The organism is Roseobacter insulae (assembly GCF_019375555.1).
Taxonomy (GTDB): Bacteria; Pseudomonadota; Alphaproteobacteria; order Rhodobacterales; family Rhodobacteraceae; genus Roseobacter; species Roseobacter insulae.
The window spans coordinates 344,886-398,909 of the sequence record NZ_JAHXDN010000004.1; the positions used below are offsets into that span (position 1 = coordinate 344,886).

Annotated in this window: 67 protein-coding genes, 1 tRNA gene and 2 pseudogenes (2 of these 70 running past the window's edge); 29 read left to right on the forward strand and 41 right to left on the reverse strand. The window is 60.7% G+C overall.

Features of this window, described 5'->3' with window-relative positions:
• On the forward strand, window positions 1–595 hold the 3' portion of the coding sequence (locus KX928_RS15865) for a FadR/GntR family transcriptional regulator (protein ID WP_219504604.1). The gene continues 176 nt to the left of window position 1, outside the view; 595 of the gene's 771 nt are visible here — the last part of the coding sequence; its start codon lies beyond the left edge, outside the window; its stop codon occupies window positions 593–595.
• Between the two features lie 248 nt (window positions 596–843).
• Here KX928_RS15865 and KX928_RS15870 read toward each other — a convergent pair whose 3' ends face one another.
• The 6 genes from KX928_RS15870 to KX928_RS15895 all read right to left on the reverse strand — a co-directional run bounded on the left by KX928_RS15870 (window position 844) and on the right by KX928_RS15895 (window position 4,506).
• Window positions 844–1,413, reverse strand: coding sequence for a F0F1 ATP synthase subunit B (locus tag KX928_RS15870; protein WP_219504606.1), 570 nt, complete (start codon window positions 1,411–1,413; stop codon window positions 844–846).
• Between the two features lie 5 nt (window positions 1,414–1,418).
• Window positions 1,419–1,946 (reverse strand): F0F1 ATP synthase subunit B', encoded by a 528-nt coding sequence (locus KX928_RS15875; protein WP_219504608.1) that lies wholly within the window; start codon window positions 1,944–1,946, stop codon window positions 1,419–1,421.
• Window positions 1,947–2,032: 86 nt separating this feature from the next.
• Complete coding sequence (locus KX928_RS15880; protein ID WP_011567586.1) at window positions 2,033–2,257, reverse strand: F0F1 ATP synthase subunit C; 225 nt, start codon at window positions 2,255–2,257, stop codon at window positions 2,033–2,035.
• Window positions 2,258–2,315: 58 nt separating this feature from the next.
• Window positions 2,316–3,071 (reverse strand): F0F1 ATP synthase subunit A, encoded by a 756-nt coding sequence (locus KX928_RS15885; RefSeq protein ID WP_219504610.1) that lies wholly within the window; start codon window positions 3,069–3,071, stop codon window positions 2,316–2,318.
• Between the two features lie 2 nt (window positions 3,072–3,073).
• Window positions 3,074–3,406: an AtpZ/AtpI family protein gene (locus KX928_RS15890; RefSeq protein WP_219504612.1), complete on the reverse strand. Its 333-nt coding sequence runs from the start codon at window positions 3,404–3,406 to the stop codon at window positions 3,074–3,076.
• A gap of 203 nt (window positions 3,407–3,609) precedes the next feature.
• The gene (locus KX928_RS15895; RefSeq protein WP_219504613.1) at window positions 3,610–4,506 is read right to left on the reverse strand and encodes a LysR substrate-binding domain-containing protein; all 897 of its coding nucleotides are present in this window, start codon (window positions 4,504–4,506) and stop codon (window positions 3,610–3,612) included.
• Between the two features lie 109 nt (window positions 4,507–4,615).
• Between KX928_RS15895 and KX928_RS15900 the strand changes: the two genes are divergently transcribed.
• Window positions 4,616–4,858 carry a hypothetical protein gene (locus KX928_RS15900; RefSeq protein ID WP_219504616.1) on the forward strand — a complete coding sequence of 81 codons (243 nt, stop codon included), beginning with the start codon at window positions 4,616–4,618 and terminating at the stop codon, window positions 4,856–4,858.
• A gap of 42 nt (window positions 4,859–4,900) precedes the next feature.
• Window positions 4,901–5,233 carry an ArsR/SmtB family transcription factor gene (locus tag KX928_RS15905; protein ID WP_219504617.1) on the forward strand — a complete coding sequence of 111 codons (333 nt, stop codon included), beginning with the start codon at window positions 4,901–4,903 and terminating at the stop codon, window positions 5,231–5,233.
• 112 nt (window positions 5,234–5,345) lie between these two features.
• Here KX928_RS15905 and KX928_RS15910 read toward each other — a convergent pair whose 3' ends face one another.
• Both KX928_RS15910 and KX928_RS15915 read right to left on the reverse strand, forming a co-directional pair.
• Window positions 5,346–6,278 (reverse strand): DMT family transporter, encoded by a 933-nt coding sequence (locus tag KX928_RS15910; protein ID WP_219504618.1) that lies wholly within the window; start codon window positions 6,276–6,278, stop codon window positions 5,346–5,348.
• Window positions 6,275–7,153, reverse strand: a complete 879-nt coding sequence (locus KX928_RS15915; RefSeq protein ID WP_219504620.1) for a LysR family transcriptional regulator — start codon at window positions 7,151–7,153, stop codon at window positions 6,275–6,277. Before KX928_RS15915 ends, KX928_RS15910 begins: the two co-directional genes overlap by 4 nt.
• 136 nt (window positions 7,154–7,289) lie before the next feature.
• Here KX928_RS15915 and KX928_RS15920 point away from each other — a divergent pair, with 136 nt between their 5' ends.
• A complete protein-coding gene (locus tag KX928_RS15920) occupies window positions 7,290–7,868 on the forward strand; it encodes an FMN-dependent NADH-azoreductase (RefSeq protein ID WP_219504623.1) in 579 nt (192 codons plus the stop codon).
• A gap of 707 nt (window positions 7,869–8,575) precedes the next feature.
• Here the strand turns inward: KX928_RS15920 and KX928_RS15925 are convergent.
• Together KX928_RS15925 and KX928_RS15930 are read right to left on the reverse strand one after the other, a co-directional pair.
• Window positions 8,576–8,797 (reverse strand): annotated as a pseudogene (locus tag KX928_RS15925) (SDR family oxidoreductase); the annotation flags it as partial.
• Between the two features lie 206 nt (window positions 8,798–9,003).
• Complete coding sequence (locus KX928_RS15930) at window positions 9,004–9,153, reverse strand: hypothetical protein (protein ID WP_219504626.1); 150 nt, start codon at window positions 9,151–9,153, stop codon at window positions 9,004–9,006.
• Window positions 9,154–9,443: 290 nt separating this feature from the next.
• Between KX928_RS15930 and KX928_RS15935 the strand changes: the two genes are divergently transcribed.
• From KX928_RS15935 to KX928_RS16000, 14 genes are all read left to right on the forward strand, one after another.
• Window positions 9,444–9,620 carry a hypothetical protein gene (locus KX928_RS15935; RefSeq protein WP_219504629.1) on the forward strand — a complete coding sequence of 59 codons (177 nt, stop codon included), beginning with the start codon at window positions 9,444–9,446 and terminating at the stop codon, window positions 9,618–9,620.
• Window positions 9,621–9,633: 13 nt separating this feature from the next.
• Window positions 9,634–10,356 carry an FAS1-like dehydratase domain-containing protein gene (locus KX928_RS15940; RefSeq protein ID WP_219504631.1) on the forward strand — a complete coding sequence of 241 codons (723 nt, stop codon included), beginning with the start codon at window positions 9,634–9,636 and terminating at the stop codon, window positions 10,354–10,356.
• 294 nt (window positions 10,357–10,650) lie between these two features.
• Window positions 10,651–12,147 carry a signal recognition particle protein gene (gene ffh / locus KX928_RS15945; RefSeq protein ID WP_219504633.1) on the forward strand — a complete coding sequence of 499 codons (1,497 nt, stop codon included), beginning with the start codon at window positions 10,651–10,653 and terminating at the stop codon, window positions 12,145–12,147.
• The gene (locus KX928_RS15950) at window positions 12,144–12,683 is read left to right on the forward strand and encodes a GNAT family N-acetyltransferase (RefSeq protein ID WP_219504635.1); all 540 of its coding nucleotides are present in this window, start codon (window positions 12,144–12,146) and stop codon (window positions 12,681–12,683) included. Before ffh ends, KX928_RS15950 begins: the two co-directional genes overlap by 4 nt.
• Window positions 12,680–13,015 (forward strand): NIPSNAP family protein, encoded by a 336-nt coding sequence (locus KX928_RS15955; protein ID WP_219504637.1) that lies wholly within the window; start codon window positions 12,680–12,682, stop codon window positions 13,013–13,015. Before KX928_RS15950 ends, KX928_RS15955 begins: the two co-directional genes overlap by 4 nt.
• 135 nt (window positions 13,016–13,150) lie before the next feature.
• Window positions 13,151–13,783: a GNAT family N-acetyltransferase gene (locus KX928_RS15960; protein WP_257883847.1), complete on the forward strand. Its 633-nt coding sequence runs from the start codon at window positions 13,151–13,153 to the stop codon at window positions 13,781–13,783.
• Complete coding sequence (locus KX928_RS15965; protein ID WP_219504639.1) at window positions 13,780–14,310, forward strand: GNAT family N-acetyltransferase; 531 nt, start codon at window positions 13,780–13,782, stop codon at window positions 14,308–14,310. Before KX928_RS15960 ends, KX928_RS15965 begins: the two co-directional genes overlap by 4 nt.
• An 85-nt stretch (window positions 14,311–14,395) precedes the next feature.
• Window positions 14,396–15,001, forward strand: a complete 606-nt coding sequence (locus KX928_RS15970; RefSeq protein ID WP_219504642.1) for a GNAT family N-acetyltransferase — start codon at window positions 14,396–14,398, stop codon at window positions 14,999–15,001.
• A 105-nt stretch (window positions 15,002–15,106) separates the two neighbouring features.
• Window positions 15,107–15,403 (forward strand): chorismate mutase, encoded by a 297-nt coding sequence (locus tag KX928_RS15975; protein WP_219504644.1) that lies wholly within the window; start codon window positions 15,107–15,109, stop codon window positions 15,401–15,403.
• A gap of 49 nt (window positions 15,404–15,452) precedes the next feature.
• Complete coding sequence (rpsP, locus tag KX928_RS15980) at window positions 15,453–15,845, forward strand: 30S ribosomal protein S16 (protein ID WP_219504646.1); 393 nt, start codon at window positions 15,453–15,455, stop codon at window positions 15,843–15,845.
• A gap of 90 nt (window positions 15,846–15,935) precedes the next feature.
• Complete coding sequence (locus KX928_RS15985) at window positions 15,936–16,079, forward strand: hypothetical protein (protein ID WP_219505115.1); 144 nt, start codon at window positions 15,936–15,938, stop codon at window positions 16,077–16,079.
• Entirely contained in the window at window positions 16,076–16,582 is a 507-nt protein-coding gene (rimM, locus tag KX928_RS15990; protein ID WP_219504647.1) for a ribosome maturation factor RimM, read from the forward strand. Before KX928_RS15985 ends, rimM begins: the two co-directional genes overlap by 4 nt.
• 4 nt (window positions 16,583–16,586) lie before the next feature.
• Complete coding sequence (gene trmD, locus KX928_RS15995) at window positions 16,587–17,378, forward strand: tRNA (guanosine(37)-N1)-methyltransferase TrmD (protein ID WP_219504649.1); 792 nt, start codon at window positions 16,587–16,589, stop codon at window positions 17,376–17,378.
• Between the two features lie 130 nt (window positions 17,379–17,508).
• Window positions 17,509–17,808: a hypothetical protein gene (locus KX928_RS16000; protein WP_219504651.1), complete on the forward strand. Its 300-nt coding sequence runs from the start codon at window positions 17,509–17,511 to the stop codon at window positions 17,806–17,808.
• Here KX928_RS16000 and KX928_RS16005 read toward each other — a convergent pair.
• Complete coding sequence (locus KX928_RS16005) at window positions 17,805–18,362, reverse strand: hypothetical protein (RefSeq protein WP_219504653.1); 558 nt, start codon at window positions 18,360–18,362, stop codon at window positions 17,805–17,807. The genes KX928_RS16000 and KX928_RS16005 overlap by 4 nt on opposite strands.
• Before the next feature lie 358 nt (window positions 18,363–18,720).
• Here KX928_RS16005 and rplS point away from each other — a divergent pair, with 358 nt between their 5' ends.
• Both rplS and rpmE read left to right on the forward strand, forming a co-directional pair.
• Complete coding sequence (gene rplS / locus KX928_RS16010) at window positions 18,721–19,104, forward strand: 50S ribosomal protein L19 (RefSeq protein ID WP_219504655.1); 384 nt, start codon at window positions 18,721–18,723, stop codon at window positions 19,102–19,104.
• An 11-nt stretch (window positions 19,105–19,115) separates the two neighbouring features.
• Entirely contained in the window at window positions 19,116–19,337 is a 222-nt protein-coding gene (rpmE, locus tag KX928_RS16015; RefSeq protein ID WP_219504657.1) for a 50S ribosomal protein L31, read from the forward strand.
• 178 nt (window positions 19,338–19,515) lie between these two features.
• On the opposite strand, the gene KX928_RS16020 is transcribed toward rpmE, so the two are convergent.
• From KX928_RS16020 to KX928_RS16040, 4 genes and pseudogenes are all read right to left on the reverse strand, one after another.
• Window positions 19,516–20,385, reverse strand: a complete 870-nt coding sequence (locus KX928_RS16020; RefSeq protein ID WP_219505088.1) for a PfkB family carbohydrate kinase — start codon at window positions 20,383–20,385, stop codon at window positions 19,516–19,518.
• Window positions 20,373–20,519 carry a hypothetical protein gene (locus KX928_RS16025; protein ID WP_219504659.1) on the reverse strand — a complete coding sequence of 49 codons (147 nt, stop codon included), beginning with the start codon at window positions 20,517–20,519 and terminating at the stop codon, window positions 20,373–20,375. Before KX928_RS16025 ends, KX928_RS16020 begins: the two co-directional genes overlap by 13 nt.
• Window positions 20,520–20,858: 339 nt before the next feature.
• Window positions 20,859–21,170, reverse strand: coding sequence for an ATP-binding cassette domain-containing protein (locus KX928_RS16030; protein ID WP_219504661.1), 312 nt, complete (start codon window positions 21,168–21,170; stop codon window positions 20,859–20,861).
• Window positions 21,140–21,831, reverse strand: a pseudogene (locus KX928_RS16040) (substrate-binding domain-containing protein). The gene KX928_RS16030 and the pseudogene KX928_RS16040 overlap by 31 nt, the downstream one beginning before the upstream one ends.
• A 539-nt stretch (window positions 21,832–22,370) precedes the next feature.
• Between KX928_RS16040 and KX928_RS16045 the strand changes: the two are divergent.
• Entirely contained in the window at window positions 22,371–23,180 is an 810-nt protein-coding gene (locus KX928_RS16045) for a division plane positioning ATPase MipZ (RefSeq protein ID WP_219504667.1), read from the forward strand.
• Here KX928_RS16045 and KX928_RS16050 read toward each other — a convergent pair.
• Window positions 23,164–24,036 (reverse strand): DMT family transporter, encoded by an 873-nt coding sequence (locus tag KX928_RS16050; RefSeq protein WP_219504669.1) that lies wholly within the window; start codon window positions 24,034–24,036, stop codon window positions 23,164–23,166. The genes KX928_RS16045 and KX928_RS16050 overlap by 17 nt on opposite strands.
• Before the next feature lie 27 nt (window positions 24,037–24,063).
• A complete protein-coding gene (locus KX928_RS16055) occupies window positions 24,064–24,516 on the reverse strand; it encodes a MarR family winged helix-turn-helix transcriptional regulator (protein ID WP_219504671.1) in 453 nt (150 codons plus the stop codon).
• A 228-nt stretch (window positions 24,517–24,744) separates the two neighbouring features.
• Here KX928_RS16055 and KX928_RS24370 point away from each other — a divergent pair, with 228 nt between their 5' ends.
• The 3 genes from KX928_RS24370 to KX928_RS16065 all read left to right on the forward strand — a co-directional run bounded on the left by KX928_RS24370 (window position 24,745) and on the right by KX928_RS16065 (window position 26,400).
• Window positions 24,745–24,861 (forward strand): hypothetical protein, encoded by a 117-nt coding sequence (locus KX928_RS24370; protein ID WP_505561682.1) that lies wholly within the window; start codon window positions 24,745–24,747, stop codon window positions 24,859–24,861.
• Window positions 24,862–26,115 (forward strand): fumarylacetoacetase, encoded by a 1,254-nt coding sequence (fahA, locus tag KX928_RS16060; protein ID WP_219504673.1) that lies wholly within the window; start codon window positions 24,862–24,864, stop codon window positions 26,113–26,115.
• A gap of 69 nt (window positions 26,116–26,184) precedes the next feature.
• Window positions 26,185–26,400 carry a hypothetical protein gene (locus tag KX928_RS16065; RefSeq protein WP_219504675.1) on the forward strand — a complete coding sequence of 72 codons (216 nt, stop codon included), beginning with the start codon at window positions 26,185–26,187 and terminating at the stop codon, window positions 26,398–26,400.
• 103 nt (window positions 26,401–26,503) lie between these two features.
• On the opposite strand, the gene KX928_RS16070 is transcribed toward KX928_RS16065, so the two are convergent.
• Together KX928_RS16070 and KX928_RS16075 are read right to left on the reverse strand one after the other, a co-directional pair.
• Entirely contained in the window at window positions 26,504–26,893 is a 390-nt protein-coding gene (locus KX928_RS16070; protein WP_219504677.1) for a RidA family protein, read from the reverse strand.
• Window positions 26,894–26,913: 20 nt separating this feature from the next.
• The gene (locus KX928_RS16075) at window positions 26,914–27,453 is read right to left on the reverse strand and encodes a hypothetical protein (RefSeq protein ID WP_219504679.1); all 540 of its coding nucleotides are present in this window, start codon (window positions 27,451–27,453) and stop codon (window positions 26,914–26,916) included.
• A 207-nt stretch (window positions 27,454–27,660) separates the two neighbouring features.
• Here KX928_RS16075 and KX928_RS16080 point away from each other — a divergent pair, with 207 nt between their 5' ends.
• Entirely contained in the window at window positions 27,661–29,325 is a 1,665-nt protein-coding gene (locus tag KX928_RS16080) for an ABC transporter substrate-binding protein (protein WP_219504681.1), read from the forward strand.
• 82 nt (window positions 29,326–29,407) lie between these two features.
• The gene (locus KX928_RS16085; RefSeq protein WP_219504682.1) at window positions 29,408–29,896 is read left to right on the forward strand and encodes a DUF2165 family protein; all 489 of its coding nucleotides are present in this window, start codon (window positions 29,408–29,410) and stop codon (window positions 29,894–29,896) included.
• A gap of 4 nt (window positions 29,897–29,900) precedes the next feature.
• On the opposite strand, the gene KX928_RS16090 is transcribed toward KX928_RS16085, so the two are convergent.
• The 15 genes from KX928_RS16090 to hemE form a co-directional block, all read right to left on the reverse strand.
• Window positions 29,901–30,536: a 3-hydroxyacyl-CoA dehydrogenase family protein gene (locus KX928_RS16090; RefSeq protein WP_219504683.1), complete on the reverse strand. Its 636-nt coding sequence runs from the start codon at window positions 30,534–30,536 to the stop codon at window positions 29,901–29,903.
• Complete coding sequence (locus tag KX928_RS16095; protein WP_219504684.1) at window positions 30,533–31,423, reverse strand: helix-turn-helix transcriptional regulator; 891 nt, start codon at window positions 31,421–31,423, stop codon at window positions 30,533–30,535. Before KX928_RS16095 ends, KX928_RS16090 begins: the two co-directional genes overlap by 4 nt.
• Before the next feature lie 110 nt (window positions 31,424–31,533).
• Window positions 31,534–32,730, reverse strand: a complete 1,197-nt coding sequence (boxA, locus tag KX928_RS16100; RefSeq protein WP_219504685.1) for a benzoyl-CoA 2,3-epoxidase subunit BoxA — start codon at window positions 32,728–32,730, stop codon at window positions 31,534–31,536.
• Complete coding sequence (locus tag KX928_RS16105; RefSeq protein WP_219504686.1) at window positions 32,727–32,870, reverse strand: hypothetical protein; 144 nt, start codon at window positions 32,868–32,870, stop codon at window positions 32,727–32,729. The genes boxA and KX928_RS16105 overlap by 4 nt, the downstream gene beginning before the upstream one ends.
• A gap of 86 nt (window positions 32,871–32,956) precedes the next feature.
• Window positions 32,957–34,408, reverse strand: a complete 1,452-nt coding sequence (gene boxB / locus KX928_RS16110; protein WP_219504687.1) for a benzoyl-CoA 2,3-epoxidase subunit BoxB — start codon at window positions 34,406–34,408, stop codon at window positions 32,957–32,959.
• A gap of 95 nt (window positions 34,409–34,503) precedes the next feature.
• Window positions 34,504–36,162, reverse strand: coding sequence for a 2,3-epoxybenzoyl-CoA dihydrolase (boxC, locus tag KX928_RS16115; RefSeq protein WP_219504688.1), 1,659 nt, complete (start codon window positions 36,160–36,162; stop codon window positions 34,504–34,506).
• Between the two features lie 121 nt (window positions 36,163–36,283).
• Window positions 36,284–36,745 (reverse strand): DUF309 domain-containing protein, encoded by a 462-nt coding sequence (locus KX928_RS16120; protein ID WP_219504689.1) that lies wholly within the window; start codon window positions 36,743–36,745, stop codon window positions 36,284–36,286.
• Window positions 36,729–37,553: an alpha/beta fold hydrolase gene (locus KX928_RS16125; RefSeq protein ID WP_219504691.1), complete on the reverse strand. Its 825-nt coding sequence runs from the start codon at window positions 37,551–37,553 to the stop codon at window positions 36,729–36,731. The genes KX928_RS16120 and KX928_RS16125 overlap by 17 nt, the downstream gene beginning before the upstream one ends.
• A complete protein-coding gene (locus KX928_RS16130) occupies window positions 37,550–39,091 on the reverse strand; it encodes a benzoate-CoA ligase family protein (protein WP_308342361.1) in 1,542 nt (513 codons plus the stop codon). The genes KX928_RS16125 and KX928_RS16130 overlap by 4 nt, the downstream gene beginning before the upstream one ends.
• Before the next feature lie 139 nt (window positions 39,092–39,230).
• Window positions 39,231–40,550 (reverse strand): TRAP transporter large permease, encoded by a 1,320-nt coding sequence (locus KX928_RS16135; protein ID WP_219504695.1) that lies wholly within the window; start codon window positions 40,548–40,550, stop codon window positions 39,231–39,233.
• Window positions 40,551–40,560: 10 nt separating this feature from the next.
• Window positions 40,561–41,130 (reverse strand): TRAP transporter small permease, encoded by a 570-nt coding sequence (locus KX928_RS16140; protein ID WP_219504696.1) that lies wholly within the window; start codon window positions 41,128–41,130, stop codon window positions 40,561–40,563.
• Between the two features lie 76 nt (window positions 41,131–41,206).
• The gene (locus KX928_RS16145) at window positions 41,207–42,247 is read right to left on the reverse strand and encodes a TRAP transporter substrate-binding protein (RefSeq protein WP_219504698.1); all 1,041 of its coding nucleotides are present in this window, start codon (window positions 42,245–42,247) and stop codon (window positions 41,207–41,209) included.
• Between the two features lie 123 nt (window positions 42,248–42,370).
• A complete protein-coding gene (locus tag KX928_RS16150) occupies window positions 42,371–43,597 on the reverse strand; it encodes a 3-hydroxybenzoate 6-monooxygenase (protein WP_219504700.1) in 1,227 nt (408 codons plus the stop codon).
• 73 nt (window positions 43,598–43,670) lie between these two features.
• Window positions 43,671–43,747 (reverse strand) — tRNA-Met (locus KX928_RS16155).
• A gap of 53 nt (window positions 43,748–43,800) precedes the next feature.
• Complete coding sequence (gene hemE, locus KX928_RS16160) at window positions 43,801–44,835, reverse strand: uroporphyrinogen decarboxylase (protein ID WP_219504702.1); 1,035 nt, start codon at window positions 44,833–44,835, stop codon at window positions 43,801–43,803.
• A gap of 102 nt (window positions 44,836–44,937) precedes the next feature.
• Here hemE and hemC point away from each other — a divergent pair, with 102 nt between their 5' ends.
• Complete coding sequence (gene hemC / locus KX928_RS16165) at window positions 44,938–45,888, forward strand: hydroxymethylbilane synthase (RefSeq protein WP_219504704.1); 951 nt, start codon at window positions 44,938–44,940, stop codon at window positions 45,886–45,888.
• A 15-nt stretch (window positions 45,889–45,903) separates the two neighbouring features.
• Here hemC and hemF read toward each other — a convergent pair whose 3' ends face one another.
• The 4 genes from hemF to clpS all read right to left on the reverse strand — a co-directional run bounded on the left by hemF (window position 45,904) and on the right by clpS (window position 49,045).
• Entirely contained in the window at window positions 45,904–46,797 is an 894-nt protein-coding gene (hemF, locus tag KX928_RS16170) for an oxygen-dependent coproporphyrinogen oxidase (protein WP_219504706.1), read from the reverse strand.
• A 73-nt stretch (window positions 46,798–46,870) separates the two neighbouring features.
• Entirely contained in the window at window positions 46,871–47,671 is an 801-nt protein-coding gene (locus KX928_RS16175; protein WP_219504708.1) for an SDR family NAD(P)-dependent oxidoreductase, read from the reverse strand.
• 35 nt (window positions 47,672–47,706) lie between these two features.
• On the reverse strand, window positions 47,707–48,699 hold the full coding sequence (locus tag KX928_RS16180; protein WP_219504710.1) for a class I SAM-dependent methyltransferase: 993 nt from the start codon (window positions 48,697–48,699) through the stop codon (window positions 47,707–47,709).
• Window positions 48,700–48,703: 4 nt separating this feature from the next.
• On the reverse strand, window positions 48,704–49,045 hold the full coding sequence (gene clpS, locus KX928_RS16185) for an ATP-dependent Clp protease adapter ClpS (protein WP_219504712.1): 342 nt from the start codon (window positions 49,043–49,045) through the stop codon (window positions 48,704–48,706).
• Window positions 49,046–49,132: 87 nt separating this feature from the next.
• On the opposite strand from clpS, the gene KX928_RS16190 reads away from it, so the two are divergent.
• On the forward strand, window positions 49,133–49,840 hold the full coding sequence (locus KX928_RS16190) for an HAD family hydrolase (RefSeq protein WP_219504714.1): 708 nt from the start codon (window positions 49,133–49,135) through the stop codon (window positions 49,838–49,840).
• Between the two features lie 246 nt (window positions 49,841–50,086).
• Window positions 50,087–51,541, forward strand: coding sequence for a D-alanyl-D-alanine carboxypeptidase family protein (locus KX928_RS16195; RefSeq protein ID WP_219504716.1), 1,455 nt, complete (start codon window positions 50,087–50,089; stop codon window positions 51,539–51,541).
• Window positions 51,542–51,550: 9 nt separating this feature from the next.
• Here the strand turns inward: KX928_RS16195 and ccoS are convergent, their stop codons facing one another.
• The 3 genes in view from ccoS to KX928_RS16210 are tightly spaced (each overlapping or abutting the next) and all read right to left on the reverse strand, a layout consistent with a single transcriptional unit that may run on beyond the window.
• A complete protein-coding gene (gene ccoS / locus KX928_RS16200; protein ID WP_219504718.1) occupies window positions 51,551–51,709 on the reverse strand; it encodes a cbb3-type cytochrome oxidase assembly protein CcoS in 159 nt (52 codons plus the stop codon).
• Window positions 51,706–53,895, reverse strand: coding sequence for a heavy metal translocating P-type ATPase (locus KX928_RS16205; RefSeq protein WP_219504719.1), 2,190 nt, complete (start codon window positions 53,893–53,895; stop codon window positions 51,706–51,708). The genes ccoS and KX928_RS16205 overlap by 4 nt, the downstream gene beginning before the upstream one ends.
• A protein-coding gene (locus tag KX928_RS16210; protein WP_219504720.1) for a FixH family protein crosses the window boundary here: on the reverse strand, window positions 53,892–54,024 show its 3' end. The gene runs 338 nt beyond the window's last position; the window shows 133 of its 471 coding nt (coding positions 339–471); its start codon lies off the right edge, out of view; its stop codon occupies window positions 53,892–53,894. The genes KX928_RS16205 and KX928_RS16210 overlap by 4 nt, the downstream gene beginning before the upstream one ends.

A 54,024-nucleotide genomic window follows, 5' to 3' on the forward strand; every position in this document is an offset into this window, starting at 1 on the left:
GGATCAGGGGTTGCTGACGGCACGGGCGGGCGCGGGCGTTTACGTGGCAGATGTCCTCGGGTCGGCTTTTTCACCTGCCCTCGTGCAGCTCTTCGCGCGCCATGATGAGGCGGTGTTTGACTACCTGTCATTCCGCCGCGACATGGAAGGCCTGGCGGCGGAGCGCGCCGCACGGCTTGCCTCTGAGACGGATCTGCGCGTCGTTCAGGCCGTGTTCGACAAGATGGAAGCCGCCCATACAAAGCGAAACCCCGACGATGAGGCCCGGCTTGATGCGCAGTTCCACATGGCGATCATCGAGGCGAGCCATAACGTCGTGATGCTGCATATGATGCGCTCGATGTATCAGTTGCTGCGCGAGGGCGTGTTCTACAATCGGCAGGTCATGTTCAGGCAGCGCGCGACGCGGGGGCTGCTGCTCGACCAGCACCGCGCGATCAACGACAGCCTGCAACAGCGGAATCCAAAAGCGGCCCGCCAGGCCGTCGAAGCGCATTTGAGCTACGTGGAGACCTGCCTGAACGATCAGATCACCGCCGAGCGGAACGAGGAGGTCGCGCAGCAACGGCTGGATCACGAGGTCGCCAAGGGCTGACCTCCGACGTTCACTGCGCGCAGCCCGCAGCCGGGCGGCGGTGATCAGCGGCACGCCGGGCGCACGCCGCAACACAGGCGCGCTGGCGTTTGTCTGTCCCGATCCAACAAAGGCTAATGGTCGTACTGCCGCTCTGCCCCGCGGGCTTCGGTCCATGGCAACGCGGCAGGGCCTCTGATGGGCGATCACGCAGCAAAAAACCCCGGTGGTGATCCGGGGTTTTCAAAAAGCGCTTTTGTCGCGGTTCTTCAGTGAAGCTTGGCATCCACCTCGGCAATGGCCCCGTCGATCAGGCTGTTGCCTTGCGCGGCGGTCATTTGCTTGGCGATCACGTCACGGGCGACCGCCACGGCCACGGCCACCGACTGATCGCGCACTTCCTTCACCGCAGCGCCCTGAGCATTTGCGATCTGCTCTTCGGCAGCGGCGATGCGGCGCTCCAGCGACGATGCAAGATCGGCCTGCGCCAGCTCAGCTGCAGTGCGGGCTTCTTCCTTGGCCGCTTCGACAATGCGGTCCGCCTGATCCTGCACTTCGCGCTGTTTGCGTTCGTAGCTGGCCAGCAATGTCTGGGCCTCTTCGCGCAGGGCACGGGCCTCTTCCAGTTCCGACTTGATGCCGTCAGCGCGCTTGTCCAGCATGCCGCCCAGCAGGCCGGGCACCTTGAAATAGACCAGCACCGCGATGAACAGCAAGAACGCCAGCAGGACCACGAAATCGGTATTGCCCAGCGAAAAGAACGGTCCTTTCGCAGCCCAGGCCGGGCTGGCGGCGCCGACGGCAAAGGCCACGGTCAGAAGGGGGGTGAAATTGCGCATGTCGCTTATCCTTTCAACCGGGCGCCAACGGCGGACGAGATCGCCTTGGCGTCGGCTTTACCGCCCATCGCCGAAACGATTTCCTTGGCGGTATCGGCGGCCACTTCTTTCACCGCATCCAGAGCTCCGGCGCGGATTTCCGCAATGGCTTTCTCGGATTCAGCGGCCTTGGCCGCGATCTCGGCATCGGCTTTTGCAATCGCCGCGTCCAGATCGGATTGAATTTCTGCTTTTGCTTCACCGACGATGCGGTGTGCCTCGGCGCGGGCATCGACCAGCGCCTTGTCGTAGGCGGCCTCGGCTTCCTGCGCCTTGACCTTGAGGTCTTCGGCCGCCGCCAGATCGCTTGTGATGGTGCCCTGACGCTCCGCCAGAATGGCAGCGATGCGGGGCAGCGCCATGCGCGACAACACGAAGTAGATCGCGATCAATGCGATGACCAGCCAGAAAATCTGGTTGCCCCAAGTCGAAAAATCGAGCTGCGGCATGCCCGGTGCGGAAGCTGCTTCAGCGCTGTTTGTTTCGGTTGCCATGTCGGTCTCCTTTGAGGCGGCCCGTTACATCGGGCAGCGATGTGATCACCGCCGCCCGACCGTAAGGAATGTCGTCTCTAGGGGTCTTAGACGGCGAACATCAGCAGCAGGGCGACGAGGAAGGCGAAGATGCCCAGAGCCTCGGCGAACGCGATGCCGATGAAGAGTGTAGCGGTTTGGCTTGCCGCGGCAGATGGGTTGCGCAGCGCGCCTGCCAGGTAGTTGCCTGCAACGTTACCAACCCCGATAGCCGCGGCACCAGAACCGATAGCTGCCAGACCTGCGCCGATGTGTGCGAGTTCGCCTTCCATGTGAATTCTCCTTACGATTGGAAGTTGAGTATTTGGACGGGTGTGAAAATCGCCCGAATTAGTGATGCGGATGAAGCGCGTCCTTGAGGTACACGCATGTCAGAATGGTGAAGACGTATGCCTGGATAAAGGACACAAGGACCTCCAGGCCATACATCGCGGTGATCGCCACGACCGACACCGGGCTCACCAGCGTGATGACCGCGAAGCCTGCAAAAACCTTGATCACCGCGTGACCGGCCATGACGTTGCCAGCCAGACGAATGGAGTGGCTGACGGGGCGCACGAAGTAGGAGATCAGCTCGATGATCGCAAGGATCGGCCGCAGTGCCAAAGGGGCCGAGGACACCCAGAAAAGGCTCAGGAACCCGGCACCGTTCTTGACGAAACCAAGGATCGTCACGGTCAGGAAGACCGCCATCGCCAGCACCACCGTCACTGCAAAGTGCGATGTGGGCGTGAAAGCCGTGGGGATCAGGCCAAGGAAGTTCGCGCAGACGATGAACATGAACAGCGTCATGATGTAGGGGAAGTATTTCACCCCTTCCTTGCCGCAGATGTCTTCCACCATCTTGTAGATGAACCCGTAGGCAAGCTCGGCGACCGACTGGCTGCGCGACGGGATGATGGACCGCTTGGAGCTGCCCAGAAGCATCAGCACGATCACGGCGATGACCGCAAAACCCATCCAGAGCGCCGCGTTCGTCGGCGTGTACCACGTGATGGCGCCGTCACCGAAAAGCGGCTTGATGATGAACTGGTCCATCGGGTGGAACACCAGTCCTGCTTCTTCGCCTTTTGCTTCTGTCGCCATTCTCAGGCTCCCTCGTCTCGCGTTTCGGCCTCTTCGGCCAGCTTCTTTTTCTGGATTTCCTGTGCGGAGCGGAGCATCGTTTTTACCCCCGCCGCCAGACCCAGCATCACAAACAGCACCATGAAGATGGGCAAGGTTCCGAACAGAACATCCAACCCGTATCCGATGCCGAAACCGATCCCGAGACCGGCCACCAGTTCGATCACCATCCGCCAGGCAAGCTGCGCCTGAGAGTAGTGCTCATCCACCCGGGGCTTCGGCGCCTGCGCCTGTTTCGCGGCGTCGATCTTGGCCTCCAGCTGCGCCATTCGCTGCTTTTGGTCGGGATCAGTCACACGCTCAACTCCCTTGTGGAAGGTTGCCCCTGTGCTATTGCGCGGCAAGGTGTGAGTCAACAGGCGCCGACCCGCCCTCGGAATCCGAGCAGATTGTTGTTTTTATTGTATTTTAATGGCAAGTCGTGACAGTGGTGTCATCCTGACGCAGCCACGATAGTGGCAAAATCCGCACGCGCCCTCATTCAACCAATCGGTTGAACTTACCCCGGCGCGCCGGAACCGCGAAAGGGTTTGGTCTCCTCCAGCAGCCAGTTGCGGAATTGTCGCAGCGCCCTTCGACGAACACCGCGGCTGCCATATACCAGGTGGTACGCACCCGACCGGATACCGACGTCCGAGCATCGTATCAGGCGGCCCATGCGGCACTCCATATCGACACATTCCGCCGATCCCAGGTAAACGCCATGGCCATGGATCACCGCCTCGATCGCCAGGGTGGAGCGCATGCGCCAGCGCGGTTCGGTGATGGCCTCCCCGCCAAGCCCTGCGGCCTCGAACCATTGCTGCCAGACATTGCGGCCACGATCCTTGAGCAGCCGGAACTGCAAAAGGTCTTCGGGGGCAATCTCACCCCGCGGGATAAGCGTCGGGGCGGCATAGGGGTAGAGCAGTGCATCGGTCAGCAGGTCAGAGGGTGCATCAACCCCGCCAGAGATCAGAAATCGCACGGCGATGTCAGCCTCATAACGCTCGATATCAGCCAGGGACTGCGAGGCGTCCAGCCGTACTTCGATCTCCGGACAGGCCTTGTAGAACTCAGGGAGCCGGGGGATCAGGAACCGCTGTGCAAAGAGCGTTTCACTGCTGACGGTGATCTGGCCCGCCGGGGCAGCCTCCAGCTCTTCAGTCGCCTCGCTGATCACGTCAAGCGCTGGCATGATCCGCGCCAGATAGGCCTTCCCGTCCGCCGTCAGTTGAACGCCCCGGGGCAGATCACGGAACAGCTGCGCTCCCAGCCGGTGCTCCAACCCGCGGACATGGCGGCTGATCGCGGAATGGCTGACGCCCAGCTCTTCGGCGGCGCGGGTAAAGCTTTCATGACGCCCCGCCGCCTCAAAGGCGCGCAGGGCATTCAGCGGAGGCAGTTTACGCGACATGGGTTACTTGTGCTTTTTTTGCACATGTCTCGTCAAGCAATTGTCTTTGAAGCATCCCGCCACATGGCCCATATTCATATCAACAGACCCGTAAAGTAAGGTGATTGCCATGGCGTATGATGCCAGTAGCGCAGATTTCTGCGGCCAGGAAAGCTGTGTGGAAAACACACGTACAAAACCGTCACGGGGCTGGTTGAGGCGTCTTTTCGCCTGGATGAAACCGGCACCGAGACACACGCATATCAAGCATATCAGCCCCCATCTGGCCCGCGACATCGGCTTGCCCGACCATTATCTCGATCAGCAGAAACATGTCTGGCCATCGGAATCCGTGGACAGGTCACGGCTCTGATGGCCTTCCCACCGCGTCGGATCGCCGCTATGCCTGTGGTCTATGACACGCGATCTCGATCAGGCTTTCGCAGCCCTTGCTGACCCGACGCGACGGGCGATTCTGACGATGTTGTTGGAAGACGATATGGCCGTGACCGATGTGGCGGAACCATTCGACATGTCACTGGCGGCCATATCCAAGCACCTCGGTGTACTCACGGCCGCGGGGCTGATCTCTCAGGAAAAAAGGGGGCGCGTCAAATGGTGCAAGCTGGAGCCGGACGCCATGCGCGCCGCCTCGGTCTGGATGCAGGGTTTCGGGCAGTTCGAGCCGGTGAACCTCGACGCATTTGAAAGGTTCCTCGCCGTCGAACTGCCCGAAGAGGGCGAGTGATCACCCGCGCCGCAGTCAGGTGGCCAGATTGATCACAGCCATCACAACCACGACAAGACCGACAAGATAAATAATACTGCGCATTTTGCTTCTCCTTACGTTGCTCGGAAAATCAACGTACGCGATGCAGGTTTTGTTCCGCCGTCTTTTCCCGGGTGATCGCCGCGGTCTCATCGCGCAGCAGCAACAGCAGCGCCACGATGGTGATGGCCACGCCCCCGAACACCACCGGCCCCGGCACGCTGTTGCCCAGGGCAAGCTCCCACAGGATGACCCAGCTGGGCGTCAGGTATGTGTAGGCCATGACCTTCGCGCTTGGCAGGCGCAGGGTGGCTGTTTGCAGCAGCACGAATGTGGCCGCCGAGGCGAAGAGCGCGATGTAGATCAGCGTGACCCAGACAATCGGGGCGAGGGTCGCCCATGGCGTCGCCACGATTTCCGGCCAGGCATAGATCAGCAGAACCACGGCACCGGCGACCAGCATGCCGAAGGTGAAGGCAAACGCCGGCTCACCCCGGTTCAGTTTGCGCACCAGCGGGGTATAGACGGCATGGGCGATGCACCCGGCAAAGTAGACGGCCTCCCCGCGGCCGACCTCGAACGCGCGCAGGGCCGAAAGATCGGCGCGAAAGATCACCCACAGGGCGCCCACGGCGCCGATCGCCAGCGCCAGCGCCATGCGCGGGGTCGTGATCTGGCGCAGCAGCACCCAGCCGAAGACCGCCGCCATCACCGGCGTCAGGGTAAAGACCGCCGCCGCACTGACAGGGGGCGCGGTTTTCAACCCCTCGAACATCAGCACGAAGTAGACCGCGAAGGTGGTGCCCAGCAAAAGATAGCGCCAGGGGGCGCGGAACGCCGACCTTGGCAGGCCCGTCGTCATCAGCGCGGCAAGGCCGATCACCCCCGCGGCGATCACGAAACGCACCGCGTTCAGGGCGGCGGGATCGATCTGGTTGGCGGCCTGCGCCCCGAGCGAGAATGACCCCGCGACCAGCGCCGAAAACGCCAGCATCGCGGCATGGCCCTGCTGTGCAGGTGTCATACGTCCCAGTCTTTCGACTTCTCCTTGAGGAAGCTCAGAAAGGCCTGCACCTTGGTCGTGCGGTGCAGATCCACATGGGTGACCAGCCACAGCGGGGCGGACCAGTCGTCCTGCCGCTCGAATACCTCCACCAGATCCGGGTTCTGGCGGGCTTCCATAACCGACATGAAGCCGATCCCCGCACCGGCTTGCACCGCCACCTCAAGCGCATGCGTGTCGGTGGAGCGGAACGTCAGCGATGCGGCGGGGATTTTGGCGCGCAACCACCGGTTAAACGGCGCGCGGCTGCTGTCGCTGTCATGGCCGACAAAGCGGTGACCGGCAAAATCGTCGATGGTTTTCGGCGTGCCGTTGGCCGCGAGATACCCGCGCGTCGCATAAAGCCCCATATGCTGGTGGTGGAAAGGCTGCACGACGTTGTCAGGCTGTTCCGGGGCCGTGCCGGCACGGATCGCCACATGCGCCTCTCCATACTCCAGCCGGAACAACCGTTCCCCCGTCAGGTACCGCACGACGACGTCGGGGTAATGGGCCTGAAAATCGGACAACAGCGGCACCATGCGCGGTGCCAGGCTGATCAGTGAGGTGATCACCAGATCGCCCGACACTTCGTTGCCACGCCCCTTGATCCGCCCGGCAAGCTGGCTGAACTGATCGTCCGTCGCCTGGGCCACCTGCAGCAGATCCTGCCCGGCCTCGGTGGCCGTGTACCCGCGCGCATGACGCTGGAACAGTTTCACGCCCAGCCGCCCCTCCAGCGCGTCGATATGACGGATGACGGTGGCGTGATGCACGCCCAGCACATCCGCCGCGCCGCTGACCGTTCCCATCCGGGCGACCTGATAGGCGGTTTTGATCTCGTCCCAGTTTTCCATGCCGTCTTAACCGTTTTATCAAATGTGCGGATGTGCACAGTTTCTGTTTAAAATCCATTATTGAGTTCGAAAATGCAATACCCCATTTGTGAATGACCGAAGCACCCCGCTTCACTTCATTCAAAGGACTTCTGACATGACACAGACTATCCTGCACATTGATGCCTCCGCCCGCCATACCGGATCGACAACCCGCAGCCTGTCGGCCAAGACAGTCGCCAAGCTGAGCGGTGACGTGATCTACCGCGACCTTACAGATGCGCTGCCGCAAATCAATGAAACTTGGGTGAACGCGAATTTCACCCCCGCTGGTGACCGCACGCCGGCGCAAAAAAAGGCTTTGACGCTCTCGGACGATCTGATTGGCGAAATCATGGCGGCCGATGTGCTGGTCATCGGGGTGCCGGTCTATAACTTCGGCGTCCCCGCCGCTCTCAAGGCCTGGATCGACCTGATCGCCCGCGCCGGGGTGACCTTTGCCTACACCGAAAACGGGCCCAAGGGTCTGCTGACAGGCAAGCGCGCGGTGATCGTGCTGGCCACCGGCGGAACCGAGGTCGGCTCCGAGATCGATTTCGCATCGGGCTATCTGCGCCACATCATGGGCTTCATCGGCATCACAGACGTTGAAATCATCGCCGCTGACAGAACCATGGCGGATGCCGAAGAGGCGCTGGCCAAGGCCAACGCGCAGATCGACGCGCTTGCGGCCTGAAGCCACGACCCGCGACGCCCACAGTCGTCACACGGAGTTGGACTGCCGAGACACGCCCCAGCCGAGCTGTGCGGCCGTCCTGCCGTGTGGGCATCAGACCCCGGGCATCGCGGCTGCCACAGCAGAACGCGACAGTGCGTTCCCTGTGAAATGAAGGTCAAATGCGGGGTCCTAAGGCCCACCTCACGGCTTATCCCGATCCAGCCTTCATGGTCATTCGTTCCTCGCGTGCCATCGCTGCAAGCCGGGCAAGGCATCTTGAAAAGCCCGCGTGCCGCGAAAATGGCGGAACGTCCCGGTCACCGGGGTGCTGCCCGACACGCAAGCGGTTGCAGAATGGGTATGCGCTTCTTGCCACGTGTTTCCGGGACGACCTCCCCTCCGCGAAACCTGCGCAACAGGCTTGCTGACACGGGCGGTCGTCCCTGAAAAGACGCAACAGCCACTCCCATCATGGGATCCGGAGGTTGAGTATTGCGAGGTGACTGCCTCGCCTGACGTCAGGATTTAGTGTTTCCCGGTGTCCGGGCGGCGTTTGCGCAGGCGAGATCCACGGCTGTAAGCGGCACAAGCCCCGGCCCGGCGCCTTGGCGGTTTCCCTTTACGGCGGCAACCCCCCTGCACAAGCTTCTCAGGCATCGGATGTTACACAACACCGGCACGGCGCAATCCCCTCTGGTGATAAGCTTTCGACGCGCGCGATCACGTCACTGTTCCACCATGGGAACGCTGTAGTTCAGCACCCGGCGGCCACCGTCCGGACAGATCGTTTCACCCGTGATGGAAGACGCATCGTCGCTTGTCGGAAAGGACACAACGGAGGCGATTTCAGATGGCGCCCCGTAAGGGCCAAGCGGTGCGCGCGACAGGATCGCCTTATTGCCCGCGTCCGAGATGAACGCCCCTTTGACCATCTCGGTCCTGATGGTGCCGGAACCAACGCCAACACCGGGGCGCCATGCGGTGCGACGGCGGCGGTCGACGTCACCTGGTTCATGCCGCCCTGCGAGATGGCGTCAGTGGCGATCACCCCGTGTGCCATCCGCGATCAGCCGTTTGGCTGTCGCGCATCCAATATGCTGCGCGGCCCCTGTGGCCACCGCGGTTTTCGCTGCGAATCTCATATCGTCCTGTCTCAGATCACGACGGTTTCAACCATCGGACGGGTTTCGTGACGGTGCTCCCATTCCAGCGGGCCAGGATGCACGCGGAAACGCGTCTTGATGCAGGTGGCATCCTGCGGCGGCAGCGAGCGCGGCAGGTTCTTTGCCTCGACTGTCAACACGAAGAGGCGCGCCCCGGTGCCAGCTTACGCAATTCCTTGCACAGCATATCGCCGCCAGCACAAGCCAGGGCGCCCGGGTCTGGATGGGCAGCGACGGCATGTTGATGCAGTTGCCGGCGCCGGGGAACTGCATCAGGTCCGCGTGCCGCCCGGCCAGCTTCCGGTCGCAATCGCGATGCCTTCTTTCTTGGTGGTCAGCACATTGGTGATCACGTCCGGGTCCGCGTTCGGCAGGCGGATCAGCGTGGTGTGGCTGCACTATGAAGACACGGGCCAAGTGACCCGCCGGTTTGGCCCGCCCGGTGGCGGATGTGACGGTTCGGCTCACATCAGCCCGTATCGCCTTTGGCCGCTATTCCGATGTGTCTGACCTTGCGACGAATCCCGCGCCGCGCCACGCGGGCCGGTCCAAAGACGTCGCCGCGAAACCCGTTCCGGAACCGGGCACACATACCAATGCGACCTGACACAATGTGCCAAATGACACCCTCCGCGCCCGACCCTTCGGCATGGTCCGGCTTGGTGGATGTGCCGCCCGCCGATATCGTGACGCCACGGCTGTTCTCAGGCTATGCAGCCACATTCGGCGGCCTTCTTGCCGATGTTGGTCAGACAGTCACCGGCCTGCGCTGCTGCCTGTTTCCCCCGATGGTATCCAAGGACGGCCTTGGAATGGATGGGCACCCGGTCAATGGTGGCTTTGTGCCGCCGATCCTCCTGCCCCGCCGCATGTGGGCGGGGGAAGAGGGCGCGTTCCTGCGCGCCTTGACGCCGGGGGCGACCCTCCGAAAAACATCCACGATCAAGGATGCGACGGAAAAGACCGGACCGTCCGGCGCAGTGTGTTTCCTGTTCGTCCTGCACAAGTACGAAACGCGTGGCAGGATTGCGCTCCGCGACTTGCAGACCATTGCGTTTCGCGAGATGGCGACACGGATGGCTGCGCCCAGGGCAGCACCGGCAAACCTGCCGCGCTCCGAATTTCATCAACCGTTTGCCGGGACCCCGATCCCCTTGTTTCGATACTCTGCGTTGACATCCACCACGACCTGCAGCGCGCGCGAGGTCGCGTTTTCTCCCGGCCTGGTGATCCATGGCCCGTTGCAGGCATCAGCGCTGGTCATCTTTGCCAGCAAAGTGCCGGGCGCGGTGATGGCTCGTCACGCCCTGTCAGGGGAAATGTCCGGCCAACAGGCGGGCTGAAACGCCAAGGGACGCTGGCACAGGGTGCAGAGACTGAACACTTTGTCCCGCCCGGCGGAGACTTGCGCGACATCAGACAGGGCGACACCACGCCTGAGCATCCGCGCAATGCTTGACTCGCCCGCACGCGCGTTTTAAACGCTGGTCAACATCCGGAAGCATAAGCCTTCCGGTCCCGAGCCTTTCGGGATCGCCCCCCACCAGCGAGTTTCGCCCGTGGGGGCATTTGTGCATTTTCCGCGTGGTGCCTACATCAGGGTCATCCCGCAACCGAACCGAAAGGGGCTATGGCCCATGTTTGAAAATCTCTCCGAACGCCTGTCCGGCGTCTTTGACCGTCTGACCAAACAGGGCGCGCTCTCGGATGAGGACGTCGCAACCGCCCTGCGCGAGGTGCGCGTGGCCCTGCTGGAGGCGGACGTCTCCCTGCCCGTCGCGCGCGATTTCGTGAAAGCGGTGCAGGAGAAAGCCACCGGGCAGGCGGTCACCAAGTCGATCACCCCCGGCCAGCAGGTCGTCAAGATCGTGCATGACGCGCTGATCGACGTGCTGAAAGGCGAAGGCGAGCCGGGTGCGCTGAAGATCGACAACCCGCCAGCACCCATCCTGATGGTCGGCCTGCAGGGCTCGGGCAAAACCACGACCACCGCGAAACTGGCCAAGCGCCTGAAAGACCGCGACGGCAAGCGCGTGCTGATGGCCTCGCTCGACGTGAACCGCCCTGCGGCGATGGAGCAACTCGCCATCCTCGGGATGCAGATCGGCGTCGACACGCTGCCCATCGTCAAGGGCGAAGACCCGGTCGCCATCGCCAAGCGCGCGAAAACGCAAGCCGGTCTTGGCGGCTACGACGTTTACATGCTGGACACCGCGGGCCGCTTGCACATCGACGCCGACCTCATCGCCCAGGCCGCCGCTGTCCGTGACGTGGCCAACCCGCGCGAGACCCTGCTTGTGGTCGACGGTCTCACCGGTCAGGACGCGGTCAACGTCGCCACCGAATTCGACGACAAGATCGGTGTCTCGGGCGTCGTGCTGACGCGGATGGACGGCGACGGGCGCGGCGGGGCGGCGCTATCGATGCGCGCGGTCACCGGCAAGCCGATCAAATTCGTGGGCCTCGGCGAGAAGATGGACGCCATCGAGACCTTCGAGCCCGAACGCATCGCCGGCCGCATCCTCGGCATGGGCGACATAGTGGCGCTGGTCGAAAAGGCGCAGGAAACGCTGGAACTGGAACAGTCCGAGCGGATGATGAAGCGCATGGTCAAGGGTCAGTTCAACATGAACGACCTTAAGATGCAGCTCGAACAGATGCTCAAGATGGGCGGGATGGAAGGCATGATGGGCATGATGCCCGGCATGGGCAAGATGGCCAAGCAGGTGCAGAACGCCGGCATCGACGACACCATCCTCAAACGCCAGATCGCGCTCATTCAGTCGATGACGAAAAAGGAACGCGCCAACCCCCAGATCCTGCAGGCCTCCCGCAAGAAGCGCATCGCAAAGGGCGCAGGTCTGGAAGTGTCAGAGCTCAACAAGCTGCTGAAAATGCAGCGCCAGATGGGCGACATGATGAAGAAAATGGGCAAGATGGGCAAAGGCGGCATGCTGAAACAGGCGATGAAAGGCATGTTCGGCAAGGGCGGCATGGACCCGTCCCAGATGGACCCCAAACAGCTTGAGGCAGCGGCCAAGGCGATGGGCGGCAAGCTGCCCGGCGGCATGGGCGGTATGGGTGGCGGCATGCCGCTGCCTCCCGGTCTCTCGGGGTTCGGCAAGAAAAAATGACGTTGGTCGAGGATCATACCCTCATCCGCATTCCGACCCTGCGGACGGAACGGTTTGTCATGCGCGCCCCGAAACCCTCTGATTTCGAGGCCTATGCGGCGTTCCGTGGCTCTGACCGGGCGGCAGGTGTCGGCGGGCCCTACACCCGCGAACAGGCGCACGACAGCCTCTGCGGGCTGGTCGGTCACTGGCAGATCGAAGGCTACGGCCGCTGGATGGTCACCGGGGCTGATGACACCCCTCTCGGCGTGGTCGGGCTGATGAACACCCCCGCATGGCCCGAGCCGGAGATCGCCTGGTCGGTCTTCGCCGCCGCCGAGGGCAAGGGCGTGGCCTTCGAGGCCGCGATGGCCGCGCGCGCCTATGCCTACACCGTGCTGGGCTGGTCCACTGCCATCAGCTGCGTGCTCCGGGACAATACCCGCAGCCACGCGCTGGCAGAACGCATGGGGGCCACGCGCGACGGCAGCTTCACCGCACCTGACCTCGGCGAGCTTCTGATCTACCGCCACCAACCCGCGAGGAACGTCGCATGATCACCTGCACCGTCCGCTATGAAATCGACCCCGGCAAGCTGGAGGCCTTCGAGCGCTATGCGCGGTTCTGGATCTACAAGATCCCGCAGATGGGTGGCACCCACCACGGCTATCACCTGCCGCATGAGGGCCCGAACGACATCGCCTACTGCCACTTCTCCTTCCCGTCGCTGGCGGCCTATGAGGCGTACCGCACCCGCATGTGGGAGGATGACGAGTGCAAGGCCGCCTACGCCCTTGCCACCGAAACCCAATGCATCCGTCGCTACGACCGCTCCTTCACCCGCCCGGTGCTGGACGGCGCCAGCCCCGCAGATCTCGGCCTGATGTAACGTGACAACCGCGCCCGTCATACCCTCGGACCACCTGCGTCTGCGCCTCCATGTCATCCAAGTCATGCAGGCCCTCCGGGCGTTCTGCCAGATGCCGCGCTTTGATGGCGTGCAGCAGCGGAAGAACCGCACGCATTGCTGGTACGGCTCCGCCGCCAACGTCGCCTATCGCTACGGGGTGGCCGCATGACAGCCTATCCCTGCGAAACACCCGCCATCGGCCCTGCCGCGACACTGGCCGCCCAGTTCCAGTCGCTCGTGCCGGTGCTGGAGACCCGACGCCTGCGCCTGCGCGCGCCGCATATCGGCGATTTCGAACATTATGCCGAGATCACCGTCGGCGCCCGCGGCAAACATATTCTCGAGGACCCGACGCGCGAGGCGGCCTGGTACGACTTCACCCAAATGGTGGCAGGCTGGACCCTGCGTGGCCACGGGCTCTGGACGGTCGAGCTCAGGTCGGGCGGTACGGTGGCGGGGTTTGTCCTGCTCGGCTTCGAACCCGGCGACCCCGAACCCGAACTCGGGTTCATGATGCGGGCAAGCGCCGAAGGCCGGGGCTATGCCCGCGAGGCCGCACTGGCGGCGCGCGATTATGGCTACGCGGTGCTCGAACTGCCCTCGCTCGTCAGCACCATCGCGCCGGCAAACACCCGATCGCGCCTGCTGGCCGAAAGGCTCGGCGCAGCGCGCGACCCGCAGCTCGAAGCCGCCCTGCAGGACGATATCCTCGTCTATCGCCATCCGGCACCGGGGACAGAGATATGAAGCTCGACACCCCGACACTGCAAACCGACCGCCTGATCCTGCGCGGCCCGAAACCATCGGATGTCGATACCTTCATGGCGTTCTACGCCACAGAACGGTCGCAGTTCACCGGCGGGCCGATGACACCCCGGCAGGCCTGGAATTTCTTCGGCACCGAAATCGGCCATTGGGTGATACACGGCTTTGGCATGTTCGTGGTGACCCGCAGGGGCTCTGATGCGCCGCTGGGGATCGTCGGCCACTGGTATCCCCACGGATGGCCCGAAAAAGAAGTGGGCTGGGTGCTGTTTGACGCCGCTTCCGAAGGCCAGGGCATCGCGCGCGAGGCGGCAGAGGCCTGCATCGACCACGCGTGGCACGTGCTGGGATGGGACACGATCGTCAGCTATATCGCGGTTGACAATCATGCCTCCGTGGCGCTGGCCGAACGGCTCGGGGCCACGCTCGACCCGGAGGCGGTGCAGCCCAAGCCGGAAACGCCGGGACTGGTCTACCGCCACCCCCGCCCGAAGGGGGCCACAGAATGACCCCGACCCGCCTTTCTCTGGTTCAAAAATATCCCCGCCGGAGGCTCCCGCAGCCTGCCTCGGGCACCAACGGGAGCGTGGCGCGATGACCGATGCACTGATCCCGACGCTGGAAACCACCCGTCTGTCCCTGCGCGGCCCGGAACCCGAGGATTACCCGGATTTCAAGGCGACCTTCACCAGCTACCGCGCCCGCTTCATGGGCGGGCCGCTGAACGCCTATGAGGCGTGGATGCTCTATGCCGCCGAAATCGGCCATTGGCAGATCCGCGGTTTCGGCATGTGGATGGTGCATGACAAGACAACAGACGAAACCCTTGGCATGGCCGGTGGCTGGAAACCCGCCAAATGGCCCGAAGCGGAGATCGCCTGGGTGATCTGGCCGGACAGGGCAGGCAAGGGTTACGCGCTGGAGGCGACCCATGCGGTGCGGCATTATCTTTACAACCAGAAGGGCTGGGAGACAGCCGTCAGCTACATCGACCCCAAGAACCTCGACAGCATTCGGCTGGCCGAGCGGCTGGGGGCGCGCAAGGATGCCGATGCCGCGACCATCGACGGCAGCGATGCGGTCTATCGCCACCCGTCACCGGCAGCGCTCGATGGCACGCAGCTGGCGCATGGCATCGACATGGAGATCAGCCACTACGCCGATCCGCTCTTCAAACCGAAAGGATGGGCCATTGACTGACCTGACCCTGACACAACACTCGTCGCGGCACCCCGGCGGTGCACAGGCGGTGCACATCCTGTGCACGCCGGTCATACCCGCTGTTTACAGGCAGGGAGGCCCGTCATGACCGATGCCGTCACCCGCGCCGCAGAGGTGCTCAGGGATCATCGCGCCTCCATCGACCGGCTCGATGCGATCCTCGTCTATACGCTGGGCGAGCGCTTCAAGCACACCCAGGCCGTGGGGAAACTCAAGGCTGAACACGACCTTCCCCCGTCCGATCCCGCCCGTGAAGCGGCGCAGATCGAACGGCTCGAAGATTTGGCGAACCGGGCCGATCTGGACCCCGAATTCGCCAAGAAGTTTCTCAACTTCATCATCGCTGAAGTCATTCAGCATCACCATCAACATCAAAAATAACGGTGGCCGAAAAACCACCTGACCTACTGAACACAAAAGGAAATACACAATGTCTATGAAAATTCGTCTCGCCCGCGGCGGCTCCAAGAAGCGCCCGTTTTACCGTATCGTCGCCGCGGACAGCCGCATGCCGCGCGATGGCCGCTTCATCGAGAAGCTGGGCACCTACAACCCGCTGCTGCCAAAAGACAGCGAAGACCGCGTGAAAATGGATGTGGAACGCGTGCAGCACTGGCTGGGTCAGGGCGCGCAGCCAACCGACCGCGTGGCCCGCATGCTGGAAGCCGCTGGCCTGAAAGAAAAAGCCGAGCGCAACAACCCCAACAAGGGCACGCCCGGCAAGAAAGCACAGGAACGCGCCGAGGAAAAAGCCGCCAAAGCGGCCGCCCCTGCGGAGGAAGCCCCTGCCGAGGACACCCCGGCGGAAGAAACCGCTGGGTAAGGTCACAGCTTGCGCTGGCTCACCGAGCGGGCCACATAGGGCGCTGCACCGGACCCTGGTGCGGCGCCTTCTTCATGACGGGACTGACACATGCTGTTTCGACCCATCCGCACGTTGATCGTGATCGTGATTGCTTTCATGGCCGGATTGCTTTTTGAACGCAGCCGGATATCAGATAGCTGCGCGACCGCCGGTGGCACCATGCTGGCCGGGCTTTGCAGGGGGGCACAATGAGCGAAGACAGAATATGCGTGGGTGCGATCGGCGGGGCCTACGGGGTGCGCGGTGAAGTGCGTATCAAGAGTTTCTGCGCGGTGCCGGAAGACATTGAAACCTACAGCCCGCTGACCGACGAAAGCGGCGCGCGCAATTTTCATCTCGCAATCATCCGCAGCATCAAGAACGGGTTCGCTGCCCGTATCGCCGAGGTTGCCAGCAAGGAAGACGCCGACGCCCTGAAGGGTGTGCAGTTGTTTGCAGGCCGCGATCAGTTGCCCTCGCTGCCCGATGACGAATACTACCACGCTGACCTCGTCGGATTGCAGGTCATTGACACGGGTGGCGTCGTGCTGGGGACGGTGAAACAGGTTCTGGATCACGGCGCGGGTGATCTGCTCGAAGTGCAGCGTCCCGGGTCATCCGAAACGGTGCTGCTGCCATTCACTCTGACTGCGGTGCCAACGGTTGATCTGGCCACCGCGCGCGTCATCGCCGACCCGCCGGAAGGGTTGTTCTGAGCGCATGTCCGACACTCCCAGATCCCATGGCCGCAAATCCATCCGACCGACATCAAAGCCACATTCGCTGATGAGCGATGACGAAACGCTCGCGGATGCATGGCAGGTGCGGGTGGTGACCCTTTTCCCGGAGGCGTTTCCGGGCGTGCTGGGGTTGTCCCTGACGGGCAAAGCCCTGAAGGAGGGCGCGTGGCAATTGCATACGCATGATCTGCGCAGTTTCGGCATCGGCAAACACCGCAACGTGGATGATACGCCCGCAGGCGGGGGTGCGGGCATGGTGATGCGCGCCGATGTCGTCGGTCCCGCAATCGCCGCCGCCCAGGAACATGCGCGCGGGCAGTGGCCAATCCTCTACATGTCCCCGCGCGGCCGTCGGTTCGATCAGGCGATGGCGCGCGATCTGGCGCGCTGCGATGGTGTGACAATCCTGTGCGGACGATTTGAGGGCGTGGATGAGCGGGTGCTCGACCACTACGGGATCATGGAAATCTCTATGGGTGATTTCGTCATGACCGGTGGCGAATTGGCCGCCCAGGCGATGATTGACGCCACGGTCCGGCTGCTGCCGGGGGTGCTTGGCAACGCCGACAGCATGGTTGAAGAGAGCCATTCGAACGGGCTGCTGGAGCATCCGCAATATACCCGTCCGGCCATGTGGGAGGGCCGCGGCATTCCAGATGTCTTGATGTCCGGCAATCACCAGGAAATTGCGAAATGGCGCCGCACAGAATCAGAAGAGCTGACCAAGAAGCGACGCCCGGATCTGTGGGAGAAGATGCGGGCGGACGACTGACACCGCGACAGGTGACATGCACGTCAACGGCAATTGGCCCAGGAATTGCCGCAAATCGTGATCAATTTGACTAAGTTTCGTCAAAATTGCCAACGACACTACCCGAGGTGGAAATCTGGGGAGATGTCACATGTTGAGACTGTTCAACACACTAAACGCGTCAAAACACACGAACGGCGTATCACCAACGGTCAAAAAATTCACGCGGTTTGAACCCCGCCATGTGCGCGAGGCCGCGCCGCAAACCACATGCATCGCGCAGCCTGAACACCGCGCGCCGACGCCTGTCGCGGCCTACCGCCCGGCGTCCCATGCGCCCAGGAAAATCGAACCGGTTTTTGATGATGCCGCGCATCTGCATTCAGAGGCGCGAGTTTCCATTGCCGTTCTGAGACGGGCCCTGCCGCAGCGCTTCGCGCAGATGACCTAGGGTGTTTCCTGGTCGGACCGGAAGTGACGCGACGCCTGAGGCACCGCATCGATCTCACGCATGCCAAGGATATAGGACTTCGGTCGCTTGCGCGTCCGCGTGTCAAAGGACGGCGGTTCGCCAAACTGCTGCAATTCTCCCCTTGGGTTGGTGAACGCCCAGCGGGCCACAACAAGCTGATATGAACGGGTCTCGTTACCCTCATCGTCCCGCCTGAAATCATGGCGCCAACAGCCTTTGATCTGCACCTGCAGCCGGATCATGTCGGCGGCGGGAACGGGCCTGCGCGCTGCAACAGCGGCGTGTCTGGCCTGATTGTCGAGCCACTGCAGCTGCGCCTCCAAAGGGCCTGTCTCGCGGGCGCGCCGTCCGGAAAATACCGCCGTAATCTCTGTATTATTGTCGAAAAAACCGCGTATCAGAAGCGTGTCAGCCCGTACCCGGTTCATGCGCGGAACCAGTTCGATGGCGATCGGCCCCCCATATGTCTTGAACAAGGCACGGTCTTCCTGTTCTGCGGTGATATCAGCCGTGTGGTTTTTTGCGTCTGGCATGCTCTGGGACCGATTGTAATACAGGACCCGGTTATGAGACTGCGGGCCGGATTGCTGGGGCGCGTTAAGATTAGGGTTATGCGCGTTAAGAAAGTATTGACGTCCGAACGCCCTTGATCCGCCTGCCTTTCCCGCCTATACCGCGCGGGTTCGGAATCGTTTTTGCGGTACCGGACCTGTCATGCATTGGAACCGGCGCTTGTTCTGTCATCGCCAATCGTCCGAAGTGGCAGCAAAATAGGAATGACGTTTGAACCCTCCCGGCGGGCGCGACATGCGGACCCGACGACAGGCCGGAAGCTCTGAGACGCGGCAAAACTTCGTGGGGCAAACCACGAGCATCATAGGAGACGATCAGATGGATCTGATTGCAGAGATTGAAGCGGAGCAAATCGCCGCTCTGGGGAAAGACATTCCCGATTTCCGCGCCGGCGATACTGTCCGCGTTGGATTTAAAGTGACCGAAGGCACACGCACGCGTGTGCAGAACTACGAAGGCGTGTGCATCGCGCGCAATAACGGCAAAGGCATCGCCGGCTCCTTCACGGTTCGCAAGATTTCCTTTGGCGAAGGGGTGGAACGGGTGTTCCCGCTGCATTCGACAAACATCGACAGCATCACCGTCGTGCGTCGTGGCCGTGTGCGTCGCGCCAAACTCTATTATCTGCGCAGCCGTCGCGGTAAATCCGCCCGGATCGCCGAAAACACCCATTACAAGCCCAAATCGGGCGCGAGCGCGTAAGGACCTGATCGATGAAAGCCGATACACATCCCGAATATCACATCATCGACGTCAAGATGACCGATGGTACCATCGTGCAGATGAAATCCACATGGGGCAAGGAGGGCGACCAGCTGTCGCTCGACATCGACCCCTCTGTGCACCCTGCATGGACAGGTGGTTCGTCCCGCCTGATGGACACCGGTGGCCGCGTGTCCAAGTTCAAGAACAAATATGCAGGTCTGGGTTTCTAAACCTGCCATCCATGCCACGTAAAAGGGCCGCGCCGCCGGGTGCGGCCTTTTTTATTGCCGGGTCACCGTGCGGGCGGCGCCATCGATCCCCTTGCAACCAGTTCACCCTCTCTCAGCGCATCCGTCAGGTTCTATTCAGCATCGCACAGAATTTGCAACACTGAAGCGCCTGTGTAAGCTAAGCAAGCGCTGTCAGGCACGGCACAACCAGCGATGCCAGCGTGATGTCATCATATCCGGCAACAGAATGCTGCCCAGGCACCGAAGTATTCATATCGCGCGCAATTTGTTCACCGCCTTTGTCGTCCGAATGGCCTTCTCCTGTCCCCAGGAACAAGAACGGGTCGGTCGCCCTGTGGGCATCGAATTGCGCCGTGAAACCCTGCAACCGCTGACGGCCCACTTCGGTGTTTTGCGGGCCGCAATGATAGGTAAGCCGAAGATGGCCAAGGCCGATCAGATGCATTGCGACTTTCGCGGCGCCAGCGACATGATCCGTGCTGACCGGCCGACAGCCATGAAAGCGCCTGTCCACGGCCAGCGCGATGGCGTCTTGCACCCGAGTGCCGCGCACCATGCAAGATGCACAGGCGCCGTTGAAACACTCACCCGCCGCGACGGTATCGATGGACACCACCGCAGGTGCCCCGATATGTCCGCTTAAGCCGCCGATGTTCCAGGCCACACCCAAGGCCCCCATGGTCACGATGCCGGTGATCATCTGCCGCCTGAAATCGCTCAGTCCAATGAGGGTGAGCGCATTGTCCAGCACGCCGATTACGAAAGCATCCGACAACAGGCCGATCACCGACCCGCGCCCGCCGCCCAGGCTGGTGCCGCCAATGATCACCGCTGCAGTGGGCTCAAATTCAAACCCGATATAAGCAATCGGAGAGGCAATGATCAGCCCGGCCATGTAGATGATGGCGACGGTACCCGCGGTGAACCCACAGATGGAAAACGTCACGACCTTGTACCAGAAGACCGGCTGCCCGCCGAGGCGCGCGGCCTCCTCGGTTTTGCCGATGCCATAGATCAGCCAGCAAATTCAGTGCGGTGCAGGACGAACCACGCCAAAACCATTAGTGCAAGCGCCAGCCCGATGCCCGCATTGGTGACAATCGACCGGATGGACAAGGCTTTTCCCTCCGGTGCCCGCGGTAGGTCTTCGGCCGTGCTCATGCCGTTTTCCCTTCCGAATTCTTTCCTCAGAGTAGCAGTGATCCGCCATAACAAACATGCGGTCCGTCAGGGTGATGAGTTCAGGCAGTTCAGACGAGACAACGATCATCGATACGCCCTGCGTGGAGAGACAGCGTAAAGTGCCGTAGATTTCGGCCTTCGCCCCCACATCGACCCCGCGGGTCGGTTCATCAAGCACAGGGACATTCGGGCCGCGGACCAGCCACTTGGCGAGGACAACTTTCCTTTGATTATCGCCCGACAGGCTGGCCGCCGGATCCGACAGTTTCCCGTGTTTCAACTTGAGCCGTGCACCACCCTGCCTCGTCATGGCCGCTCTTATGAAAAGTTCAGCAACCTGCGCCGGGAAACGGATGCGATGTTAATCTGCGACGTATTCGCGGTGATCGGCGTATCCAGGATAAGGCCTTCGTCCTTGCGATCCTCGGTGACAAATCCGATCCCTGCGGCAATGGCATCGCCGGGGCGTCGGGTTTTCAGGGACTTGCCGTGCTTCAGGATCTTGCCAGTTACCATCGGGTCAGTGCCTAAAACTGCTCTCAGAACCTCGGCCTGACCGGCCCCGACAGGCCCGGCAATTCCGAGTCTCTCACCCCTTCTCACCTCGAAACGGATGCTACGGGATGACATGTTTGCCGTTTTGCACAGTTGATCGACAGAAGCCAGAAGCCGACCATCGGCAGCACGGCCGGCATGGCGTCAAATCCGACCCCCTTGATATCGGCGCGACTGACCGCTTCCAAGGCCTTTACAACACCGATGGCCATCAGGTCGTTTGCAGTCATGGCGCCCTGGGTATCCAGCTTCGCGGTGAGCATCGCGGAAAGCACCTGATTTGCCTCTTCCGTCTCCCGATGCGCCGTTCGACCGTCAAGATGCTCAAGCTCTTGTTCCACAACAGAATCTTCGAAACCCATGCGGCGCTGGTTGGCATTGTCGGCACCGGGGTTGCCTTCGATGATGTCAACCTTGAGACCTGCCCCAGCGCGTCGCCCGCCAGCTTCGCGCCGCCGCGGTTATCCGGCCCGACAAATGCCAGCTCCACACCCTGTTGTTTCCTGGCAGCCTCATCGAGAACTACGTCAAAATTGACCACGAAGATCCCCGCTTCTATTGCGCGCTTTAACGGGCGCACCAAGGTCTTGCAATCGGCTGGCGCCACGACGATTGCATCAATGCACTGCGTAAAGACGTATTCCACTGCGTTGATCTGGGATTCGAAATCAGTCTCGTTTTGCATGACCACCGCGCGCCCTTCACAGTCTCCGCGTTTCACAGCAGGCGCTTCCACACCTTCCAGTATGTTTTGAAAACCCGTTGGCGAGTGACTTCATGATCAGACCGACAAGGGGCTTCCGGTCGCTGCCGCAGCAGCGAGTTTAATGAGCTTCGTAGGAGCCCCCTAAGGGTTTGTTGGCCGCGAAAACGCAGCGCGGACGCGGCGCATCAACCTGTTTACAGGAAGTCAGCAATTGCGATTCGTGTCGTTATTAGACGTGTCGTTTTTGATACCCCAGGTTGCACGAACTCACACCGCGGCATGTACATCGTCTTTAGCAATCTTATAACTCGATGCCTTTTCCAAGAATGAAGTGGGCGATCTGGTCCAGTCGCCATCAGGCGGCACGTGCTCCCTGACCTTGGTGATGGCAAATGGACCGGACAGATAGGCTATGACACGCCCGCCCTCTGCGGCCTGTTGCTCACGCCTTACGATGACAGAATTCGCGTCACCCCTTGTCCTTCGCGCCTTCCCAAATCACAGAACACCACATATAGTGTCGCGCAACAGAAAGCTGCACTAAGCAGCTGGGGCAAAGGATCGGGCACATGGCGCATATTATCGTCGTCGGAAACGAAAAGGGCGGCGCGGGGAAATCGACGGTGTCGATGCATGTCGCGACGGCGCTCGCGCGCATGGGCCATAAGGTCAGCGCGCTCGATCTGGACCTGCGCCAACGCACCTTTGGGCGCTACACCGAGAACCGCAAAGCCTTTCTGGCCAAGGCGGGCTTGTCCCTTGCAAGCCCGAACACGCATGAATTGCCGGAAATTTCGTCAGACGCCCTGAAGCCCGGCGAGAATATCTACGATCACCGGCTTTCCGCCGCCGTGGCCTCGCTGGAGCCGGACAATGACTTCATCCTGATCGACTGCCCGGGCTCGCACACCCGCCTGAGCCAGGTCGCGCATTCTCTTGCCGACACGCTGATTACACCGCTGAACGACAGCTTTGTCGACTTTGACCTGCTGGCGCGGACGGATTCTTCGGGAGACGAAATACTGGGCCCTTCCGTGTACTCCGAAATGGTCTGGAATGCCCGGCAACTGCGCGCCCAGGCCGGCCTGACACCGATTGACTGGATTGTCGTGCGCAACCGGATGGGCGCTCAACGCATGGTCAACAAGGAAAAGATGGAGCGCGCGGTGAAAAACCTCAGCAAACGCATCGGGTTCCGCATTGCCCCCGGATTTTCCGAGCGCGTTGTCTTTCGGGAATTGTTCCCGCGTGGGCTGACATTGCTTGACCTGAAAGACATCGGCGTCAAGCAACTGAATATCTCGAACGTTGCCGCGCGTCAGGAATTGCGCGACCTGATGAAAGCGCTCGACCTGCCGGGCGTCACACCTGATTTCTGACTGTTCGACCCCGCAGCACAACCATGTTGGATACGAAGAGCGCACCTACGACAAAGGCCCCGCCGACAAGTGCATATGAACCCGGATGTTCATGGATGACAATCCAGGCCAGAAGGGGCGCCAAAACCGATTCCAGCAAAACCAGCAAGGCAATCTCGGCCGACGTGATATAGCGTGGCCCCAGCGCCAGCAGTACCGAACTGAACAAAATTGTACCGCCGTGCGCCAACACCAGCGGCACCTGAGACACGTCAACCGAAAATGGCGCGGCGAAGGGCAGGACACAGGCCGCAGCCCCGAGGTAGCCAAGGGCCACGCCCGGCACCATCGAGACGTGTTTGACCCGGCGCGCAGCCGTGAGCGCCCCGGCGAACATCGCCGATACGCAAAGTGCCAGAAGATCGCCCGCGAGGCTCGCATTCTCCGTCTCACGAGATCCGATGGCAATAATCGTCAACCCGACCATGACGGCGCATATGGTCAGGATCATTCTCAACCGGATCGGTTCAGACAGGAATATACGACTGAAGATCGCCGCGAAGACCGGCAGCGACGCGATGATGAAAACCACGTTGGCGACCGACGTCAAACTGACGGCCACCACAAACAGCAGCCCGCTGCCACCGACACCCGCCATGTAGATTGCGCCATATCTGCCGGTCGACAGAAGCGCACGGAATGGCGCGGTTCCCTGAAGCATCAGCAGCCCCAGCGCCGAAAGCCCCCCTGCGAGAAACAGGCGCCAAAACGCGATAGTCAGTGCATTTGCGTCGATCAGCCTCACGAACAGCGAGTCCGGGACAACAAACAGCACCCCCAGCACGGTGATCACCAGGCCTTTGACTTGATCCGACATAGCTTCAGCCGTGCCGGTTTTAACCTCTCAAGTAAAGGGTTTTGACCCGGTCTGCGCCAGCTTGATCAGCGCACGCCGCAACACGGCCAGTTCCTGGCTGCTCAACTGTTCGGACAACATGGCATCGTATCGCTCTGCGACACGGCGCAGGTCATTGTACGCGTTCCGGCCAAGCTGCGTCAGCTCCAGATGCTCAACACGTCTGTCGCTGTCGTCGCGGTGGCGTACCAGAAAACGCCGCTCGGCCAGTCGTTGCACCGCGCGGCTGATCTTTGTTTTGTGGGTTTTCGCCGCTTGTACGATCTCCCCCGCAGTCATGCGGCCATAAAGGCCCAAATGGAAGAGCACCCGCCACTCGGTCCGCAGCATCCCATATCTGTCCTTATATACCTGATGAAACTCCAGACTGCTCTGTTCCGCCGCCTGGTTCAGCAGATAGGGCAGGAATTCTTCAAGGTTGAAGTCCTCATTTTTCGACATCGGGATCGGTCGGCCTTGTTAGTTACAAAATCAACTAATACAACAGCGTCATTTATTGGCAAGGGAGGTTCGGACACCGGGCAGGCTCGGGGCGTTCCGGCAATCCCAAAGCTTGCAGTGACGGATGAGGAAGTTGGACATAGAATGCATGTGCACGCGCTGTGCCCCCGACAGCGGGAACTGTTTGAACCTTCTCATACTGACCCTTCACAAAAGTAGCCCTCATTGATGAACACTGCCCTTGTTGACCTTCTCTTCTGGATCGGCGCCTTCGTTGCGCTGTTCTTTCTGTTCCGCTGGCTGCAAGCCCGCAAAAAACGCAATCAATCATCCAAGGACGACTAGATGCCGTTGATGAAAAGCTGGGTGACCAGCGCCAATGATCCGACCTGTGATTTTCCGCTGAACAATCTGCCGTACGGGGTCTTTTCCAATGGCGACCACGAAGCCCGGTGCGGCGTGGCCATCGGCGATCAGGTCGTCGACATGGCCGCTCTCGAAGCCGCTGACATGATCACGCTCTCCGACGAGCCTGTCTTCGACCTGCCATTCTGGAACGATGTGATGGAGTTGGGACCGGCGGCGTGGACAACGCTGCGCGAGCGATTGATCGCTCTGTTGAAAGATGGCGCAGCGGAGCAGGCGCAGGTCGCGCCACATCTGGTGCCTCTCGCGGAGGTGCAGTTACACATGCCGCTGGTGGTCTCCGAATACACAGATTTCTACGCAGGCCGTCACCACGCAACAAACGTGGGGACGATGTTCCGCGGCGCTGAAAATGCCCTGCCCCCCAACTGGCTTCACATTCCCATCGGCTACAACGGTCGGGCCAGCACCGTGGTGGTGAGCGGCACGGATATCCGGCGCCCTGTCGGCCAAACCAAGGCGCCCGATGCCGAAATGCCAAGCTTTGGTCCTTGCAGACGCCTCGATATCGAACTTGAAATGGGCGCGATTGTGGGCAGTTCCACTCAGATGGGCCAACCGATAACCGTTGCCGAAGCGGATCGGATGATCTTTGGCTACGTGCTGCTCAACGACTGGTCGGCGCGCGACATTCAGGCTTGGGAATACCAGCCTCTGGGGCCGTTCCAGGCCAAGGCTTTCGCGACCTCCATCAGCCCGTGGATCGTGACAACGGCTGCTCTGGATCCGTTTCGCACATCAACCCCGACCCGCGAGCAACCGCTTCTGCCCTACTTGCAGGAACCATCGCCAATGCTGTTTGACATCGAACTTGCCGTCCTGATCGAACCCGAGGGCGGAGAAAGCGAAGTAATTGCACGCACCAACTACAAGGAGATGTACTATTCTGCAGCCCAGCAGCTTACGCATCATGCGTCGTCGGGATGCGCTATGAACGCAGGCGATCTTTTGGGCTCGGGCACGATTTCTGGCCCTGAAAAAGACCAGCGCGGTTCTTTGCTGGAACTGTCGTGGGGCGGGAAGACCCCCCTGACACTGAAAGGCGGTCAGGAGCGCAGCTTCATAGAAGACGGAGATACCCTGACCCTGACAGGACATGCCGAGGGCGATGGCTACCGTGTGGGGTTCGGCACATGCAGCGGCAAAATTCTCCCGGCGGTCAGCTTTCCCTAGGCATGGCAGGCCCCTTTCGAAACCCGTCGCGGTGACATAGGCTTGGCGCATGCAGTGCATGGCAGCCAGATGAGCAAGTATGGCCCCAGTAAATCGGAACTGAAATTCCGATTCTGGATTTCCATTGCCGGGCTATTGTTTCTGGCGTTCGCCATTGCCCTGCGCGGGATTCCCAAGGGGCCTGCGATGTTCGAAGTCATTGGCATCGCCGGCGCCTTTTTCGGCGGCACATTACTCTGGACGTTGAAGAAAATTCTCAATCGGGAATATCCGGACAACGACTAGCGCCGCGCTCGCTCTATGGTATGCTTCCCGGCCTGTGGTGCCGTCGCAAAGCCCGAACGGGCTTTGCCGAAGAATGGCGTGGCGCGTCAGCGCCTCATTTGGATCAAGGCGCGGCGGCCCATACCTCGACCTCGACAACGAACTCCGGTCGCGTAAACCCTGAGACGATCACCAGCGTTGAGGATGGCAGAACCGTCACGTCGGACAGGAACGCGTCTCTCGCCAGCATGTACCCCGGCATATGCGCCCGGTCCGTCACAAACGCGCTGACATGGAAGACATGTTCGGCAGCCATATGCGCGGCACCGAGAATGGCGAGGATGTTGTCAAAACAAATGTCTGCCTGCGCTTGCGCCCCCTCAGGCACGCGCCCGTCAAGCGACTGCCCCAGTTGTCCGGACGTACGGACGAGGCGTGCACCCGCAGGCAGTTCAATGCCATGAGAATACCGGGCGAAAGGCGGCGCGATGCTGCCGGGTGCAAGCGATTTCATGTGGTGTTCTCCACTTGATGTCATGGCAGGCGATCCCTCGCCTGACCCTTGTCCTTTCTGGCGTCCGCCTGCATGGAAGCGCGTCGCAGAACGCCAAGCCAACCATGCCTGTGATGGCCAAAGAAACGGGCCTGATCATCACAGTCTAGATCAACCAACGCCCTGACGATACATAGCCCGTTACGAGAACCGGCAGGAAGGCGGTATCCATGCACATCCTCTGCCTGGCGACGCGCCGCATCCTTTCCATTAGCGACAGATTCGCCCCTCATCCGATCCGGATTGACACTAAAAATACACGCATGGCACGAACAATCTCGCTTTTCCTTCGCCCAGGCAATTTTTTTCAAAGCGCTTTTGTAGCTTGTTTCCGGCAGTTTTTTATTGCTGACCCGCCTGCCAGCCGCTAGCCCAAAATTCCGCCTGCTATCAAGGTTCAGGAGCGACACTGAGTGTTCAAAATGCGCCACATGCAAAGAAATGTGATATGCTTCGCATTCATCAAGTCGATTTCGCGACAGCAGGTTCTGGCCGCGCAGGTTGGATCGAAAGGCCTGCACCCCGGTTTGCTGCTGATGCCACAGGCGATATCACCCCTTTTGCTCTGAAATCGCATCGGCGGTTGGGGTTGACGGCAAGACATAAAATTTTGACACTCCCGCCGTCCCCAAACGGGCATCAAGAAAGCAGGTCAACTGCATCACCGCGTCGGCGCAATCAACCGGCATAGCGCGACGGGACGTCGCGCACTAACAGAGAGGAAGAAAATGACATTTTTCACACGTACCGGCAAACCTTTGCCGAAGTCCGTCGTGGACTCCGCAGCCAAGGTCGGTTCCGATCCTGTCAATCGTCGCGAGTTCCTGGCAATGGCCAGCGCGTTCGGCGCAACCGCTGCGACCGCGTACTCGATGATCGGCATGGCCGCGCCGGCGCGCGCCGATGGCCACAAGGAAGGTGGCACTGTGCGCATGCAGCAGGAAGTTCGCGCGCTGAAAGATCCGCGCACCTATGACTGGTCGCAGATCGCCAACTTCAGCCGCGGCTGGCTGGAATACCTCGTGATCTACGAAAACGACGGCACGTTCACCCCCGCCCTGCTGGAAAGCTGGGAGATCAACGACAACGCGACGGAATACACCCTGAACGTCCGCAAAGGCGTGAAGTGGAACAACGGCGACGACTTCACGGCCGACGACGTTGCACGCAACATCTCCGGCTGGTGTGACAAGGGCCTTGAAGGCAACTCCATGGCGGGTCGTTTTGGTGTCCTGATTGACGAGGCGACAGGTCAGGCGATTGACGGCGCCATCTCGGTTGTCGATAGCCACACGGTGAAGCTGGCCTTGCCACGTCCGGACATCTCGCTGATCCCCGGCATGGCGGATTACCCTGCCGCGATCACCCCGGCTGGCTTTAACCCGGAAACGATGCTCGACAATCCGATCGGCACCGGCCCGTACCTGCCTGAATCGCTGGAAGTCGGCGTGAAAAGCGTGATGGTCAAGAACCCGGACCATACCTGGTGGGGCACGGAAGTCTTTGGCGGACCCTACATTGACCGTCTGGAATACATCGACTACGGCACCGACCCCTCTGCCTTTGTCGCCGCGGCCGAAGCGGAAGAAATCGATGCGCTCTACTCCATTGAGGGCGACTTCATCGACATCTTCGCGACATTGGACGGCTGGGTGGAGAACTCCATCGCCACCGCCGCAACCATCGTTATCCGCCCCAACCAACTGGCAGAAGTCGATGGCATGAAACCCTATGCTGACAAGCGTGTCCGTCAGGCTCTGGCCATGGCGGTCGACAACTCGGTCCTGTTGGAGCTGGGGTATGGCGGTCGCGGAATAGAGGCTGAAAACCACCATGTTGGACCGATGCACCCCGACTATGCGGAATTGCCTCCGCGCAAGGTGGACCCGGCAGCGGCCAAGGCCCTGATGGACGAAGCCGGGATGGGCGATTTTGAGCATGAGCTCTACTCCATCGACGATGCGTGGCGCAAGGACACCACCGATGCCGTCGCTGCGCAGCTGCGTGACGCGGGCATCAAGGTGAAGCGGACAATCCTGCCCGGCTCGACCTTCTGGAACGACTGGGTGAAATATCCGTTCTCCTCGACCAACTGGAACCACCGTCCCCTGGGTGTCCAGATCTGGGCGCTGGCATATCGGTCGGGGGAGGCGTGGAACGAGTTCGGCTGGTCCAATGCGGAGTTCGACAAGATGCTCGACGTCGCGCTTGCCACGGCGGATGTCGAGGAACGGCGCAAGCTGATGAAGGACATGGAGGCGCTGATCCAGGATGAAGGTGTGACGATCCAGCCCTATTGGCGGTCGCTCTACAACTTCACCAAGGAAGGCCTTATCGGTGCGGGTCACCACATCGCCTTCGAGTATCATCCGGCGCGTATGGCCTGGACCTGATCCACAGGAAATCAAAAGAGGGTCGCGCCTGGCGCGGCCCTTTTTTCTTGACGGGGTTTCCACTTACCAAAAGGGCGTGCACATGGAAATCGCGGTTTTAGTGGCGCAATCCGTGGCAACCGGCCTGATCGCATGCTGGTTGACACTCGGCCTGCGTGATAACCTGCTTTACCCTTCGGTGAACGAGACATACACCGCCCAGGTGCTCGCAATGACCCGTTTGCGGGCGGAATACCCGGACGAATTTGCCGCCGTGGCCCACCGTGCCATCACTGATCGGAAGATCCAGTTATTGGCATTCCGCAGCGTGCTGATCGCCGAATTTCTGACCTGTGTGCTGCTGTGGCTGGGCGCCCTTGGCCTGCTGCTGGCTACCGCCGGGTTTGTGGCGCCAGACTCTGGTCGCATTCTTGCGATGCTTGGCGCAGTTGGTTTCACCACGGTCTGGGCAGGCTTTTTGATTGTTGGAAACCACTTCTGCTACTGGTTCTGCCACGAAGCTGCACAGAACACGCACTATCAGATGACGTTGTGGGGATTGGCCACAGTAATCCTTATCTGCCAGACTTGACCGCTTAGGGTGGCTCGAACATCTGGCCGATGTGGGGGCTTGGATGCAGGTGCGCGCCGTCAGATCGGGACAGCCGCGCCATGGCCGCCAGCAGGTTGTCCTGTCCGCGTGTGCGCGCATGGGTCACAATGCCCCCGGTGACGGCCGGAAAACCGATACCGTCAATGCTCGCGCGATCCAGACGGAGCTGTCCATCTCGCCCGAGCCTCGGCAAAAGATCCGCCGCAGCGTTTATGACGCTCAGCACCAGCCGCTCGATCAGGTCTTCATCGGACAGCGTGCGGCGCGCCACACCGGCAAACCGGGCTTCTTCGCGCAGTAAATCCTCGACCAGCGGATCAATCACCAACCCGCCACCGCCGGGGTAGCGATACCAGCCGACACCCACCTTTCGGCCCAGGCGGCCTTCGGCGACCATGCGGGGCACAATCGGGAGGTCATGGCCCGCCGCATTCATCGCACGATCTTCCGGGGTCATATCGAGACCATCCGCATCATGCGCTTCGCACACGCCCGTCGAGAACCCGAAGCGGGTCATTGCCTCGTCCAGCTCCCACGGGTTGGTAGCATCCATCAGCAGCCGCTCAGAGGCCGCGCGCAGGGCACTTTTCAACGCCCGGGCAGCGGCCTGATCGGTCATGCCGCAGGCACGTCCAGAAACCGTTTGGAAGCGATCACTTTCATCAGATCGTTCAACGACGCGGGAACTGTCCGGTTGGAGGTATCGACCTGCGCCTCCGCGCGCTCGTAAAGTGGCGTCCGCGTGCGCAAGAGCGCCTTGAGCTGCTCCATCGCCTCGGGGTTGCCCTTCATCGGGCGCAGGTCACCCTGCGCGCGCACCCGCAACATGTGCTCCGCTGGCGAGGTGCGCAGCCACACCGTATGGAACCGCTCCAGAACCTGAGCATAGGTGCGCTCTTCGGCGACAAGACCACCTGCAACAGCAAGGATCATCCGGTCATGCCGCTCCACGATGCGCGCCACCGCTTCCGCCTCAAGCCCGCGGTATCCGTCCTGACCGTAAAACGCCATGACCTCGGACAGCGGCATGCCGGTGTGGGATTCGATCTCGTTATTCAACTCGACAAATGGCAACCGCAGGGCTTCGCCCGCCAGCTTGCCCAGCGTGCTTTTACCCGCCCCTCGCAGACCGATCAGGCAAATCCGCCCGGCGCGCAGTACCGCGGGGTTTTGCGGGGCCAGCAGCGCACGCACCTGCTGCTGGACATCCTGCGGCGCGTGACGGTACAGCATTGCCACCCGCTGCACTTCCATGTCCCACGGCGCGCTTTCTGACAGCAAGTGCTCGATCTTGACGTCGAGTGCATCGGACACGCGTTGCAGCAGAGCAATCGAAATATTACCCTCACCAGCTTCGAGTTGCGCGAGGTAGCGCGGCGAGACGCCTGAGCGTTCGGACAGGGCCCGCCGGGGCAATCCCTGAGCCTTGCGCGCCTCGCGCACACGTGTCGCCAGCCGCGAGATGACCGTCGCCGCCGGTTCTGACCGGGTGATCACGTCAGGCATGGAAGCCTCGGCATTTTCGTACAATAATGCATATCATTCTGAGGAAACTAGGGCACGCGCCACGGATTTCAGGTCAGAATGGCAACATGTCGCATCTTTTTTGCGATGCGCTAATAGGTTTCGACGTGATACCGGCCCGCATTCCGCATCTGGTCGCGCAGATCGGACCATTGCACACCGACACCGCGGGCAATGTCACTCATGGCCTCTTCGACACCCTGCTCCATCGCCTTCAGGCCGCAGATGTAGACATGTGTGTTTTCATCGGTGATCAGCGCGGCAATCATCTCCGCCTGCTGGCGCAGCTTGTCCTGCACATATTGCTTTGGGCCGTCTTTCTGACGGCTGAAGGCAAATTCCTTGCGCATGAAACTGTCCGGCACTTTCTTGAGTGGCCCGAAATAAGGCAAATCGCGCGGACTGCGCGCGCCGAACACCAGCGTCAGGCTGTCCTTTGCCGATGACATTTCACGCTGACGCCGCATGGTGAAACCGCGGAATGGTGCTGACCCGGTGCCGGTGCAGATCATCAGGAGATGTGCCTTCGGATCGGACGGCATCAGGAAAGTGGACCCGAAAGGGCCGGTAATCTGAACCTCGGCACCTTTTTCAAGATCACATACGTAGTTGGAACATATCCCTTTTTCTTCGCGCTTTACGGTCAAGGAGACGTTGTTGAAACCGGGGCGCTCGCCGTCGCGGGGGCTTGAGACCGAATAGAGACGCGGCAAATGTGGGTCGCCATTGGCATCTGTTCCGGGCGCGATGATGCCGATGCTCTGACCTTCGAGAACCGGGAACGGCAGGCTGGCCAAGTCCAGAATGATGTGGCGGACGTCGCCGTCGCTGTCGGCTTCGGTTAGCCGGTAGTTGCCCTGCACCTTCGCGGTGGCAGGCGCGCCGAGAGTATAGAGGTTTATTGTCGGTTTCGAGGCCGAGGCAGGCGCTTTGACCTTCCCTCCGGCACCCTTGTGCGCCTCCGCCAGCAAAGCCGCGATCGCGTCATCATGCGCCTCTATACCGTCGTCAGATGCGTCCGGTTCGAGCGCGATATCTTCCTGCTCGGGAAGTTCATCGAAGCCGTATTGCTGGGCCAGACTGTAAGGCGTGTCGACCACACGCCATTCATCAATCGAACCAGTGGGGCAAACGGGAATGCAATCCATGCAGAAATTGCAGGTATCGGGGTCGACAACGACGTTATTGTCGTCATGCTGGATCGCCCCGATGGGGCATGTCATCTCGCAGGTGTAGCAGCGGATGCAGATTTCAGGGTCAATGAGATGTTGTTTTACAGGTTGATTCATGGGCTGGCGGCAGACCTGTGCAGCACCGTTTCCGGCAAGAACGCAAGATCAACGATTTCGCGGCACAGCCCCTGGCAATCGGTGCATCCAATGCAGTTCGGGCGCGGGGTCTGCGGGGTCTTGGCGGTTGGGGTCTTCATTGGTCCGGTCTCCTTTTCATGCAAAGGTCACTGGCTGTGACGCGGTCCAGTCTGAGTGGCCCGCGTTGCGATTACGTTGATGTGGATCAAGCCATGTGCAGTTTCACATATTCAAAATCGCCCGGCTTGTTGTCGATCCCAACCTTCGGTGGCGCGATCCACGAGGCATATTCGCCGGGTTCGTAACAGGGCACCATCAAGGATTGTATGAAATCGCCATCCGCCTTGGTGGGCAACCACTCGTCGCGGCGGCTGTTCCACTCCTCAGACGACATGATCGTGCCCTCGGGGTCGACTGCAACGGTCGAAAACACGCCGATCTGCCGGTGGAAGCCTTCGTGCGGCAGCTTCAGTTCAAATTCGACACCTGCCCTGGCAATCGCCTTGTTCCAGCGCCCGACACCCCCTGCGGCATCGCGCACGTAGTCGTCCCTCAACCGCATGTTGATCGCGGTAAGAGCAGGAACATCCTCGGTAACGATTTTGCCATCCTTGATCGATGTCACCGCGTAGGTGTCATTCTGAAGTTTGTGGTCATCGTCGATCCGCAGTTCCATGTAGCGGCCCTTGATGCCGGCATTGAACGCATTTGCGGCGTTGGTGGAGACTTCCTGACCAAACAGATCGAGGCTGAGCGTATAGTGCAGGTTCAGCTTCTTCTGGATCGTTGGCAGATCAATCACACCCAGATCGCGGATCTTGTTGATATCGTAGGGGTCCGTGATGCCATGTCTGGTCATCGCTTCCAGGGTGGCCTGAATGGTGCGGCCCACCCCGGTTTCGCCTACGAACATGTGGTGTGCCTCTTCGGTCAGCATGAACCTGCATGTGCGGGACAGCGGGTCGAATCCCGATTGCGCAAGGCTTTCCAGCTGCATCTTGCCGTCGCGGTCCGTAAAATATGTGAACATGAAAAACGACAGCCAATCGGGCGTTTCCTCATTGAAGGCCCCCAGCATTCGGGGTGCCTCTTCACTCCCTGACGAGCGTACAAGAAGGTCGTTTGCCTCTTCTCGCCCGTCACGACCAAAGTATTTTTGCAGCAGGTAGACCATCGCCCAAAGGTGTCGGCCCTCTTCGACGTTGACCTGGAAGAGATTGCGCATGTCATAAAGGGATGGCGCGGTCAGGCCCAGAAACCTTTGCTGTTCCACCGACCCCGGCTCCGTATCACCCTGAATGACGATCAGCCGCTTGAGCATGTTTCGGTATTCACCGGGCACCTCCTGCCATGCCGGATCGCCAAAATGCTCTCCCATCGGGATCCTCCGGCCTTCGACAGCTGGCGCGAGCAAAACACCCCAGCGATATTCCGGCATTTTCACATAGTCGAATTTGGCCCAGCCCTTGGGATCCACGCTCACGGCGGTGCGCAGGTAAACCATGCTCTCCTGAAAATTCTGCGGAATCAGATCGTTCCACCAGTTGATGTAGCCGGGGTGCCACTTCTCCAGCGCCTTGAGCACCTTCTTATCGGAACTCAGCCCAACATTGTTTGGGATCTGGCTGTCATAGCTGACGTTGATGAGATCGAGCATTCATTCCTCCTGTCGGTCGGTGGCCTGAAGCCCACCTTGGAATTTCGGCACCCGTCAACCGGGCGAATAGGGCGGGCTTCAGGCCACCTATGCTGTTATACGCGTTGCATGTTGTACTCGGCACGCACCCCGGACCCGTAGCGCTGCAGCGCGCCTTCGGGACCCACGGCGTTGGGACGCTGAAAAATCCAGTTCTGCCAGGCAGTGAGGCGCCCGAATATGCGGGTCTCCATCGTTTCGGGGCCAGCAAATCGCAAGTTTGCCTCCAGACCCGTCATCGCATCGGGGGAGAAGCTGGCGCGTTCTTCGCGAAACAGGCGGACCTCATCCTCCCAATCGATATCGTCATAGGCATATGTGACCAGGCCGAGATCCTCGGCCTCTTCGGCGTCGAGATGTTTCCCGATCTGGTCGCGCAGGGATTCCATATGTTCGCGCTGGCCATAGAACCGGGTTTCCAACCTGCTTAGTCCATTGCCCATCGGATATTGACCAAAATTCGATGGCGTCATCGCAACCGTTGCCAAGTGCCGGTCATCGTCGTCGAATTCCTCAAGCATCATGTAGCTGCGATCAACGGCCCACAGCAGTTCGGCCAGAACCCCGGCAAAACATGACCCATGTTCAATCAGCGCGACGAGGCTGCGAGACGTCATATCGACACGTTTGAGAACACGCTTCCAAAGGCCCAGAACCTCATTCGCCAGCCAATGACCTTGATGGTCGAGCAACAGCGCTTCGTGCGCGATGACCCGATCCGGAGCACCTCTGGTCTGGAATTCGATGAGCCCCAGTTCGTCTTCATTGGTGCGCAGATGCAGGATCGCATCGTCCAGTTCGCGGGCGCAGCGCAACATCCAGGCGTCAGAGCCTTGAGCGGTGAACGCATCCATGTCTGCCGGTGCGGCTTCCTCCGGCCCGGTGATGGTCACGACGGCGCGCCGACCGGGGCGATCCAGGTCAACCTCTACGGTCGAATAACGCACTCCGTTGTCGTGGAATTCCCGGGTCAGGGGCTTCAGGTCAATGCCCTGCGCAACATCCGGCTTTTCCGAAGCGGCAGCGAATTCTCGGGCCCGGTCAGCCACGGCATCGTCAAACTTCGAGTTTGCAACAACCTCATCAACCAGACGCCATTTCAGCGCCCGTTTGCCTTTGACCCCCTCCTCGACCGAACAGAAGACATCGGCCAGATCGCGACGGACCTTGCGTTTGTCGGTCACACGCGTCAGGCCGCCGGTTCCGGGCAGGACCGCAAGCAGCGGCACTTCGGGTAAAGCGACAGAGGAGGTGCTGTCGTCGGTCAGCATGATGTGATTGCACGCCAGCGCCAATTCGTAACCGCCGCCCGCGCAGGCCCCGCGAATAGCGCAGATGTAATTCTGCCCGCTGTCCGCCAGCGCGGCCTCGAATGTATTGCGGGTCTCGTTGGTGAACTTGCAGAAATTCACCTTATGCGCATGGGCCGCGCCCCCCAGCATTCGGATGTTGGCCCCGGCACAGAAAACTTTATCCTTGGCAGACCGCATCACGACCACTTTCACCTCGGGGTGTTCGAAACGCATCCGCTGAACAACGTCCGCAAGCTCGATATCAACCCCCAGATCGTAGGAGTTGAGTTTGAGCTCATAACCCTCGAACAGTCCCGCCTTTTCATCGACATCCATGTAGAGATTGGCCACCGCGCCGTCGTAGGCAACGCGCCAATGCTTCATCTGCTTGGGGTCAACCTGGAAGTCTATGTGTTTGGTCACTGTGGTCTCCCGGGGCAGCGCGTCGCCTTCATTTTAGTGTAATATGAAATATAGTTCATAAGAAGTGCAGGTAAAGGGATGATTTGAGCAATTTTTATGAATTTTCAGTCAATTATATGCATTATAATGCATCTATAACATCGTTTCGTAATTTCCCGGCGCGCGATCGAATGTCCTCTGGTGCAACCCCAAGGACGAGTCGCCCCGCCGGACACCGCTGGAGATGCGCATCGACCATATCGCACAGCCGTAGCGATGCGCGGGGACGTCCCATCAGGACCTTGAGTTGAGCATTGGCAAGCTGGATCAAAGCCTGAACCATATCGCGCTCCGGGGAAGGGTCCTGTGTGCGCATCCAGACCGCCTCCAGAACCTCGTGGCATTCCCAGAAGAACCCGGCATCCAGATACGCGATCCCTGCCCTGAAGGCCTGTGTCTCGTGCAGGTCCCGCACCGGCGTCGCAGACGAAACGCTCGCCTTTATGTCATCAAACCAGTCTTCAGGATGACGGCGGGTTTTGCCGGGCACATACAGATGCGGTGGGACGGGGACACCGTCCGGCCACTCAGGTGAGCGCGACATTTTCCTGCTCCAGCCGCACCAGGCGCGCACAGAACTCCGCAATGGCATCACGGGTCGATTCCGGTTGTTCGAAGTGTGGCGCATGACCGCAGTTATCAAGGATCACCGACTCGAACGGCGCATAAATGCGTGTGTCGATCTCCTCGAGCTGCGCCAACGTGCCATAGGGATCATCGCGCCCCTGAATGGCGAGCACCGGGACGCGAAGATGGTCGATGGCATCTGCAACATTCCAGCTTTCAAACGCCGGGTCGGTCCACGCGTCGTGCCAGCCACGAAACGCCGCATCCACGTTCTTATGGTGGCGCGCAAGCCGGTGTCTCATATCGCCGCTTGCGAATGCCTGTCCCGCAGCGCGGATCGCGGCAAGCCCCGTCGGTTCAGTGAAAAAATGCGGCGCTATGAGGATCAGCCCGCGGACCCGCATGTCGCTGACCGATCCGGCATAGATACTGGCGATCGTGGCCCCGTCAGAGTGACCCAACAGGATGACGTCGCGCATTCCTGCCGCGTTCAAGACAGCCCCCAGCACATCTTCCGCCTCGCGCGTCATATAGTCGAGCGGGCGTGGCAACCCGATGCTGTCGGACTGGCCGTACCCTTGACGTGAGTAGACGAAAACGCCCAGTCCGGTTGCGGCGGCCAGTTGTTGCGGCACATCGCGCCACAAGGCCACGCAGCCCAATCCTTCGTGCAGCATCACGAGCGTTGGCAACGTGCCGGGCGGTTGCCCAAAACAGGCATATTCCAGCGCCACGCCGTCAACCTCAAGCATCTGGCCGGGCTTGGCGGTCCACGCCAGCGTCATGCCGTCCCCTCCCTCAGTTTGAAGCGCTGGATTTTGCCGGTGGCGGTCTTGGGCAGATCGTCGACAATCTCGATCCAACGCGGATATTTCCACTTGCCGATCCGGCTTTTCACATGGTCGATCAGCGCCGCCTCGACATTATCGGGCGCAGCACCGGACAGCACGATGAAGGCCTTGGGCTTTTCCAGACCATCCGCGTCCTTTGCCGCGACCACGGCGGCCTCCAGCACCGATGGATGACTGGCGAGAGCCTGCTCCACTTCAAAGGGCGACACCCAGATGCCAGAGACCTTGAACATATCATCCGTGCGCCCGCAGTAGACAAAACGTCCGTCGGGGCGCCGTGCGTATTTGTCCCCCGTGCGGGTCCAGATGCCCTCGAACGTCGCGCGCGACTTGCTTCTCTGGTTCCAGTAAGCGCCCGCGGCAGAAGCACCGTTGACAAGCAACTCGCCGATCTCATTGTCCGGCACCTCGTCTCCGGCTTCATCCACGAGCCGTACGTCATAGCCGGGGACCGGCGTGCCCGAGGTGCCATACTCCACATCATCCGCGCGATTGCTGAGGAAGATGTGCAGCATCTCGGTTGAGCCGACCCCATCCAGAATCGCGACGTCGGTATGCGCCTCCCACCGCATACCGACGTCCTCGGGCAACGCCTCCCCCGCAGAAATACATCTGCGCAACGGGGCATCGGGCGCGCCTGAAGTGTCCATTTCGGCGACCATCGCCGCATACAGCGTGGGAACCCCGCAAAACACCGTGGCTTGTGTGTCGTTCAGGGTTGCGATCATATCAGCGGGTGTCGGCCTGCCTGCAAAAAGCACCGTTGTCGCACCCACCGCCAACGGAAAGGTCATGGCGTTTCCCAGCCCGTAAGCGAAAAAGAGTTTGGCAGCCGAGAGCACGATATCACCTTCCGACAGAGCCAGAACACCCGCGCCATATGTATCCGCTGTGGCCTTCAGACTGGAATGCACGTGTTGCACACCTTTTGGCAGACCCGTCGACCCGGAAGAATACAGCCAGAAGGCGACTTCGTCCGCCGATACCGGCCGGGTCTCCACCGGGGTCGCCCCGGCGATGAATTGATCATAGCTGTGGACGTCGCCTGCGGGTGGCCCGCCGATCACGATCACCGCACGCAAATACGGATTGCCCGCCAGAACCGGCTTTACCGCCTCGTAGAGCGGCGCTGACACAAACAGAATCGACGCGCGGCTGTCGCGCAGAATGCTGTCGTAAACCGGAGGCGCCAACAACGTGTTGATCGGGACCGGGACAACGCCACACTTCAGCGCGCCGAAAAAGACCTGCGGGAACTCCACGGTATCCAGCATCAGCATCGCGGCACGTTCTTCCTGCCGAAACCCGGCCTGCGTCAGAGCGCCCGCAACTCTCTCCGATCCGTCGACGAGCGCCTGATAGGTCAGACTGCGGAGTGTTCCCGCTTCGCGGTAGGCGATCTTGTCGCCCCGTCCTTCCGGAATATGTCTGTCAACGAAATAACTGGCCGCGTTGTCGCTCACGCTGGTCACAGGCCTCTCCCAAGATTCCACGGCAGGTTTGGGCATATACTGCACGCACCATGAGGCATCGCAAGACAACAGGCCGTGTATATGCATTTTAATGCATAATTGACCACTCCACGGTACTCCTGATTCAAGCGCGGCACAGCTATCCCGGAATGAGGAACAGCGTAATGGCGGGGAACAGGACGAGGATTATGACACGCAGGATGTCCGAGCCCACAAAGAACATGACGGCCTTGTAGGTTTCCGTCATCGGCGTTTCACGGTCCATCGCGTTAATGATGAACAGGTTCATGCCCACCGGCGGCGTGATCAGGCCAACCTCGACCACGATCAGCACCAGAATACCGAACCAGATCGCCACATGTTCCGGCGACATCCCGAAATCCATCGCGGAGATGACGGGAAAGAAGATCGGGACGGTCAAGAGGATCATCGACAGGCTGTCCATCAAGCACCCGAACACAAGGTAGAAGATCAGAATGATGGACAATACAAGCCACGGGCTGAAACCCTGGGTCAACACCCAGTCCGCCATGAATTGCGGAACGCCGGAAAGCGCCAGGAAGCTGTTGTAAAAACTTGCGCCCAACACGATGAAGAAAATCATGGCCGTGGTTTTCGCGGTGCCGAGAAGGCTGTCGCGAAAAACGGACCAATTCAGACTGCCCGAGAGCAAGGCCACCAGTCCGGTGCCCGCGGCACCGATGGCTGATCCTTCGGTTGGCGTGAACCAGCCGAGGTATATGCCGCCCACAACGAGCCCGAAGATCACCAGAACCGGCCATGTTTCCGCTAGTGCGGCCCAGCGTTCCGACATCGGTTGTGGGGGCCTCGTGCCTGCGGACTTTGGATTCAACCGGACATAGAACGAAATCGTCAGCATATATCCGATCGCGGCCATGATGCCCGGAATGAACGCAGCAAGGAACAGTTTCGCGATGTTCTGCTCGGTCAAAATGGCATAAATTACGAGAATCACGGAGGGCGGGATCAGAATGCCCAGCGTGCCGCCCGCCGCCAGCGTTGCCGTCGAAAAGCCGCCCGAGTACCCGTAGCGCCGCAGTTCGGGCAATGCGACCTTGGACATGGTCGCGGCGGTCGCCAGAGACGATCCACAGATCGCGCCAAACCCGGCGCAAGCGCCGACGGCGGCCATGGCTACGCCGCCGCGCCGGTGCCCGAGGAAGCTTTCGGCGGCTTTGAAAAGTGAACTGGACATGCCCGACAGGGTGGCGAACTGACCCATCAGCAGAAACATCGGGATGATCGACAGCGAGTAGCTGGAAAACTGCGTATAGGTTTCGGATTTCAGCTTGTTCAGCAGCACGTTGGGATTGCCGCCCATCGCGAAGTACCAACCGGCGAAACCACACAGCAGCATCGCCAGACCAATGGGCGCGCGCAAAAACACCATGATCAACAGGATCGGGAACGACATGAAACCAAGTTCGAGGTTGCTCACGGTCTGATCCCTATGCGGTCGGCAGGAGGATGCGGCCCGACAGGCTTTCGCCCACGCGCATCACCGCACAATAGACCGCAACCACACATGTAACGGTCGAGGCTGCAAAGCTGGCAGCATAGGCCCACCACACCGGGAACTGCAAAAAGAGCGTCGTCTCACCGTTGCCGATGTAGCGCTGCATCCCCTCGTAAAGCCGCCAGCTGATGAGGATCAGAACTGCGGCCAGAACAACCTCCCAGAAAGCCACGATGGCGCGATGCACCCGGGCCGGCAGTCTGGAGGTGAAGATATCCACCGTCGCATGCCCGCCATAAAGCTGGCAGACCGGAAAGAACGAGAAGATCGCAAAGGCAACACCTGCCTCAAGTAGTTCGTAGCTGCCGTTCACTTCGCCGATACCGAGGTCTAGAAGGGTCTGTGCGAACCCGCCCATCAGGCTTTCGGCGCGGTCGGAATGCAGCATCTTGTTCAGCGACCGGCCGATGATCGACAGCGTTGTCAGCACGATCAGTCCGACCAGGACAAGACCGCCAATCACGGCCGTTCCTCGTGCGAGCAGTTTCATCGCATTGTGCATGTACTCGGTCTCCGCCCGGGGTAAAAAAGACCCGCCGCAAGTCTGGCTTGCCGCGGGTCTCAATCGTTATCCCGGTCTATTCGGTGTACTTGTCGATGAGCATACGGGCTTCGTCGATCAGCGCCTGACCATCGATGCCTTTTTCGTTCATTTCAGCGACCCATTCCGCATAGATCGGCTCGGCGACGGCCTTCCACTCCGCTGTCTCTTCGGCATTCAGGGTCACGATGTTGTTGCCGCGGTCCGCCGCAGCCTGACGCGCCGGGCCATCGCTGTCCGCTTGCGTCCCACCGGCAAAGATCGAGAATTCGAGACCGGAGTTATCGTCGATCACCTTTTGCAGATCGGCTGGCAGGCTGTCGTAGCGGTCCTTGTTCATCGCCAGAACAAAAGTCAGGACGTAAAGCGCGTTACCGGTGAACTCTGTATGGTTTCCTACCAGTTCCGGGATCTTCAGGGCGGCAGTGACTTCCCAGGGGATCGTGGTACCGTCGATCACGCCCTTGGACAGCCCCTCCGGCACGGCGGGCACGGGCATCCCGACCGGCGTTGCGCCGACTTTCTCCAACAGGGCGTTGGCCAGACGGGACCCGCCGCGAATTTTCAGACCTTCCATGTCAGAAGGTTTGCGCACTTCCTTGTTGGCGTGGATGAGACCCGGGCCATGCACCCAAGTGCCCAGAATATGCACGTCCTTGAATTCGGTGTCTTTCATGTGTTTTTCGAACATTTCCCAATACGCGCGGGAGGCGGCGCGGGCGTTCGTCATCATGAAGGGTAGTTCGAAAACTTCCGTCGACGGGTACCGCCCGGGAGTATACCCGACCACTGTCCAGACGATATCGGCAACGCCATCGATGGCCTGATCCATCAGCTCCGGTGGCTTGCCACCGAGCTGCATGGAGGGGTAACGCTCAACCTTGATGCGGCCGCCGCTGTCTTCCTCCACGCTATCCGCCCAGACATCTAGCACCAGTTTGGGCACATTGGCCTGCGGTGGCAGAAACTGGTGCAGGCGCAGCGTGACTTCCTGGGCCAGCGCCGGGGCGGCTCCGAAGCCGAATGCGAGCGCGGCTGCAGCCGCCACATTCAGAAATGATTTCCGTGAGATGGTCATTGTATTCCTCCCTATAATTCTTGGCAGGCCTTGTCTGAAGCGGCCTCTCGGTATTCTTCCCAGTCAAATTGCTATTGCAGATCAGACAGGTTGTCACCTGTGTTTGTAACTATCTGCCACCCGTCATTCTGTCTGCGTCCGGTCCTGTTGCGTTTCGAATGAGACCGCACCGTCAAGCCCGGTCGATCCATAAAGCCAGGCCATCTGATCAAACCATTGATCGGGTCCGCGGGCGGCCATCACCTCGTTGCGCAGGGCCGCGTGGGCACCGGAGGCATGATACACATGGGTGCCGATCTCGCGGGACTGCAACTGCACCCGGGCTGTCCGCAGACGCCGCCTGTCCTGATACCGGATCAATGCCGTCGGCAGGTCATCGTCGGCGGAAAGTTCGTCCGCAAGGCAGACCGCATCTTCCAGCGCCATGCAGGCGCCCTGAGCCATGTACTGCATCATCGGATGCGCGGCGTCCCCCAGCAAGGCCACGCGCCCGTCCGTCCAGCGCAGGACCGGCTCCCGATCGCATAACACCCAGAGTTTCCAATCCGCGCCCTTGTCGATGATCTGACGCGCGCGCGGATGTATGTGCTCAAACCCCTTGCGCACTTCGTCATGGCCTACGGGCAGGCCAGCCACCGGCTCCGGCGCGTCGTTGTGATAGGTCGCGACCAGATTGAACAAATCACCACCCGACAACGGATAGTGCACGATGTGACATTTCGGGCCGGCCCAAAGTGTCGCATCGTTCCATCTGAGGTCTTCGGGCATCTCCGCTGCCGGGATGACGGAACGGTAGGTGGTATGCCCTGACACCAATGGCGGCCCGTCGCCGACAAGCTGAGCCCGCATCCTTGACCACAATCCATCCGCACCGACCAGCGCACGCCCCTGCAGTTGCGCGCCATCGTGCAGAACAGCGGTCACATGGTCAGCGGTCTGGGTGTAGCGATCGACACCAGAGTGGGTTCGCAGGTCGATCAGCGGGTTTTCGACACAGGCGGCCAACATAACGCCGTGCAAATCGCCCCGATGCACGACAGCGTAGGGGTTTCCAAATCTGGCGCGAAACCCTTCGCCCAGGGGAATGTGGGTGATCTGCTCTCCGCTCACCGCGTCCATCAGGCGCAGGTTGTCGACATAGACAGCCAGCCTGCGTGCCTGATCTCCGATGCCCAGAGCATCAAATGCATGAAAGGCATTTGGCCCCAACTGGATACCGGCACCGATTTCACCGAGGTGTCGCGCCTTTTCCAGCACAACGGACCCAAGGCCCTTCTGCGCCAGACCCAGCGCCGCCGCCAGCCCGCCGATGCCACCACCCGCAATCAAGACGCTATCTGCTTCTGCCATGACCCTATCTCCCACGGGGCATAACCTTGCGCGCGCGGGCAGCATGGTCAATCTGAATGATCAGAAAGGGGAGTGGTGGCGTTAGGTGGACTTGAACCACCGACCTAACGATTATGAGTCGTTCGCTCTAACCAACTGAGCTATAACGCCATCGGGGCGTGGACTATGCCAGCCCCGCAGCGCCGTCAAGGCAGAAAGCGCGATTAATGCCCGCGGACGGCGTCAATCATGCGTTGTACATTATCCGGATCGGCATCGGGCGTGATCCCATGGCCAAGGTTGAAGATGTGCGGCCCGTTGGACAGCGCCTCTACAATGGCCCGCGCGTCATCGACCAAACCCTGCCCTCCGGTTACCATATGGCTGCTGGCGAGGTTCCCCTGCACGCAGCCATCGACCTGAACATGCTCCGCGGCCCACTGCGCACTGACCGAGTTGTCAAGCGCCACACAATCCACACCTGTTGCCCGGGCAAAACCGATGTAGTTATAGCCCGCTTCGCGCGGGAACCCGATGACCGGCGTATCGGGATGTTTTTTCTTAAGGGCGGATGTGATCTCGCGTGCGGGTTCTAAGGCATATTTCTGGAACGCGTCGCCTTTCAACGATCCGGCCCAGCTGTCGAAAATCTTGACCACTTCGGCACCGGCTTCGATTTGAGCGTAGAGGTAGTCGATTGTGCCGGCGGTGATCCGCGCCAGCAACGCCTCGAAAAGCGGCGTATTCTCCTGCATCAGGGCATGTGCCAGTGCCTGATCAGGGGTACCACGCCCGGCAATCATATAGGTGGCGACGGTCCATGGCGCGCCTGCAAAGCCGATCAGGGTGGTTTCCGCAGGCAGCTCACCGCGCAAAATCCGCACGGTTTCATAGATCGGGTTCAACGTTTCGTGAATATCCTCAACCGGGCCAAGTTTGTCGAAATCCGCCTGTGTCTGCACGGTGGACAGCCGCGGCCCCTCGCCCGTGACGAACCACAAATCCGCACCAAGCGCCTGCGGCAACAACAGGATGTCGGCAAACAGGATCGCCGCGTCGAACCCATAGCGACGAATAGGTTGCAGCGTGACCTCCGCAGCGAGTTCCGGATTGTAGCACAAGGACAGAAAATCCCCGGCCTGCGCGCGGGTTGCCCGGTATTCGGGCAGGTACCGTCCCGCCTGCCGCATCATCCAGATCGGCGGGGTCGGCAGCGTCTCACCGGCAAGAGCGCGCAGGATGGTTTTGGTCGGGGCCATAGTGTCCTCATTTTCAATTTCCCTTTTGGTCAAGGTCAGCGCCGCCGATGTCAAGGGACTGACGGGTTGTCAGGATAAATTGACGCGCCTATTGATTGTCGCATGACAGTAACCCTCCCCACCCCCGACCGCCCGTTGAAGATTGGCACACGCGGCTCTCCGCTGGCGCTGGCGCAGGCCTACGAGACCCGTGAAAGACTGTCTCGGGCCTTTGATCTGCCCGAGAACTGCTTTGCGATTATCGTGATCAAGGTCACGGGGGATGCCATTCAGGATCGCCCCCTGAAGGAGATTGGGGGCAAGGGGCTTTTCACCCGCGAGATCGAAGAAGACCTGCTGTCAGGCAAAATTGATATCGCCGTTCACTCGATGAAGGACATGCCGACGGTGCAACCGGATGGGCTGATCCTCGATACCTACCTGCCGCGGGAAGATGTTCGCGATGCTTTCGTCTCACCCTCGCTGACGGGCATTGCCGGTCTGGCTTCGGGCGCGGTTGTGGGCACATCCAGCCTGCGTCGCAAAGCGCAGTTGCTGAACCGCAGGCCCGATCTGAAAGTGGTCGAGTTTCGCGGCAACGTGCAGACCCGGTTGAAGAAATTGAGCGATGGCGTTGCCGATTGCACGTTTCTGGCCGCAGCCGGGCTGAACCGGCTTGCCATGGCGGACGTGCCCGCGACGCCGATTGATCCGGATGACATGCTGCCCGCCATAGCCCAGGGCGCGATTGGCATCGAGCGCCGGATAGCCGATGGCAACACGGCGGAGCTGCTCAGCAGAATACATCACACCGAAACCGGTCAGCGTCTCGCTGCGGAACGCGCGTTCCTGCTGACCCTTGACGGATCGTGCGAAACCCCAATTGCCGGGCTGGCGGAACTCGACGCGGACAAGCTGAGGCTGCGGGGTGAAGTGCTGCGCCCCGATGGATCACAGGCCATCGCCGGGGAACGTGTAGGTGTCATCTCCGATGGGGCCGCCATGGGCAAGGATCTGGCGGAGGAACTGTTGTCACGGGCCGGTACGGGCTTCTTCGACTGGCACGGCGCCTAAGCGCGATATCCCGCCTCAGACCCATTTCGCCAGGGGCGGCAAACTCATCAGCACGGCATTGGCATCATGCCCGGTTTCAAGACCGAACTTGGTGCCTCTGTCATAGACCAGATTGTACTCGGCATAGAGGCCCCTATGCACCAGTTGTGCGTCTTTGTCGGCTTCTGACCACTCCTGAACCCGGCGTTTCCGGACCAGCGGCAGATAGGCCGGAAGAAACGCCCGACCGATATCCTGGGTCAGCGCGAAATCGGCGTCCCAATCGCCGGAACAGTGATCATCCATGAAGATGCCGCCAACCCCACGGGCCCGGTTACGGTGCGGGATGAAGAAATACTCATCCGCCCAATCCTTCAGCCTGGGATAGAAGTCTGCACCATGCGGGTCGAGGTGTTCTTGTTGTGTGGCATGAAAATGCGCGGTGTCCTCGCTGTATTCGATACAGGGATTCAGGTCCGAACCGCCACCGAACCACCATGCATGGGGTGTCCAGAACATGCGGGTATTCATGTGCACCGCCGGCGCGTGCGGGTTCTGCATATGCGCCACCAGCGATATGCCAGATGCCCAGAAGCGCGGATCATCTTTCATCCCCGGGATGCCTTTACGGGCGGCCATCGCCATTTGTGCCCGCTCGCCCAGCGTTCCGTAAACGGTCGAGATATTCACGCCGACTTTCTCGAACACCCGGCCGCCGCGCAGGACGCTCATCAATCCACCGCCGGCATCGGTGCCATCGTCACTGCTTCGCCTGGTTTCGGTGACGTCGAAATGCCCCGGCTCGGCATCGGACATCGGGCCTGACCTGTGATCCTGCTCCAGCGCCTCGAAAGCAGCGACGATCTGGTCGCGCAAGTCCCTGAACCAGGCAGAGGCCCGGTTCTTTTCGCTGTCAAAACTATCAGTCATCGGGCGTCCAGTTGGTCACGGTTTCATGCCACCATGTGTAAACCTGAATGCGCCGGAACGAAAAGCGGGAAATCTAATGTGCCGGGGCCGACACCGCATCCAGAAGGCTGCGCCCACCGTCCACCGTGATCACCTCACCCGTCATGAACCCCGACCCTTCGGCGGCCAGAAACTGAACCGCATCCGCCAACTCGGACGGGCCTGCGATGCGACCCAAAGGCGTGTGACTGCGTATGTCATCTCGCCACTCGCTGTTTTCAACCACGGATGATTTCAGCGAAGCGCTCATCACCGACCCGAAGGCCACGGCATTGACCCGGATGCGTTCAGGGGCCAGCGCCAATGCCATGGAGCGCGTCATCTGCTCCAATGCGGCGGACGCAATCGAATACCCCATCAGTTCCGGCCGCGTATTGCGCGCCGCGATAGAGCTGAGGTTGATGATCGAGCCTACCTGACCCTCGGGTTGCTCCGTCCCCTGTTTGATCATGCGTCGCGCAACCTGCTGAGTGAGGTGGAGCGATGTCATCAGATTCTGCTCCAACAGGATCGAGACGGACTTGTCCTCCACATCAAGCGCGTCGGTCGCCATAACCTGACGGGAGGCATTCACCAGGATATCGACACGCTCAAAGGCGTCGATTGTCGCTGACACGAGGTTTGCAATGGTCAGACGCTGGCGCAGGTCACCTGCAAAGTAGCGCAGGTTGCCGTCGTCCGTCTGATCACCCCATTCGGAGGCGAGTTTCTTCTCATCCATATCGGCACACATCACGTTCGCGCCGCGATCCGCGAACTGGCGGGCAATCGCCAGACCAATGCCATTGGCGGCGCCTGTGACAATGGCGGTTTTACCGTTGATCGAAAATGACATGGGAGCCCTCTCTGGCGGTGTTCAGTCTTGCGCCTTCACGCCCTCTTGCGAAGCGGACGGCTGGCGCGGAACAGCTTGAAGCGTGTATCCGCCCCGGCTTCTGTAACGTGGGCAAAGGTTGCCCGCAAAGTGGACTCATACGGCAGGTGTCGGTTTGCTACCATCCACAATTGACCCTGTGGATGCAACACTCTCGCAGCCGATTGCATAAAGGCGCGCCCCAGGTCCGGGTCAGCCGCGCGGCCCGTGTGAAAAGGGGGGTTCATCACAACCGTGTCAATCGGTTCCGGCGGCGACCAACTCGTGGCGTCCGCCCAATGGAAGCGGGCGCGGCCATCCGCGACGTTGCGACGGGCGCATTCGAGTGCCATGTGGTTCGCCTCGACCAGATGCACGGCGTCGATGTCGGACCGTGTCAAAACATGCGCCGACAGGTACCCCCACCCGGCACCAAGGTCGGCGATGCGCTTGCCCAGTTTTTCCGGCAGAGCAGATGCCAATAGCGCCGAGGCCGGATCGACTGCATCCGCAGAGAATACACCCGGCGCGGTCCAGAAGCCACCTTGCGTCAAGGCGGGCCCGACGTCCCAGTCCCGGAACGCTTCCGGGTCCCGGTTTTCAAACCAGAACAGTTTGCCGTGGGCTTTCGATACCGGACCATGCACCTGAACGCGTTTGCGGACGTCCTTCAGAACACTATCAACACCATCCGTTTTCTGCCCGTCGATCACGACAATACCGCTTGCATGCGCGACGCTGCTGGCCAGCAAAGCGCGCGCTTCGGTCTTGGCACGCGGCAAGCAGACGATCGCCGCTGCATAGGTCTTGTCGATGCCAACCGTGCAATCGTAGCCGCGCGCCTGCCACGCATCGTGGGTTGGTTTGAATCCGTGGATGATTTGCGCTCGGTCCCTGGGCACACCGGGCAAGCTGGCTTCGGCGTTCGGCTGGATTATGGCAATGGGCCCGTGTTCCGGCCACACCAGACCACCCCCGTCAAGGGCCAGCGGCAAGCGTGCGTCGATCACCTGACTATTCTTCTTTTTCCATTGTGCACTGCAGCGGGTGCTGGTGCCGGCGAGCGAAATCCATCACCTGCGCCACCTTTGTTTCGGCAATCTCGTGACTGAAAACGCCGACAACGGCAACGCCTTTCTTGTGCACCGTCAACATGATCTCGAAGGCCTGCGCATGGTTGAGGCCGAAAAAGCGCTCAAGCACGTGCACGACGAACTCCATGGGCGTGAAGTCATCGTTCAGCAACAAGACCTTGTACAGCGGCGGACGCTTGGTCTTGGGCTTGGTTGCGGTCAGAACCGAGGTATCACCCTCGTCATCCGACCGGTCCGTCATCATGAATGCGTCGCGGTGCATTTCTGCTCCTGATCGTCTTTTGGCCATGGTGAGTCGTTGAGCGCTCTATATAAACTGTCTGAGCATTTAGAAAAGGGGGCGTACATCATGGTTAAAGGCTTGACCACGGTGGCTTTCGATGCCGATGACACATTGTGGCACAATGAGCGCTTCTTTCAAATGACCCAGGCGCATTTTGCCGACCTTCTGTCGGAGTTCACCGATCGTGCTGACCTGATGTCGCGTTTATTGGCGGCAGAGAAACGTAACCTCGGGCATTACGGGTTCGGGGTGAAGGGTTTTACCCTATCGATGATCGAAACGGCGATCGAGGTCACGAACGGCAACGTCGCAGCCTCCGTCATTGCCGAGATCATGGAGGCTGGCCGCGAGATGCTCCGCCATCCCGTGGATTTGCTGCCCCATGCGCAGGAAGCGGTGGAAGCGGCGGGCCGGACGCATCGTCTTTTATTGATTACCAAAGGTGACTTGCTGGATCAGGAACGCAAACTCGCGCAGTCCGGCCTGGGTGACCACTTCGACGCCGTGGAAATTGTCTCTGACAAGAAGCCGCAGGTTTACCGGGATATCTTCGAGCGGCACGGTGATGGCCCGGATCGGGGCGTGATGGTCGGAAACTCCATGAAATCTGACGTGTTGCCAATGATCGACGCGGGTGGCTGGGGTGTTTTCGTGCCCCACGGACATGAGTGGGACCTCGAAAAAGCATTACCGCCGCAGGATAATCCACGCTACCGCGCCCTGCCGGATTTGGCGGGACTCACACAGTTGATCGACCAAATCGAAAACCGCTGAACGGCCCCACGGGCGAGATTTGCATCCGCCCTTTGTCGCCGTCACGCGTCGCCACAATGCTGCCACAATAGCTCAATTGGGTCCCGTTTCGCAAAGGGCCGCTAGATATGGATCGTGCTTCATCGAAAGTTAACGCAAATACCTTAAAACAAAGACTTTATTGAAAACGGAAGCTGTGGTAGCCTCTCCCACATAAAACGGCCAGTCGAAAAATCGGCGGCATGAGGCAGAAAAAGGCAGGTTATCATGAAGGTTCGGCGTGTAGTGCCGGCCCGTTACGGGCTATTTATTCTCGCAGCTTTGTGGATGCTGGTGGTTCTGCCACTGAGTGCGGCTGCCGCTCCCTACGCAGCATTTGTCATGGATGCGCGAACCGGGAAAGTGCTCCACTCCCGAAACGCCGACACACGACTGCACCCGGCATCGTTGACAAAGATGATGACACTCTACATCGCCTTCGAGGCGGTGGAACGTGGTGAAATCTCGCTCGATACCAAGGTCAGGATTTCCCGGAACGCGGCCTCTGAACCACCCTCCAAGCTGGGCCTCAAGTCAGGGCAGCGCATTGCCTTTCGCTACTTGATCCGCGCCGCCGCCGTGAAATCCGCCAATGATGCCGCAACCGCCATTGGCGAAGCGCTCGAAGGGTCGGAGGCGGCATTTGCCCGCCGTATGAACCGCACGGCCAAAGCGCTCGGCATGACGCGCACGACATTCAAGAACGCTCACGGGCTGACTGAATCGGGCCATATGTCGACAGCGCGCGACATGTCGCTGCTCGGTCGGCACGTGCTTTATGATTATCCGGAGTATTACAACCTCTTCTCGCGCCGTTCGACCAACGCTGGCGTGCGCGAGGTCGCCAACACAAACCGCCGCCTGCTGGGGGCCTATCGCGGCGCGGATGGCATCAAAACAGGGTACACGCGCGCGGCCGGCTTCAATCTGGTTGCCTCTGCAGAGCGTGGCAGCGAACGGATCATTGCAACTGTTTTTGGCGGCACATCCACAAGTGCCCGCAATGCGCGCGTCGCCGAACTGCTGGACATGGGGTTCAAACGGGCACCCACCCGCGCCGCTTTGAGAAAGCCATCGCGCCCGGTTTACCGCGGGGGTGGTGCAGGTAAAACCATCCGTGTCAGCGGTATCACGAAGACCAGCAAACGCCCCCGTCTCAGACCCGTTGCCGAGGTCACTGTTCCGGAGGCGCTGCTGGCCGCTATCGAGGCCCCTGCCGCCGCGCAGGCCAGCACCAGCGGTGTTCTGTCGGCGGATATTACATCGGCGTTGATTGAAGCCCAGCAGACAGCGACAGAAACGGAACCTTCCCCGACGCCGGTTCAGAACAGCAGCCTTGCCGCCATATCGACCCGCCCGGTCATGCGCCCCTCGGCACAGATCGACGCCAGCCAGACCGCCGCAGTGGAAGAAAACGAGGTTGTCACCCGGATGTCGACATCCGGCGGGCATCAATGGGGCGTGAACGTGGGGCGTTATCCCAGCCGTTACAAGGCGGAACGCGCGCTGGTCACCACTGCCCTTGCGGAGATGACCACGCTGGACGGGACCTTGCGCAAGGTCGTCAAGAAGCCCACCGGGTTTGATGCCAATTTCCTCGGGATGACGCGCGACAGCGCGGACCTTGCCTGCCGCCGCCTCACCGCGCGGAACATCAGTTGCTTCATGGTCGGGCCGTCCTGAAGCCCGTCGCTACTCTTTCGGGTGATCGTCCCAGGTGTCGTTGAGGATGCGGCGGCTGTCGCCTTCGGGATCGTCATACTGTCGCGACCGCAAGGTGTAGATAAACCCGATCAATCCGATCCCTCCCAGAAGCAGGGAAATTGGTATCAGGTAGGTCAGAACATTCATCCGCGCCCCCGAACCCGCAATGCGTTCAAAGAGACTGAGATCGAAGACGTCGACATTGCCAGCGCCGCTATCAACGGTGTGGCCAGACCGGCCACCGCGAGCGGAACCGCAACGATATTATACAACGTTGCAATTCTGAAGTTTTCGCGGATGCGCCGTGTTGCCATGCGGGCAACTGACACAGCCTCCGAGATCGGCGACAAGTCGCGCCCCAGAAGCACCATGTCAGACGCCGCCCGCGCTGCATCCAGCGCCTGCGCCGGGCTGATCGACACATGTGCCGCAGCCAGGGCCGCGGTGTCGTTCAACCCGTCGCCGACCATCAGCACCCGGCGCCCGTCGGACTTCAGCCGCTGCAGGAAGCGCGCCTTCTCCTCCGGCAACATCTCGGCATGCCAGTCTGCGATTCTCACGGTTTGCGCAAAGCGGTCGACCGCCGAGGTCCTGTCACCGGAGAGCAGGATGACGTCGATACCCAGATCCTGAAGCCCACTAACGGTTTCAACCGCGCCCGGGCGGTGTTTATCCTCGAACCGCAAGACTACCGCGTTGCCGGTGCCGCTATCCAAACCCGCGCAAAGCCCATCATGATCCGTCTCGATGCCAACCCATTCGGGGCGACCGAGCCGGACGTTCGTTCTCTCGACTGTGGCCATGGTGCCGTACCCCGGCCGTTCAATCACCTCGTCCAGTGGCGTCGGCTCGATGCCATCAGCCTGCGCCGCCTCCGCAATAGCGCGCGACAACGGATGTGCGGACGCTTTCGCCAGAGCGTAGGCCAGCCGCTGTTGCGATGCGTTCAGCGCCGACCAGTTGGTGAGACTGGGATGGCCTGTTGTCAGCGTTCCGGTCTTGTCAAAAACGACGGTGTCGACTTCGGCCAGACGCTCCAGCGCGGTGGCATTCTTGATCAACAGCCCCCGACCGAACAGCCTGCCGGATGCTGCGGTTGTCACCGCCGGCACAGCGAGGCCCAGGGCACAGGGGCAGGTGATGATCAACACCGCAGCGGCAATATTGAGAGAGACCCGCATATCCCCTGACCAGATGAGCCACCCCAGGAACGCAAGTGCCGACAGGATATGGACCCCCGGCGCATAGAGCTTGGCCGCACGATCTGCGAGCGACGTGTAGCGCGACCGCCCGCTCTCCGCAATTGCAACCAGTGCTGCCATACGCTGCAGTGACGTGTCCTGCCCCACGGCCGTTGCCCGCAGAGTCAAAGGCCCGGTGAGGTTGACCTCGCCCGCGCTCATTGCATCACCCGACCGCCGAACTTCCGGCAGCGTTTCCCCGGTCAGCATCGAGCGGTCCACCTCTGAACGTCCCTCGGTGACAATGCCATCGACAGGTGCCCGGGCACCAGGATGCACAAGGATATGGTCCCCGACCTGTAACGCAGCGACGGATACTTCGACGGGGGTTGCGTTTTCGATCCGCCAGGCGCGCGGCACCTCAAGCGCCGTCAACTCTTCGGCGGCAGAGCGCGCCGCAGAGCGGGCGCGGGCATCAAGCCACCGCCCGGCAAGCAAGAAGAACGTCAGCGTCAAGGCGGCATCGAAATAGGCGTGATGTCCCGACAGCCAGGTTTCCCACAAAGATGTCACCAGCGCCAAAAGGATGGCCAGGCTGATGGGCACATCCATGTTCAGGCGCCCCGCACGAAGCGCACTCCAGGCATTGCGGAAAAACGGCTGGGCGGAGAACGCGATCGCTGGCAGAGTGATCGCAGCCGAAATCCAGTGGAAGAGGTCTCGGGTTGTATCCGTTGCACCTGACCACACGGCGACCGACAACAGCATAACGTTCATGGAGGCAAAGCCCGCCACGGCGAGACGCATGAGAAGATCGCGCGCGGCGGTGCGTGTGGCCGTTTCATTTATCGCCGCAGGATCAAGTTCGTACGCCTCGAAACCGGTGACCTCCAACCGTCGGATCAACTCCGCCGCCGTGACCTCCGGCGCGGCGTCGATCAGCGCGCGTTTCAGCGTCAGGTTGACCCGGGCCGAATGAACGCCCGGGTGCGCCGCCAGCGTTTTTTCGACGCTGGCGATGCAGTTCTGGCAATGGATTGTGGGCAGGGACAGCATCAGCCGGGCATCCGCCACCGGCGTGCCGGTATCCTGCGTCGGCATGGCAACGCAGCCCGGGCAGGCGACAGGGGTATTTGTCACCGCGCTTGTCACTTCCGCTCTCTTGGCACGTTCAGCAAAACGCGTTGCCGAAAGGCCGTTCCGTCCTTGGCCTGTGCGATCATGCGCAGGTTCCAGTTACCTTCGGCAAGGGTGGTCGAGGCGACGTAGTTCCGACCATCG

Bases quoted from the DNA above. Each gene is read 5' to 3' on its own strand.
- KX928_RS15940 (WP_219504631.1), top strand. From the start codon at position 9,634: ATGACACCCTCCGCGCCCGACCCTTCGGCATGGTCCGGCTTGGTGGAT.
- KX928_RS15895 (WP_219504613.1), bottom strand. From the start codon at position 4,506: ATGTCGCGTAAACTGCCTCCGCTGAATGCCCTGCGCGCCTTTGAGGCG.
- KX928_RS16045 (WP_219504667.1), top strand. From the start codon at position 22,371: ATGGCGCATATTATCGTCGTCGGAAACGAAAAGGGCGGCGCGGGGAAA.
- hemE (WP_219504702.1), bottom strand. From the start codon at position 44,835: ATGGCCCCGACCAAAACCATCCTGCGCGCTCTTGCCGGTGAGACGCTG.
- KX928_RS16085 (WP_219504682.1), top strand. From the start codon at position 29,408: ATGGAAATCGCGGTTTTAGTGGCGCAATCCGTGGCAACCGGCCTGATC.
- KX928_RS15905 (WP_219504617.1), top strand. From the start codon at position 4,901: ATGACACGCGATCTCGATCAGGCTTTCGCAGCCCTTGCTGACCCGACG.
- KX928_RS15970 (WP_219504642.1), top strand. From the start codon at position 14,396: ATGACCGATGCACTGATCCCGACGCTGGAAACCACCCGTCTGTCCCTG.
- KX928_RS15875 (WP_219504608.1), bottom strand. From the start codon at position 1,946: ATGGCAACCGAAACAAACAGCGCTGAAGCAGCTTCCGCACCGGGCATG.
- KX928_RS16140 (WP_219504696.1), bottom strand. From the start codon at position 41,130: ATGCACAATGCGATGAAACTGCTCGCACGAGGAACGGCCGTGATTGGC.
- KX928_RS15955 (WP_219504637.1), top strand. From the start codon at position 12,680: ATGATCACCTGCACCGTCCGCTATGAAATCGACCCCGGCAAGCTGGAG.
- trmD (WP_219504649.1), top strand. From the start codon at position 16,587: ATGTCCGACACTCCCAGATCCCATGGCCGCAAATCCATCCGACCGACA.
- KX928_RS15975 (WP_219504644.1), top strand. From the start codon at position 15,107: ATGACCGATGCCGTCACCCGCGCCGCAGAGGTGCTCAGGGATCATCGC.
- KX928_RS15950 (WP_219504635.1), top strand. From the start codon at position 12,144: ATGACGTTGGTCGAGGATCATACCCTCATCCGCATTCCGACCCTGCGG.
- KX928_RS16150 (WP_219504700.1), bottom strand. From the start codon at position 43,597: ATGGCAGAAGCAGATAGCGTCTTGATTGCGGGTGGTGGCATCGGCGGG.
- KX928_RS16065 (WP_219504675.1), top strand. From the start codon at position 26,185: ATGAGCAAGTATGGCCCCAGTAAATCGGAACTGAAATTCCGATTCTGG.
- KX928_RS15910 (WP_219504618.1), bottom strand. From the start codon at position 6,278: ATGACACCTGCACAGCAGGGCCATGCCGCGATGCTGGCGTTTTCGGCG.
- KX928_RS24370 (WP_505561682.1), top strand. From the start codon at position 24,745: ATGAACACTGCCCTTGTTGACCTTCTCTTCTGGATCGGCGCCTTCGTT.
- KX928_RS15885 (WP_219504610.1), bottom strand. From the start codon at position 3,071: ATGGCGACAGAAGCAAAAGGCGAAGAAGCAGGACTGGTGTTCCACCCG.
- rimM (WP_219504647.1), top strand. From the start codon at position 16,076: ATGAGCGAAGACAGAATATGCGTGGGTGCGATCGGCGGGGCCTACGGG.
- KX928_RS16195 (WP_219504716.1), top strand. From the start codon at position 50,087: ATGAAGGTTCGGCGTGTAGTGCCGGCCCGTTACGGGCTATTTATTCTC.
- KX928_RS16125 (WP_219504691.1), bottom strand. From the start codon at position 37,553: ATGACGCTGGCGTGGACCGCCAAGCCCGGCCAGATGCTTGAGGTTGAC.
- KX928_RS16105 (WP_219504686.1), bottom strand. From the start codon at position 32,870: ATGAAGACCCCAACCGCCAAGACCCCGCAGACCCCGCGCCCGAACTGC.
- KX928_RS15920 (WP_219504623.1), top strand. From the start codon at position 7,290: ATGACACAGACTATCCTGCACATTGATGCCTCCGCCCGCCATACCGGA.
- KX928_RS16080 (WP_219504681.1), top strand. From the start codon at position 27,661: ATGACATTTTTCACACGTACCGGCAAACCTTTGCCGAAGTCCGTCGTG.
- KX928_RS16095 (WP_219504684.1), bottom strand. From the start codon at position 31,423: ATGCCTGACGTGATCACCCGGTCAGAACCGGCGGCGACGGTCATCTCG.
- ccoS (WP_219504718.1), bottom strand. From the start codon at position 51,709: ATGAATGTTCTGACCTACCTGATACCAATTTCCCTGCTTCTGGGAGGG.
- KX928_RS15900 (WP_219504616.1), top strand. From the start codon at position 4,616: ATGGCGTATGATGCCAGTAGCGCAGATTTCTGCGGCCAGGAAAGCTGT.
- KX928_RS15870 (WP_219504606.1), bottom strand. From the start codon at position 1,413: ATGCGCAATTTCACCCCCCTTCTGACCGTGGCCTTTGCCGTCGGCGCC.
- KX928_RS15985 (WP_219505115.1), top strand. From the start codon at position 15,936: ATGCTGTTTCGACCCATCCGCACGTTGATCGTGATCGTGATTGCTTTC.
- KX928_RS16145 (WP_219504698.1), bottom strand. From the start codon at position 42,247: ATGACCATCTCACGGAAATCATTTCTGAATGTGGCGGCTGCAGCCGCG.
- KX928_RS16070 (WP_219504677.1), bottom strand. From the start codon at position 26,893: ATGAAATCGCTTGCACCCGGCAGCATCGCGCCGCCTTTCGCCCGGTAT.
- fahA (WP_219504673.1), top strand. From the start codon at position 24,862: ATGCCGTTGATGAAAAGCTGGGTGACCAGCGCCAATGATCCGACCTGT.
- ffh (WP_219504633.1), top strand. From the start codon at position 10,651: ATGTTTGAAAATCTCTCCGAACGCCTGTCCGGCGTCTTTGACCGTCTG.
- KX928_RS16030 (WP_219504661.1), bottom strand. From the start codon at position 21,170: ATGTCATCCCGTAGCATCCGTTTCGAGGTGAGAAGGGGTGAGAGACTC.
- KX928_RS16005 (WP_219504653.1), bottom strand. From the start codon at position 18,362: ATGCCAGACGCAAAAAACCACACGGCTGATATCACCGCAGAACAGGAA.
- rplS (WP_219504655.1), top strand. From the start codon at position 18,721: ATGGATCTGATTGCAGAGATTGAAGCGGAGCAAATCGCCGCTCTGGGG.
- hemC (WP_219504704.1), top strand. From the start codon at position 44,938: ATGACAGTAACCCTCCCCACCCCCGACCGCCCGTTGAAGATTGGCACA.
- boxB (WP_219504687.1), bottom strand. From the start codon at position 34,408: ATGCTCGATCTCATCAACGTCAGCTATGACAGCCAGATCCCAAACAAT.
- KX928_RS16000 (WP_219504651.1), top strand. From the start codon at position 17,509: ATGTTGAGACTGTTCAACACACTAAACGCGTCAAAACACACGAACGGC.
- boxA (WP_219504685.1), bottom strand. From the start codon at position 32,730: ATGAATCAACCTGTAAAACAACATCTCATTGACCCTGAAATCTGCATC.
- KX928_RS16025 (WP_219504659.1), bottom strand. From the start codon at position 20,519: ATGAGCACGGCCGAAGACCTACCGCGGGCACCGGAGGGAAAAGCCTTG.
- clpS (WP_219504712.1), bottom strand. From the start codon at position 49,045: ATGCACCGCGACGCATTCATGATGACGGACCGGTCGGATGACGAGGGT.
- KX928_RS15880 (WP_011567586.1), bottom strand. From the start codon at position 2,257: ATGGAAGGCGAACTCGCACACATCGGCGCAGGTCTGGCAGCTATCGGT.
- KX928_RS16055 (WP_219504671.1), bottom strand. From the start codon at position 24,516: ATGTCGAAAAATGAGGACTTCAACCTTGAAGAATTCCTGCCCTATCTG.
- KX928_RS15965 (WP_219504639.1), top strand. From the start codon at position 13,780: ATGAAGCTCGACACCCCGACACTGCAAACCGACCGCCTGATCCTGCGC.
- hemF (WP_219504706.1), bottom strand. From the start codon at position 46,797: ATGACTGATAGTTTTGACAGCGAAAAGAACCGGGCCTCTGCCTGGTTC.
- KX928_RS16175 (WP_219504708.1), bottom strand. From the start codon at position 47,671: ATGTCATTTTCGATCAACGGTAAAACCGCCATTGTCACAGGCGCCGCC.
- KX928_RS16090 (WP_219504683.1), bottom strand. From the start codon at position 30,536: ATGACCGATCAGGCCGCTGCCCGGGCGTTGAAAAGTGCCCTGCGCGCG.
- KX928_RS16050 (WP_219504669.1), bottom strand. From the start codon at position 24,036: ATGTCGGATCAAGTCAAAGGCCTGGTGATCACCGTGCTGGGGGTGCTG.
- KX928_RS16120 (WP_219504689.1), bottom strand. From the start codon at position 36,745: ATGTCGCGCTCACCTGAGTGGCCGGACGGTGTCCCCGTCCCACCGCAT.
- KX928_RS16190 (WP_219504714.1), top strand. From the start codon at position 49,133: ATGGTTAAAGGCTTGACCACGGTGGCTTTCGATGCCGATGACACATTG.
- rpmE (WP_219504657.1), top strand. From the start codon at position 19,116: ATGAAAGCCGATACACATCCCGAATATCACATCATCGACGTCAAGATG.
- KX928_RS15915 (WP_219504620.1), bottom strand. From the start codon at position 7,153: ATGGAAAACTGGGACGAGATCAAAACCGCCTATCAGGTCGCCCGGATG.
- rpsP (WP_219504646.1), top strand. From the start codon at position 15,453: ATGTCTATGAAAATTCGTCTCGCCCGCGGCGGCTCCAAGAAGCGCCCG.